This window comes from Corynebacterium sp. MSK012, assembly GCF_030232435.1.
GTDB classification, from domain to species: domain Bacteria; phylum Actinomycetota; class Actinomycetes; order Mycobacteriales; family Mycobacteriaceae; genus Corynebacterium; species Corynebacterium jeikeium_D.
The window spans coordinates 57672-115342 of the sequence record NZ_JASPJU010000010.1; the positions used below are offsets into that span (position 1 = coordinate 57672).

51 protein-coding genes (2 of these 51 cut by a window edge) are annotated in these 57671 nt (G+C 59.4%); 12 read left to right on the forward strand and 39 right to left on the reverse strand.

The annotated features are described in order from the left end of the window. From QP977_RS08165 to gnd, 6 genes are all read right to left on the reverse strand, one after another. Positions 1-103: the 5' portion of a 3-methyladenine DNA glycosylase gene (locus QP977_RS08165; protein WP_284847248.1), read on the reverse strand. Its footprint begins 815 nt before the window's first position; only the first 103 of its 918 coding nucleotides appear in the window; its start codon is at positions 101-103; its stop codon lies beyond the left edge, outside the window. After that, positions 100-1314 carry a hemolysin family protein gene (locus QP977_RS08170; protein WP_284847249.1) on the reverse strand — a complete coding sequence of 405 codons (1215 nt, stop codon included), beginning with the start codon at positions 1312-1314 and terminating at the stop codon, positions 100-102. The genes QP977_RS08165 and QP977_RS08170 overlap by 4 nt, the downstream gene beginning before the upstream one ends. Then, the gene (locus tag QP977_RS08175) at positions 1311-2696 is read right to left on the reverse strand and encodes a hemolysin family protein (protein WP_016422831.1); all 1386 of its coding nucleotides are present in this window, start codon (positions 2694-2696) and stop codon (positions 1311-1313) included. Before QP977_RS08175 ends, QP977_RS08170 begins: the two co-directional genes overlap by 4 nt. A gap of 3 nt (positions 2697-2699) precedes the next feature. After that, positions 2700-4034 carry a DEAD/DEAH box helicase gene (locus tag QP977_RS08180; RefSeq protein ID WP_222865657.1) on the reverse strand — a complete coding sequence of 445 codons (1335 nt, stop codon included), beginning with the start codon at positions 4032-4034 and terminating at the stop codon, positions 2700-2702. A gap of 80 nt (positions 4035-4114) precedes the next feature. Beyond that, complete coding sequence (locus tag QP977_RS08185; protein ID WP_284847250.1) at positions 4115-5728, reverse strand: bifunctional hydroxymethylpyrimidine kinase/phosphomethylpyrimidine kinase; 1614 nt, start codon at positions 5726-5728, stop codon at positions 4115-4117. 47 nt (positions 5729-5775) lie between these two features. Continuing rightward, a complete protein-coding gene (gene gnd / locus QP977_RS08190; RefSeq protein WP_502870950.1) occupies positions 5776-7227 on the reverse strand; it encodes an NADP-dependent phosphogluconate dehydrogenase in 1452 nt (483 codons plus the stop codon). Positions 7228-7332: 105 nt separating this feature from the next. On the opposite strand from gnd, the gene QP977_RS08195 reads away from it, so the two are divergent. Then, a complete protein-coding gene (locus QP977_RS08195) occupies positions 7333-7896 on the forward strand; it encodes a PaaI family thioesterase (protein ID WP_224433479.1) in 564 nt (187 codons plus the stop codon). A gap of 92 nt (positions 7897-7988) precedes the next feature. Here QP977_RS08195 and QP977_RS08200 read toward each other — a convergent pair whose 3' ends face one another. After that, entirely contained in the window at positions 7989-9410 is a 1422-nt protein-coding gene (locus QP977_RS08200) for an NAD(P)/FAD-dependent oxidoreductase (RefSeq protein WP_049170497.1), read from the reverse strand. Between the two features lie 187 nt (positions 9411-9597). Here QP977_RS08200 and QP977_RS08205 point away from each other — a divergent pair, with 187 nt between their 5' ends. Continuing rightward, positions 9598-11052, forward strand: a complete 1455-nt coding sequence (locus QP977_RS08205) for a class I SAM-dependent methyltransferase (protein ID WP_049170499.1) — start codon at positions 9598-9600, stop codon at positions 11050-11052. A 117-nt stretch (positions 11053-11169) separates the two neighbouring features. Then, positions 11170-12879: an FAD-binding dehydrogenase gene (locus tag QP977_RS08210; RefSeq protein ID WP_048734037.1), complete on the forward strand. Its 1710-nt coding sequence runs from the start codon at positions 11170-11172 to the stop codon at positions 12877-12879. A 38-nt stretch (positions 12880-12917) separates the two neighbouring features. Here QP977_RS08210 and QP977_RS08215 read toward each other — a convergent pair whose 3' ends face one another. Next, the gene (locus QP977_RS08215; protein ID WP_005511316.1) at positions 12918-13202 is read right to left on the reverse strand and encodes an Lrp/AsnC family transcriptional regulator; all 285 of its coding nucleotides are present in this window, start codon (positions 13200-13202) and stop codon (positions 12918-12920) included. Between the two features lie 175 nt (positions 13203-13377). On the opposite strand from QP977_RS08215, the gene tpx reads away from it, so the two are divergent. After that, the gene (gene tpx / locus QP977_RS08220) at positions 13378-13875 is read left to right on the forward strand and encodes a thiol peroxidase (protein ID WP_049170506.1); all 498 of its coding nucleotides are present in this window, start codon (positions 13378-13380) and stop codon (positions 13873-13875) included. 64 nt (positions 13876-13939) lie between these two features. Here tpx and QP977_RS08225 read toward each other — a convergent pair whose 3' ends face one another. From QP977_RS08225 to QP977_RS08245, 5 genes are all read right to left on the reverse strand, one after another. Continuing rightward, positions 13940-14977, reverse strand: coding sequence for a hemolysin family protein (locus QP977_RS08225; protein WP_284847252.1), 1038 nt, complete (start codon positions 14975-14977; stop codon positions 13940-13942). A gap of 3 nt (positions 14978-14980) precedes the next feature. After that, positions 14981-16417, reverse strand: coding sequence for a hemolysin family protein (locus tag QP977_RS08230; protein WP_070567049.1), 1437 nt, complete (start codon positions 16415-16417; stop codon positions 14981-14983). A gap of 408 nt (positions 16418-16825) precedes the next feature. Further along, a complete protein-coding gene (locus tag QP977_RS08235; protein ID WP_070827732.1) occupies positions 16826-17044 on the reverse strand; it encodes a hypothetical protein in 219 nt (72 codons plus the stop codon). 190 nt (positions 17045-17234) lie between these two features. Further along, a complete protein-coding gene (locus tag QP977_RS08240; RefSeq protein ID WP_070827730.1) occupies positions 17235-17945 on the reverse strand; it encodes a YceI family protein in 711 nt (236 codons plus the stop codon). Positions 17946-17962: 17 nt separating this feature from the next. Continuing rightward, the gene (locus QP977_RS08245) at positions 17963-18355 is read right to left on the reverse strand and encodes a hypothetical protein (RefSeq protein WP_241486342.1); all 393 of its coding nucleotides are present in this window, start codon (positions 18353-18355) and stop codon (positions 17963-17965) included. An 81-nt stretch (positions 18356-18436) separates the two neighbouring features. Here QP977_RS08245 and QP977_RS08250 point away from each other — a divergent pair, with 81 nt between their 5' ends. After that, the gene (locus QP977_RS08250) at positions 18437-18826 is read left to right on the forward strand and encodes an RNA polymerase-binding protein RbpA (RefSeq protein ID WP_005511311.1); all 390 of its coding nucleotides are present in this window, start codon (positions 18437-18439) and stop codon (positions 18824-18826) included. A 303-nt stretch (positions 18827-19129) separates the two neighbouring features. Here the strand turns inward: QP977_RS08250 and QP977_RS08255 are convergent, their stop codons facing one another. From QP977_RS08255 to QP977_RS08275, 5 genes are all read right to left on the reverse strand, one after another. Beyond that, positions 19130-19942: a polyprenol monophosphomannose synthase gene (locus QP977_RS08255; protein ID WP_016422816.1), complete on the reverse strand. Its 813-nt coding sequence runs from the start codon at positions 19940-19942 to the stop codon at positions 19130-19132. 12 nt (positions 19943-19954) lie between these two features. Further along, complete coding sequence (gene lnt / locus QP977_RS08260) at positions 19955-21643, reverse strand: apolipoprotein N-acyltransferase (protein WP_070546148.1); 1689 nt, start codon at positions 21641-21643, stop codon at positions 19955-19957. 38 nt (positions 21644-21681) lie between these two features. Further along, complete coding sequence (locus QP977_RS08265; RefSeq protein ID WP_284847253.1) at positions 21682-22302, reverse strand: FxsA family protein; 621 nt, start codon at positions 22300-22302, stop codon at positions 21682-21684. A 76-nt stretch (positions 22303-22378) separates the two neighbouring features. Continuing rightward, positions 22379-26029, reverse strand: coding sequence for a cobaltochelatase subunit CobN (cobN, locus tag QP977_RS08270; RefSeq protein WP_187406557.1), 3651 nt, complete (start codon positions 26027-26029; stop codon positions 22379-22381). Between the two features lie 173 nt (positions 26030-26202). Further along, positions 26203-27765: a lipase family protein gene (locus QP977_RS08275; protein ID WP_049170527.1), complete on the reverse strand. Its 1563-nt coding sequence runs from the start codon at positions 27763-27765 to the stop codon at positions 26203-26205. Positions 27766-28016: 251 nt separating this feature from the next. Here QP977_RS08275 and cobG point away from each other — a divergent pair, with 251 nt between their 5' ends. From cobG to QP977_RS08300, 5 genes are all read left to right on the forward strand, one after another. After that, positions 28017-29192, forward strand: a complete 1176-nt coding sequence (gene cobG / locus QP977_RS08280; RefSeq protein ID WP_065419943.1) for a precorrin-3B synthase — start codon at positions 28017-28019, stop codon at positions 29190-29192. Positions 29193-29203: 11 nt separating this feature from the next. Further along, a complete protein-coding gene (locus QP977_RS08285) occupies positions 29204-29854 on the forward strand; it encodes a precorrin-8X methylmutase (protein ID WP_048734062.1) in 651 nt (216 codons plus the stop codon). Positions 29855-29857: 3 nt separating this feature from the next. After that, on the forward strand, positions 29858-31468 hold the full coding sequence (cobJ, locus tag QP977_RS08290; protein ID WP_070827726.1) for a precorrin-3B C(17)-methyltransferase: 1611 nt from the start codon (positions 29858-29860) through the stop codon (positions 31466-31468). Between the two features lie 300 nt (positions 31469-31768). Beyond that, positions 31769-32365 carry a hypothetical protein gene (locus QP977_RS08295; RefSeq protein WP_284847254.1) on the forward strand — a complete coding sequence of 199 codons (597 nt, stop codon included), beginning with the start codon at positions 31769-31771 and terminating at the stop codon, positions 32363-32365. Between the two features lie 10 nt (positions 32366-32375). After that, the gene (locus tag QP977_RS08300) at positions 32376-32651 is read left to right on the forward strand and encodes a hypothetical protein (RefSeq protein WP_284847255.1); all 276 of its coding nucleotides are present in this window, start codon (positions 32376-32378) and stop codon (positions 32649-32651) included. A 24-nt stretch (positions 32652-32675) separates the two neighbouring features. On the opposite strand, the gene QP977_RS08305 is transcribed toward QP977_RS08300, so the two are convergent. The 15 genes from QP977_RS08305 to QP977_RS08375 form a co-directional block, all read right to left on the reverse strand. Further along, positions 32676-33416 (reverse strand): cobalt-precorrin-6A reductase, encoded by a 741-nt coding sequence (locus QP977_RS08305; protein WP_048734066.1) that lies wholly within the window; start codon positions 33414-33416, stop codon positions 32676-32678. Beyond that, entirely contained in the window at positions 33404-34177 is a 774-nt protein-coding gene (gene cobM, locus QP977_RS08310) for a precorrin-4 C(11)-methyltransferase (protein ID WP_016422807.1), read from the reverse strand. The genes QP977_RS08305 and cobM overlap by 13 nt, the downstream gene beginning before the upstream one ends. 46 nt (positions 34178-34223) lie before the next feature. Further along, positions 34224-35450 carry a bifunctional cobalt-precorrin-7 (C(5))-methyltransferase/cobalt-precorrin-6B (C(15))-methyltransferase gene (locus QP977_RS08315; RefSeq protein WP_070549296.1) on the reverse strand — a complete coding sequence of 409 codons (1227 nt, stop codon included), beginning with the start codon at positions 35448-35450 and terminating at the stop codon, positions 34224-34226. Further along, entirely contained in the window at positions 35447-36211 is a 765-nt protein-coding gene (locus tag QP977_RS08320) for an SDR family NAD(P)-dependent oxidoreductase (RefSeq protein ID WP_049193518.1), read from the reverse strand. The genes QP977_RS08315 and QP977_RS08320 overlap by 4 nt, the downstream gene beginning before the upstream one ends. Positions 36212-36243: 32 nt before the next feature. Then, the gene (locus QP977_RS08325) at positions 36244-37359 is read right to left on the reverse strand and encodes a M24 family metallopeptidase (protein ID WP_053093005.1); all 1116 of its coding nucleotides are present in this window, start codon (positions 37357-37359) and stop codon (positions 36244-36246) included. A gap of 89 nt (positions 37360-37448) precedes the next feature. Continuing rightward, positions 37449-40235 carry a DEAD/DEAH box helicase gene (locus QP977_RS08330; RefSeq protein WP_049193517.1) on the reverse strand — a complete coding sequence of 929 codons (2787 nt, stop codon included), beginning with the start codon at positions 40233-40235 and terminating at the stop codon, positions 37449-37451. Positions 40236-40259: 24 nt separating this feature from the next. Next, positions 40260-41486 carry a twin-arginine translocase subunit TatC gene (tatC, locus tag QP977_RS08335; protein ID WP_065421641.1) on the reverse strand — a complete coding sequence of 409 codons (1227 nt, stop codon included), beginning with the start codon at positions 41484-41486 and terminating at the stop codon, positions 40260-40262. Positions 41487-41504: 18 nt separating this feature from the next. Beyond that, complete coding sequence (gene tatA, locus QP977_RS08340; RefSeq protein ID WP_049170543.1) at positions 41505-41816, reverse strand: Sec-independent protein translocase subunit TatA; 312 nt, start codon at positions 41814-41816, stop codon at positions 41505-41507. A gap of 74 nt (positions 41817-41890) precedes the next feature. After that, the gene (locus tag QP977_RS08345) at positions 41891-42922 is read right to left on the reverse strand and encodes a helix-turn-helix transcriptional regulator (protein ID WP_049170545.1); all 1032 of its coding nucleotides are present in this window, start codon (positions 42920-42922) and stop codon (positions 41891-41893) included. After that, a complete protein-coding gene (locus QP977_RS08350) occupies positions 42922-43950 on the reverse strand; it encodes a helix-turn-helix transcriptional regulator (RefSeq protein WP_049189894.1) in 1029 nt (342 codons plus the stop codon). Before QP977_RS08350 ends, QP977_RS08345 begins: the two co-directional genes overlap by 1 nt. Positions 43951-43993: 43 nt before the next feature. Next, entirely contained in the window at positions 43994-45454 is a 1461-nt protein-coding gene (gene pafA / locus QP977_RS08355) for a Pup--protein ligase (RefSeq protein WP_049189969.1), read from the reverse strand. Positions 45455-45523: 69 nt separating this feature from the next. Then, positions 45524-45718: a ubiquitin-like protein Pup gene (locus tag QP977_RS08360; protein ID WP_005510795.1), complete on the reverse strand. Its 195-nt coding sequence runs from the start codon at positions 45716-45718 to the stop codon at positions 45524-45526. Positions 45719-45779: 61 nt separating this feature from the next. Continuing rightward, positions 45780-47357, reverse strand: coding sequence for a depupylase/deamidase Dop (gene dop / locus QP977_RS08365; protein WP_070827721.1), 1578 nt, complete (start codon positions 47355-47357; stop codon positions 45780-45782). Beyond that, positions 47350-48927 (reverse strand): proteasome ATPase, encoded by a 1578-nt coding sequence (gene arc / locus QP977_RS08370; RefSeq protein ID WP_242458672.1) that lies wholly within the window; start codon positions 48925-48927, stop codon positions 47350-47352. The genes dop and arc overlap by 8 nt, the downstream gene beginning before the upstream one ends. Positions 48928-49036: 109 nt before the next feature. Continuing rightward, positions 49037-49879: a tRNA (adenine-N1)-methyltransferase gene (locus tag QP977_RS08375; RefSeq protein WP_048734095.1), complete on the reverse strand. Its 843-nt coding sequence runs from the start codon at positions 49877-49879 to the stop codon at positions 49037-49039. An 85-nt stretch (positions 49880-49964) separates the two neighbouring features. Between QP977_RS08375 and QP977_RS08380 the strand changes: the two genes are divergently transcribed. Next, entirely contained in the window at positions 49965-50852 is an 888-nt protein-coding gene (locus tag QP977_RS08380) for a RecB family exonuclease (protein WP_049170646.1), read from the forward strand. 178 nt (positions 50853-51030) lie between these two features. On the opposite strand, the gene QP977_RS08385 is transcribed toward QP977_RS08380, so the two are convergent. From QP977_RS08385 to QP977_RS08405, 5 genes are all read right to left on the reverse strand, one after another. Further along, entirely contained in the window at positions 51031-52344 is a 1314-nt protein-coding gene (locus QP977_RS08385; RefSeq protein WP_070429706.1) for an anaerobic C4-dicarboxylate transporter, read from the reverse strand. 39 nt (positions 52345-52383) lie between these two features. Continuing rightward, positions 52384-53832 (reverse strand): aspartate ammonia-lyase, encoded by a 1449-nt coding sequence (gene aspA / locus QP977_RS08390; protein WP_070429707.1) that lies wholly within the window; start codon positions 53830-53832, stop codon positions 52384-52386. 258 nt (positions 53833-54090) lie between these two features. After that, on the reverse strand, positions 54091-54936 hold the full coding sequence (gene hisG / locus QP977_RS08395) for an ATP phosphoribosyltransferase (protein WP_016422792.1): 846 nt from the start codon (positions 54934-54936) through the stop codon (positions 54091-54093). Positions 54937-54950: 14 nt separating this feature from the next. After that, positions 54951-55214, reverse strand: a complete 264-nt coding sequence (locus tag QP977_RS08400) for a phosphoribosyl-ATP diphosphatase (protein ID WP_005510825.1) — start codon at positions 55212-55214, stop codon at positions 54951-54953. Between the two features lie 22 nt (positions 55215-55236). After that, the gene (locus QP977_RS08405) at positions 55237-55920 is read right to left on the reverse strand and encodes an HAD family hydrolase (protein WP_083276364.1); all 684 of its coding nucleotides are present in this window, start codon (positions 55918-55920) and stop codon (positions 55237-55239) included. A 155-nt stretch (positions 55921-56075) separates the two neighbouring features. On the opposite strand from QP977_RS08405, the gene QP977_RS08410 reads away from it, so the two are divergent. Then, entirely contained in the window at positions 56076-56981 is a 906-nt protein-coding gene (locus tag QP977_RS08410; protein WP_284847256.1) for a thioesterase family protein, read from the forward strand. A gap of 7 nt (positions 56982-56988) precedes the next feature. On the opposite strand, the gene metH is transcribed toward QP977_RS08410, so the two are convergent. After that, on the reverse strand, positions 56989-57671 hold the final stretch of the coding sequence (metH, locus tag QP977_RS08415; protein ID WP_049193510.1) for a methionine synthase. Its footprint extends 2977 nt past the window's final position; 683 of the gene's 3660 nt are visible here — the last part of the coding sequence; its start codon lies beyond the right edge, outside the window — the gene reads right to left on this strand; the stop codon is at positions 56989-56991.

Consider the following 57671-nt stretch of genomic DNA (forward strand, 5'->3'; position numbering starts at 1 on the left):
GACTGCGACGGGACAGGTGGTCGCGGGTCAGGACATCGACGCGGGCGATATGCCTTGCTTTGGCTTCACGCCAATCGAAAGACGAATCGGGCGTAGGCGTCACTGCTGGCGTCCCTGCGTGCTGCCCGGTCGGGTCCGGGGCTGGTTCACGGCCGAGTGCTGCTTTGGCGCACCGCTGCGACGCGGGGAGACCTCGTGGGTCCAGTCGCGCACGACACCGACCTGCTCCTCGATGAGGTCCTCCAGAGCCACGATGCCGATCTGCTCCGCGCCGGAGAAAGCACCGGTCTTCGGAGCGATGCTTGCCGGGGCGTTTGCGCGCAGGTGCGGCTTTGGCATGCGAGCGCGTACAGCCACTGCCATGTGGGCGCTGTAGCGGCGCATGATGCGCAATCCCTCATCCAGCGTGGCATCGATCGGAATCTCGATCATCGGGCGAATCTCGTCATCGGGGATGGCTGTCTCTGGGCCGGAGGCAGGATCCATGACGCGGTCGAGGACATCTTTCACGTGAACATAGCCGCGGTACTCGTTGGGTTCATTGTTGGCCGCAGCGACGGGGAACCGGGAGAAGCCAGTTTCGGTGACCGCCGTCTCTAGATCGCCGACAGTCGGTGCGGTGGGGAGGCGCCGAATCTGCTCGTGCGGAATCAGTACCTCCTCAATGGTGCGCGTGGCCGAAGCCAGTGTGCGACGAAGGCGGACGTGCTCCTCGCTGTCAAGGAGCCCCTCTTGACGAGACTCCGCAATCATCGATGCCAACTCAGTGGAATCAACAGTGGTGTCGAGCTCATCGCGCTGCTCAATGCCGAACAGCTTCAGCGTATGGCGAGCCATCCAGTTAAACAGCAGCAACAGCGGCTTGGTCAGGCGGTAGAAGACCATATGAACCGGAATGAGCAGCATGGCCATCGTTTCCGGTCCTGCCAGCGCGATATTCTTCGGCACCATCTCACCGAGCATGATGTGCAGCACTGACACCAGCATCAATGCGATGGCAAAGCTCAGCGGGTGCAGCAGCGACTCCGGAATACCCATGGCGTGGAAAGGAGCTTCCAGCAGATGTGCCAGCGCCGGTTCAGAGACCTTACCCAGCAGTAGCGAGGCAATGGTGATGCCCAGCTGTGCGGCGGCGAGCATCATCGACAGGTGCTCAGAAGCATTGATAACTGTGCGTGCGCGCTTCTTTCCCTGAGCCAGCAGCGCTTCCAAACGGTCACGGCGCGCAGCAATAAGTGAGAACTCCGCGCCCACGAAAAACGCGTTGACCAACAACAAGAAGAAAGTCAGGAGGATTCCAAACCAGTCACTCATAGGTTGAACATCTCCTTAGCGCGCTCGTTGGTCACAGGAATCAAAATGGCACGGTCCACGCGGCGGTCATCCATCGCCAGAATGCGGGCGTACCAGCGTCCGGCGATACCCGATTCGAACTCGTCCATGAAGTCGCGTTCGGTCTCTGGCAGCAGGACGACGTCACCGACCTCCGGGATGCGACCGAGCGCAAACATAATCAATCCACCGAGCGTTTCGAAGCTACCTTCTGGGGCGAAGTATCCGACCTTGGTCGGCAGCTCGTCGGTACGCACAAGGCCAGAGCAGTTCCAACCTTCGATCGCGCGTTTGACTTCCTGCTCGGACTCCTTGTCGTCGTACTCATCCCAGACCTCGCCAAGAATTTCCTCGACGACATCCTCGATGGTGACAATGCCGGCGATGCCGCCGTACTCATCGGCGACCAGCGCAATCTGCGAACCGGCCGAACGCACGGCCTCCAGTACGGCATCGCCGTCCAGCGACTGCGGCAGCGTCGGCACAGGCCGTGCAATCTCCCGCATGGTGGTGGTTGAGCGCTTCGCCGCAGGCACCGCAAATGCGTCCTTGACGTGGACAACACCGACAGTGGCATCGAGGTCCCCGTCAGTAATGGGGAAGCGGGAATGCCCCGATTCGATAGCGACAGCCAGCAGATCCAGCGCCGTGTCATCGACATCGAGGGAGGTAATCGTCGACCGCGGCGTCATTAGGTCCTCCGCCGTCGTTTCGCCAAAGCGTAACGACGACTCGAGTACAGCGGCCTTCGACTCATCCAATGCACCCTGCTCCGCAGAATTACGTACCAGTGCTTCCAGCTCCTGAGGGGAACGCGCTGAAGCCAACTCATCCGCCGGTTCAATACCGAGCTTGCGCACCAGCCAGTTCGCCGTGGCATTCAGCGAATGGATGAAGTAGTGGAACACCCAGTTAAACGCCATCACCGGACGAGCCGTAACTCGCGCTACTGCCAGCGGCTCTGTAATCGCGACATTCTTTGGCACCAACTCGCCATAGACCATCGACAACATCGTGGCCACGATGAGGGCAAGAATCAGTGCGGTCGGTCCCGCTGCAGACTCGCTGAGCCCCATCCAATGCAACATCGGCGTGAAGTACTGTGCCAGCACCGGTTCCGCGAGGAAACCAGTTGCCAGCGTGGTCAACGTAATGCCCAGCTGTGCACCGGAAAGATGGAAGGACAGTCGATTATGCGCCTTGTGAACGGCCTCAGCAGGTGCATCCGCTGAACGGGCGCGGTCGGCGTCAATCGTAGATCGCTCCAGTCCCGTCAGCGCGAATTCAAACGCCACAAAGAGGCCGGTGCCAGCGGTTAGCGCGATAAAGCCGACAACCGCGACAATATTGAGAACAATATCCACTGATTATCTCTTCTTCTTTTTCCCTCGCTTGGGGCGGTGTACGCGACCGCCAGCACGATTCTTTCCGCTTGCCGACGGACCGCCGCGCCCGCGGTAACCGGCACCACCAGCACCGCCTGCCGATTGGCTCTGATCTTGACGAGCCCGGCGCGGACGCCGTGCGCCCAGTTCCTTGACAAATCGCGGCAGTCCCGGAGCTGCGCGCAGCTCTTCAGCTTCAACGCCGGCCCCTGCCAGCAGCTCGCGGGCCTGATCAACCTGGCGGTCACGCACAATCATCGCTACCGTGCCGGAAGCACCTGCACGAGCCGTCCGACCCGAGCGGTGAATATACGTCGCGGAATCCCTTGGCGGATCCGCGTGCACAACCAAGTCAAGAGCATCGATATCAATGCCACGAGCGGCCACATCCGTGGTGACGAGGACATTGATTTCACCCTCGGCAAAGGCCTTGAGGACCGCGCGACGAGTTGCCTGGCCACGATCGCCGTGGAGGAAACCTAACTTGATGTCGTAGAACTGTAGAAACTTAGCCAGCTGCACGACACGCGCCTTAGAGTTGGCGAAGATGACGCACTGATCCTTGCGGGAGGCAATCCAGGCGACCACTTCGTCGGCTTCGTTGTTGTCCTCCACCCGAAGTAACAGATGCCGCATATTGCGCATGGTCAACCGGGAGGCAGTGACCTTGTGCTTCGCAACTTCAGTGCTACTTGCGCGACGATCGCGAATAAGCCCCGCGGCGTCGTCGTTAATCGTGGCGGAAAAGACCATGCGCTGTGCCGACTTCGGGCACGCACGGACCAGGCCCAGAACATCGGGCAGAAAGCCCATGTCAGCGAGCATGTCCGCTTCGTCGACGACGACAGCGAGGACGTGCTCAAGGCTGAGTAGACCGCGGCGGCGCAAATCGTGTGCGCGACCCGGTGTGACCACAGCGATATCGACTGGTGCCGCGAGCAGAGTCTGCTGCTTGGCCACGGAATCACCGCCGACCAAGCTCAAGACACGCAGACCTGCAGCGGCACCGATGTCAGCCAGGACATCAGCAATCTGATCTGCGAGTTCGCGCGTTGGCGAAATAATTAGCGCGCGCGGGTAACCGGGAAGCGCTGGAGAGGCGTTATTGAGTAACGCGACCAGCGGAATGCCGAATGCGAGCGTTTTGCCCGAGCCTGTAGGGGCCTGCGCAAGAACGTCCTTGCCAGCGAAAGCATCTGGCAAAGTCGCCACCTGCACGGCAGTAGGCGAAGTTATGTGCTGGGCACGCAGAATACTCACAATCGCTTCCGGCGTGCCCAACTGTCTGAAATCACTGGACTCAGCAGGAGGGGGCATGCTTGTTAGAATACCGCTATCCCCGGACAGCCATGCAATAGGCACGTCCGGTGAACTGGAAAACTACCGTCCCATGACATTTACCAACCGCGACCCGGTTGCGCATAGGCCTCGCGCTCGAGAATGGCGGCTCGACGGAAGATGTTGCGGATAGATTTGAGCTCCGCATCGCTGGCCGTAGACATATTCTCTTCAAGGACCTCGAGAGCCTGCTGAACACTGTCAACATACTCGGGGTCGGAATACACCTCCACCCAGTTCGCGATCGCGGAATCCTCATCAACCAGCGATTTTCCTTGCAGAGTCAGCTCGGTTGCAATCCACATTTCGGCGACGATACTGGTTACGGCGACCCGATATGGGTTGAAAGCGCTACAGGAAGAATGCACGTCCAGCAAAAGCTGTGTGATGGTTGTCGGCTCGATGTCCTCGAGCGCCGAAGAAGTCTCTTCCAGCCCGTTATTGCTCAATTCCAACGCACGCACCAGGGCTTCCTGTGCGAGTGACGACCACAGAACCTGTTCCTTCGGGCAGGGTGCTTTGGTTGCCAGATGCGACAGGACTGGGAAAACTTGGTGCAAGTACCAGGCCTCTTGCGCTACGAAGAAGTTGGTTTCGTCCGAGGAAAGGTCGCCGCGGAGCATCGTGGGGACGCTGAACATTCCGCCAATCTCGGCAACGATGTCCTCGATGTCCCGCCACAGCTGGGAAGTAAAAGGACCAGCCGGAGCAATCTGGAGTGAGTGGCCGAAGAAAGATTCCAGCTCCTTCGGCGGCTGCTCAGTATCAGTGCCTTCGACGGCCTCCGGGTAAAAACTGGAGTTCAGATGCACTGGTTGCATTCGGCGAAGCGCGACCTTTTCCAGGCGACGAGCCCTGTGGCCGTGGTCAATGGGGCCGTGCCCCTGGCCGACGTTGAGGTTATCCGCGAAACGAATGGACTCGCTGAGCCAGCGCGTAGTCCAGCGCAGGGCGTCGTTGATCGCTGAGCCCCCACCAATCCGTGTGGCTAGAGCAGCGGACAGCGAACAACCCGTGCCATGGGTGTTCTCAGTGTGAATGCGGGGAGAAGAGCTGAAGAAAACCTGGCCATCGGGGAAGGCCACGGCATTGCCGGCTTCCTCATCACTTAAGTGACCAGTCTTTGCAATCACGATGACATCGTTTTTGCTCGCGAACTCCAGTGCCTGTTCAATCAGCTCAGTGAAGTCGCTGGCCTCCGGGGCGTCGGCAAGCAATGCCAGTTCGGGAACATTCGGCGTGATGACGGTGGCTTCCGCGACCAAGTCGCGCATTGCGTCCATGGCATCTTCGTCAAGCAGACGGTCGCCAGAGGTGGCGACCATAACCGGATCGAGAACAACCACGGCTGGCTTGGTCTCCCGAACCCAGTTGGTGACGGCCTGCGTGAGTTCGCGTGAACCCAACATGCCAATCTTCACCGCGTCGATGGTGACATCCTCAGTTACAGCAGCCAGCTGCTCGACGAGGAAGTCAAGAGGTGGGGTGTGGACGGCACGAACGCCCACGGTGTTCTGAGATACCAAAGCGGTGACCACGCCCATGCCATAACCACCGGCGGCGGCGATTGATTTTAAATCGGCATGGAGCCCAGCGCCACCTGTTGGGTCTGTGCCGGCGATGGAAAGAACTCGTGGCACAAAATCAGGCTTTGCCTTCTTGGGAAATGGCATCTCAGACCCCTTTTAACTTCAAGAGCGTGAAGCGACAGACTTCAAGACTACGCTTCAACCTCGGAGCGGTCGCCAGACCAGAGGGTGTGGAAAGCACCCTCGCGGTCAACACGCTGGTAAGTGTGCGCACCGAAGTAGTCACGCTGCCCCTGAACCAGTGCTGCCGGCAGACGCTCCGCACGCAGGCTGTCGTAGTAAGCCAGCGAAGAGGAGAACACCGGAGCCGGGATACCCATCTGTGCTGCAGTGACGACAACGTCGCGCCACGCGTCGAGGCACTCGGTGACCTGGTCACGGAAGTACTCGTCGAGTACCAGCGCCGGCAGCTCCGGATTGCGGTCGTACGCTTCCTTGATGCGGTTCAGGAACTGTGCGCGGATGATGCAGCCACCACGCCAGATGGTCGCCAGCGCACCGCGGTCAATCTCCCAGCCGTACTCCTTGGCACCAGCGTTAATCTCATCGAAGCCCTGCGAGTAGGCAACGATCTTGGAAGCGTAGAGCGCCTTACGGACGCGCTCCACAAAAGCATCGCGATCTTCCGGTGCCTTAGCCAGGCTTCCCGACGGCAGGTTGCGGGCAGCCTCACGCTGAGCAAGGGAAGACGACAGGGCGCGAGCGAACACGGCCTCGCCAATACCAGTTACTGGAATGCCCAAGTCCAAAGCGGCCTTGACCGTCCAACGGCCGGTGCCCTTCTGGCCAGCAGCATCAACGATGACATCCACCAGCGGCTTGCCTGTCTTCTCATCGGCCTGAGAGAGAACCTCAGCGGTAATCTCGACCAGGTAGGAGTCCAGGTCGCCCTTATTCCACTCGCGGAAGATATCTGCAATCTCGGCAGGGGTGAGGCCAGCGGCCTCACGCAGCAGGTGGTAGGCCTCGCCAATGACCTGCATATCCGCATACTCGATGCCGTTGTGGACCATCTTTACAAAGTGGCCAGCGCCATCGGAAGAAATGTGAGTACAGCACGGAACGCCATCAACGTGAGCGGAGATGGACTCCAGCAGCGGGCCGAGGGACTCGTAGGACTCCTTCGTTCCACCCGGCATAATGGATGGGCCAGTCAGAGCACCTTCTTCACCACCGGAAATACCAGTGCCAACGTAGTGCAGGCCACGGGCGCGAATAGCCTTCTCGCGACGGATGGTGTCCGTGTAAAGAGAGTTACCGCCATCAATGATGATGTCGCCGGGCTCCATCACGTCGGCAAGCTGATCGATGACCGCATCAGTAGCGGCACCTGCCTGAACCATGATCAGAGCGCGACGCGGGCGCTCCAGCGAAGCGACGAACTCTTCAATGGTCTCGGACGGGATGAATGAGCCTTCATCACCGTGTTCAGCGATGAGGGTGCGAGTTTTCTCCGGACTGCGGTTGTACACGGCAACGGTGTGTCCCTTGTGGGCGAAGTTGCGTGCGATATTCGAGCCCATGACGGCGAGCCCGACGACACCAATTTGTGCGAGTTCATTGTTATCGGTCATGCCCACCATCTTAAAGCCTGGCCGGGGTTCGTTGTATCTGGGACTCAGAAATTGTTACTGCTTTTAACGTTGAAACTGCCACGAGTGATGGCGTGCGCTGGCACAATGTTTGGCATGACTGACGAGACTATTGCGAATAATGGCAGTTCACAGGACTCTAACTCTGCAGCTTCCGTCGCCGAGCAGGCGAAGAGGAAGGCGCTGCGCGATTATATGACACTGGCGACGAAGGCTAGCCAGGAAGCGCTGAGCGATGAGGAGCTGGCTGTTTTTAACAGCACCTTGGGCGATAACGGAATCGGCGGTCTAGATACCTTGCTGGGCACGAAGTTTGTCCATGTCGGGCCGGAGCGAATTCAGATGGAGCTCGAGGTCGGGCCCGACCACCTGCAACCGTGGGGCCTAGCCAATGGCGGTGTTTATTGCTCGCTAGGTGAGACTGCTGGCTCTATTGCTGGTTTCGTTGCCTGCGGTGCGAAGAAGCCGGTCGTCGGTGTGAACAATAACACCGATTTCTACCGCTCCGCCCGGGCTGGCGAGGTAATCGTTACCACGGCGGAGCCAGAGTACCTGGGGCGCACCATGCAACTGTGGCGCATTGAGCACACCCGCAAGGCAGATGAAAAACTGTTGGCCCGCACCAACCTACGAATTGCGGTACTCGACAAGCCGCTGTAGCAAATCGTTATAGGTGGTAACGGGCCTGGTAGGAAGCTCGCAGGTGGCTTGTCGTGATTAGCTGTTTTCTAATCTGGCCACCTGCAAGTTAACTACTTGTTCCTTTTTGCGCGGTGCTCGCGGCGAGTGTCGCGAACCTCCAGCGGCAGATCCTGCTCAGCCTTGTCCTTGTTGAACTCGGCCAGGCGGTCGATGGCGTTGCGTGCGTACATCTGCTGGCGGGTGGAAACCATCTGCCAACGGTTGCGATCCAGGACGTTCAGGCCCCAGCTGACGCAGGAGACGAGGCGGTTGCGGAAGCCCACCAGGAACATCAGGTGGACGGCCAGCCACAGAATCCAGCCGATGAAGCCGGTAACCTCAACCTTGCCCATCTTCACCACTGCGGAGAAGCGGGAGACGGTTGCCATGGAGCCCTTATCGAAGTACTCGAACGGCTGACGCTCTGCGACATCGCGGCCGTCGGCCTCAGCTGCAATGTTGGCGGCGACGTACTCGCCACCCTGAATAGCAACCTGAGCAACACCCGGCAGGTTCTCGCGGTTGGACATGTCGCCCACGACGTAGACGTTCTTGTAGCCACCAGCTGTCATGTCCTCGTTGACAACGACACGGCCAGCGCGGTCGGTCTCGGCGCCAGTCTGCTCGGCAATCATCTTGCCCAGCGGGGAAGCGGACACGCCGGCGGACCAAATCTTGCAGAACGACGGGATGAACTCCTCGGTTCCATCCTTCATGTTCTTGTAGGTGACGCCCTCTTCATTGACGTCAGTCACCATCGCGCCAAGCTTGACGATGACGCCCATCTTTTCCAGGGACTTCTGAGCCTTGCGGCCCAGACGCTTGCCAAACGGCGGCAGAACCTGCGGTGCGCCGTCGAGCAGGACGACGCGTGCAGCGTGCGGGTTGTAGCTGCGGTAGGACGATGCGAGGGTGCGGTTAGCCAGCTCGGCCAGCTGGCCGGCAAGTTCAACACCAGTCGGACCAGCGCCGACAACGACGAAGGTCAGCAGGCGCTCGCGCTCAGCGGGATCGTCGGTCAGCTCGGCGCGCTCAAACGCGCCGATGATGCGGGCACGGATTTCGAGTGCGTCGTCGATGTTCTTCATGCCCGGAGCAAACTCGGCAAAGTGATCATTGCCGAAGTAGGACTGGCCAGCGCCAGCGGCAACCAGGAGGTGGTCGTATTCCCACTTGGAAGTCTGGTGACCCAGTTCCGAAGTCACAACCTGCTTTTCGACGTCGATGTCGGTGACATCGCCCTTGACAACACGAACGTTCTGAACACCGTCGAAGATTGTACGAGTGGACGGAGCGATTTCGCCCGAGGACAGGATGCCCGTTGCTACCTGGTAGAGCAGTGGCTGGAACAGGTGGTGGTTAGTGCGGTCGATGAGAGTGACGTCGACCTCGGCGCCCTGCAACTTCTTCGCCGCGAACAAGCCACCGAAACCCGAACCGATGACGACCACGTGCGGGCGTCCGGAGTGCGGGCGGTACGGAGTCTCGGTCATGTATTTTCTCCTCACAGACTTGAAAGTTCTCGAAGTTTTAGATTCGGCTTTTAGCCGGCAAGCCACAATAGTAATCCTCTCGGTGCGCCACCGCCTATTCTGGGTCCCTGCGCGGTAGGCTGCGAGAGCAAACTCAGTTCGTTATTCGTACCTTTATGCGGCGCGATTGTTAGGAGGTTCGGGCAGGGTGAATTCGGCAAGCCGGCAGGCAATTGACGCAGAGCGATGGCCTCGGGTTGCGCGTATTCCAGAGGGGCGTTTTCTAGCGAAACGTGCCGAAATGATGGAACGCTCTTTTGAGCGACTCTGCCAGGATAACGGCATTGAACTGGTTGAATCCGGTGAGTTTGTCGGGGAGTCTTTCATTACTCGGTCGACGGGTGACGCCGATTTGGCTATCGACGGAGTCGGTGGTGCCAGCTCTAGCGGCGGCAGTGAATCTCCCACTAGTTCTGAATCGTTTCGTCCAGTCGTTTTCAGCGTCATTGATCCTGTTTTCTATTCTCGACTAGCTGATTCAGAATGGCTCGGATTGGGGGAGGCCTATCTCGCGGGCGAATGGTCCAGTGATGATTTGCCAGAGCTTCTCAGCCGACTGCTCAGCGCCGAGCTTGATATTGCTTCGTTGGGGCCGCTGGCACGTGGTCTGATGAAAGTCGCGCGTTCACGTCCGCGTCTCGATGGGCCAGATATGGCGGGAGAGTTGCCGACCTCATTGCTCGAGCTCTATTCCGGCGAATTGCTGATGGGCGGTTCCGGCCTGTTCGCCTCCGGAGTGCGAACCTCGTCGCGGGAACAGATTCAAAACTATGCCCGTGGTGCTGGCAAGGGTGGGGTTCCCTCGCACTGGTCAGTTGACGTGACTTATGTCGATGCCCCGAAATCCGTCGCGCGTGCCGATTTTCTGCATGCCCAGGTGCGCAATATTGAGCACATCCTCGATCTTGCTCGAGTCCGGGCCGGAGACCGTGTCGCCGAATGGCCGTCGGCAGGCGGAGAAATTTCCCTTCGGGCTGCAGAAAGAGGAGCGGGCGCGGAGGTTATTACCGTCTCTGATGACCACACCGAAACGGTGCTGGAACGGGTGGAAAAAGCCGGATTGCGCGGCGCGGTCGATGTGATCCAGATGGATCGCAACATTCCGTCGCCACGCGAATTCGAGTCCGACTTCGAGGCGGTTATCAACGTCGGGCGTCTGGAGACCTTCGGTCGTGCAGGTGCGCTGCGCTGGCTGAAGAGCGCCGAGCGTCTGCTTGTCGACCGCGGCACCATCGTCGTCCAAATGGTGGTAGCGACGGACAAATTCGATGCGCTCGCCGAGCGCAGCTTGGACCTCGTACGCGCTTATGTGTGGCCGCAGCTGCAGCTTTTCACCATGGAAGAGCTGCGCAAGATGGTGGACCGGGAAACCGGCCTGCGCATCGCGGCGGAAGAGTACATTCCGGCGCACTTCGCGACGACCTTGCAGCTCCAGCGAGATTTCTTTGCGGCGCATGCGCGCGAAGCCGCTGGTATCGGCTACGACAGAGTGTTCCGGAGGATGTGGAATTACTATCTGTCGCTGTTTGAAGCGCTCGTGCGCGCAGAGAAAGTCACGCTCGTACAGGTCGAGCTCGTGCATGCGCCACGCAGGCCTCACTAGCAGTGGGCGGCTCCGGGCGCGTTGGAAATTCGCCAGATAAATAATGCCTGTAAAAATAAATCACGTTTTTAGGCAAAACCACCTCAAAGGTGATGTTTAGGGTCTAAAAACGAAACTATGAACGCACAGAGCACCACACGTACTGCAGACATTGTTGTCGTCGGCGCCGGACTTGCCGGATTGGTCGCGACGTATGAGGCCACGCAGGCCGGCAAGAAGGTCATCCTTGTCGATCAGGAGAATGCCAACAACCTCGGCGGACAGGCTTTCTGGTCGCTGGGAGGAATCTTTCTCGTCGACTCGCCAGAGCAGCGCCGCCTCGGAGTCAAGGACAACCGCGAGCTCGCTGAAGCTGACTGGTTCAACTCCGCGCAGTTCGACCGCGAGGAAGACAACTGGGGACGCAAGTGGGCCAAGGCCTACCTGAACTTCGCGGCAGGGGAGAAGCGTGACTACCTCCGCAATCTCGGCGTGAAGTTCCTGCCTGTCGTCGGGTGGGCTGAGCGCGGTGAAGGGCGTGCCGACGGTCACGGCAACTCGGTACCCCGATTCCACCTCACCTGGGGCACAGGCCCCGAAATCGTCCGCGTATTCGCAGAGCCGGTCGCTGAAGCTGCGAAGAAGGGGCTGGTGGAATACTGCCATCGCCACCGCGTTGACGAGGTGATTGTGGAAGATGGCCGCGCCGTCGGCGTGCGTGGCAAGATTCTGGTTCCCTGTGAATCTTTAGAGCGAGGAGTGGCGTCGTCACGCGAGGAAACAGGGGAGGACTTTGAGATCCGCGGGTCGGCCGTGTGCATTGCGACGGGCGGTGTTGGCGGCAACCTGGAAGCCGTGCGTAAGTGCTGGCCGACCGAGCGCCTGGGCGAGATGCCGAAGGATATGGTCTGCGGTGTGCCAGAGCATGTTGACGGCCGTGGTATCGAGATTGCAGAGCAGGCCGGCGCAAACCTCGTCAACCGTGACCGCATGTGGCATTACACCGAGGGCATGAAGAACTGGAATCCCGTGTGGCCGAATCACGGTATCCGTATCATCCCGGGGCCGTCGGCCATGTGGTTTGACGCAGAAGGAAATCGCCTGCCAGCGCCATATATTCCGGGCGCGGATACTGTCGGCACGATGAAGCACATTCTGGCCACCGGACACTCGTACTCCTGGTTTGTGCTGAATAAGAACATCGTGGCCAAGGAGTTTATTTTCTCTGGCTCAGAACAGAATCCGGATCTGACCGACAAGGAGATCAAGAAGCTGATTGGCAAGGTGACCTCTGGTGTCGCCGCACCTATTCAGGCGTTCATGGACAACGGCGAAGACTGGGTGGTTGCCGACGATCTGCCAAAGCTGGTCGAGGGGATGAACGAGATTGTGGAGGCGAGCTCGGGCGGAGAGTCCGGAGCCGCAGCGCCGAAGATTGACCTGGAGAAGCTCGAGGAACAGATTCGTCAGCGCGACATGCAGACCGGTAATCCCTTCTCCAAGGACTACCAGGTCAATTACGTCAACGTGGCCCGGAACTTCCTCGGGGACAAGATCATCCGCTCCGTGCCGCCATCACCGATTTTGGATCCGAAGAACGGCCCACTGATTGCTATTCGTCTGCGCATGCTGACCCGCAAGACGCTCGGAGGCATCGAGACCACCCTCGACGGCCAGTGCTTGCACCCGGACGGAACTCCCTTCGAGGGGCTCTACGCCGCAGGCGAGGCCTCTGGCTTCGGTGGCGGCGGCGTCCACGGCAACAACGCGCTGGAAGGTACATTCCTGGGCGGCTGTATTTTCAGTGGCCGCCAGGCAGGCCGCGCGATGGCGGAAGTGGTTAAGTAGCTCCCGCATACCGCACGGCTCGGTGGAAGAAACCGCGCCTACTCCAGCCCGATGGAGAATGCACTTTCCAGGTCGTGCTGAGAGTAGGTGCGGAAAGCCAGCTGAGTCTGGGTGCGAATAACACCGTCGACCTTGCTGATGAGATTTGGAATGATTTCCGCCAAATCATCGTGATTAGTTGCGCGCACCACGACGACCAAGTCCCAGTCACCAGTAACGGAGTAGACCTCAGTCACGCCGTCGATCTCGACGATGGTCTCGGCGGCCTCCGGAATCTTGTCAGCTTCGACATCGATGGACACAATTGCGGTAATCAAACTCATGGCTGCCTTTCCTCGGAGTTTAAACGTGGGGCCCGCTTGAATAGCGTGGCCCGGACCGCAAGGTACGCAAGATTGCTCAAGATACTGCGGCCCGGAATTTCATTTCTGTCACGATTCTACTGATTTCCAGAAAACAGCCTGGAGGATCCGGACGAAAGGCGGTAAAAAGGGCGCTATGACACAAACCGCATTTCAGTCCAACCCAGTCCAGCTTTCCGGAGACCTGCCCGAGGTGGGCAACAAGGCTCCGGAGTTTACCCTCACCGGTGGCGACCTCGGGGAGGTCACCAACGAGACCTTCGCTGGTAAGAAGGTCGTCTACAACATCTTCCCGTCGGTAGACACCGGTGTTTGTGCAGCTTCGGTGCGTCACTTCAACGAGGACGCTGCTGGGCTGGACAACACCGTCGTGGTTAATGTTTCGCGTGACCTGCCGTTCGCTCTCGGCCGCTTCTGCGCTGCAGAAGGCCTGGACAACGTTGAGGTTGCCTCGGACTTCCGCCACGGCTTCGGCGAAGCCTTCGGTGTTGTCCAGCAGGATGGCCCGCTCGCTGGCCTGCTTGCTCGTGCCGTAGTCGTCACTGACGAAGAGGGCAAGGTCATTTACAACCAGCTGGTCGATGAGATCACCACGGAGCCGGACTACGACTCCGCACTGGCTGCACTGAAGTAATTAGCTAACTAGCTTTCAGCAGCAAGTAACCAGCTGGAATCGACGGGGCTCGTCGGCGCGCTCGCTAGGCTGTTGCCTGGCGGACTTCGCCGACGAGCTCTTCTAGTACGTCCTCCAGCGCAACGATTCCGTTGACAGAGCTCTCCGAAGTACTATTTTCCTCCGTCACCAAGGCGAAGTGAGCCTGCTCGCGCTGCATCAGCCGCATGACCGTCTGGAGCTTGGCATCCGGGCTGACGCTTGCAAAGGTGCGAATCAGATTCCGCGGGAAGGGTCGGTTGCGGTGACCGTCGTCAAGCGAGAGCAAATCCTTGACATGAAGGTAGCCGATGAAGCTGCTGTCGGCATCGGTGATGGGGAAGCGGGAAAAGCGCGTGCGTGCGCTGAGCTCTTCGATGTCGGCGACGGTGGCGTCGGAGCCAATGGTGACGAGGGTGTCGAGTTGCATAGTGACATCCGCGGCGGTGAGATGCTCGAAGCCGAGAGCTTTGTGGAGGAGCGCGAGCTCGTCATTGTCGAGAAGGCCCTGACGCCCGGACTCGGCGACGAAATCTTGCACCTGACTAGCGGTGAAGGAGGAATCGACCTCGTCCTTCGGAGTGGCGCGAAGAATCTTGCGAACCACGATGTTCGCGGTCGTATTCATCGCCCAGATAACCGGATTGAGCACCCGCACAATCACATACAGCGGAATAGCCACGAACTTCGCCGTCGGGCTGGGGGCCGCAATAGCGATGTTCTTCGGCACCATTTCGCCGACAACCATGTGTAAGAAAGTGACAATCAGCAGCGCCAACGCCAGCGCAACCACGTGGGCGGTGCCCGCGGGGAGTCCCAGTGCTGTCATGTAGGGCTCGAAGAAGTGCGCAATCGCAGGCTCGCCGACGGCACCGATGAGCAGGGAACAGGCGGTAATGCCCAGCTGTGTTGCCGCCAGGGAGACCGACACGTTTTCGATACCGCGCAGCGCGTACTTTGCGCTGGTAGAGCCGCTGACGGCATCCGGTTCAATTTGATCGCGGCGAGCCGAGACCATCGCAAATTCAGCGGCGACAAACCAGGCATTGAGGGCCAACAGCAAAATAAGAGTAAGTAGTGGCATGTTCTAGCCCTCCTTTTCGCTGTTGTGCTCGACGTGGTTGTGACTGGTGCCGTCCTGGTGAGCGCCTTCATCCGTGCGCGTGACCTTGTTGCCGGCGCGGTCCACCTGGACACGAATACGGCCAACGCGGTGACGCGCCATGCGCTCGACTCGAAATGCAACTTCAGCGGTGGTAGGCAAGTTCTCCTCATCGAGGTTTTCGTGGTCGGTGGCTTCGACCGTAATCGTGTCGCCGAAGCGAGGCATGCGATCCAAGCGTTCGGTGATAAATCCACCAATAGTGTCGGATTCTTCGCCCTCCGGCAGGACCAGGTTTAGGATCTCTCCCAACTCATCAGGGCGCATGAGACCAGAAACAATCACCGTATTGGGGCTAATCCGGCTGTAGAGCAACGAACGATCGTCCTGTTCATCGTCAATTTCACCGACGATTTCCTCGACGAGATCCTCCAACGTCACAATGCCGTCCGTGCCGCCGTACTCATCGACAACCACCGCGAACTGGTATGCATCCTCACGCAGTTGACGCATCAGCGGATCAAGTGTGGTCGAGTCATTTACCACGAGTACATCTTTGGCCAGGCTCGCAGCCGACGTCGTCAAGCGTTGTGCGTGTGGCACGCTGAGCAGGTCGGTGTAATGCACCACGCCGCGAATGTCGTCGACGCTATTGCCAACGACGGGGAAGCGTGCATGTCCAGAATCTGCGACGACCGTCAGCATCTCTGCGACGCTCTGATCTTCGATAAAGATGATCTGTGTGCGTGGCGTCATCACATCAGCCGCCGTGCGCTCGCCGAACTCGATCGATCGCGCCACCAACTCGGCGGTCTGCGGGTTAATTTTTCCTTCATCGCTAGAGCGCGTGACGACGGCACGGAGTTCCTCCGCCGTCCTGGCACTGGCGACCTCTTCCTCAGGGGAGAAGCCGAGCCGTTTTAGCACCCAATTAGCCGCGCTGTTGAGTAGCCAGACCAGCCAGCCGAATGCGAACATGAAGGCATTCTGTGGCCTGACCACGAGGTTTGCGACTTTAGTGGGCTCGGCGATGGCCCAGTTTTTGGGGACGAGTTCGCCAAAGACCATTTGAGTGAAAGTCGCGATAATGAAAGCGCCCGTAGTGCTGATTGCAGTGACGGTGGCGGGAGAGATGCTAGTGCCACCAAATGCGGCTTCGAGGAGGACGCCGAGGGAAGGCCCGGTCAGGAAACCAGCGACGAGGCTGGTGACCGTAATTCCCAGCTGTGCGCCGGAGAGGTTTGTAGAGGTGCGTGATAGAGCACGGTCTACTAAATATGCGGACTTTGAGCCGGCGTTTGCGGCGTTCTTGACATCGTTCCTATTAACCGTGAGGTAGGAAAACTCGACAGCAACGAAAATTGCATTGGCGAAAACGAGGAAAAGAAAGACCGCTAATACGATAAGCGCGGATACAATCACGCGGCATCACCTGAAGTGTTCGCTGCGTTCGCTGGGGATGCTGCGGTGATTGCGCTTACTGCGGCTACAGAGAGCCCGTCAACGTTGGCGCGAGGCTCTGGGTCGTCGGACGAGCCAGATCTATCTGATGTGTCGGACGCATTGGGTCTGTCTGAGCTGCTGGATGTGTCTGAGAGTTCAGGCATGCGAGAAATCTTACTAAAAATTCCTTAGACCTGACGGCAATGGCGCATCGGCGGTAATGGGGAGGACGGGATCCTAAGGCCAAAATGTCATAATGTATATTATCGGACAAATAATGAAAGTGGTTGGCCCTGGGGTTTTCTGAATTTCCAGGGCTGCCGCTTTTTCCGCCGCCGCTTTTCTGCTGCCGTGTTCTATCTTGGCGCTTGATCTATGCCGTCGGGATTATTGCTCATTGTCCTTGGCGTTCGCTGCAAGCTCATCCGCGTTGCGGACGGCAATCTCTTCCCGCAGCCGCTTGTTCTGCCACAGCGTCATGCCAATCAGGAGTATGCCGACAGCCACGAGCCACCACGCGCCCTTGTAGACCACGAATGCAATGAAGATAATCAGTAGTACCATTCGCACCTTTCGTGCGAGCAGCATTGCTTCGTAGGTGTTCATATCGTTGTGACTCCCAACTGGCCTACCAAAATTGTTTTTGGCAGGACTTCTGTGGTGTGTGACTAAATGGCTTTATTGCGTCACAGTGACGAATCGAGGTGTATTTTCGCTGGCTATAAGCCTCTTTGGATTAGCGCTACTGCGATTCTCTTTAGATGGCTGTGTCTGCCAGCCGCGAAACCTACGCGTCCTACGCGTCCTGCTTCTCTGCGACAATGCGCAGATTGAGTTCGCCGTTCTCCTCGATGGATGCAGCTACAAACTGTGGCAGGCGCACGTTGTAATCCAGGCGGTTGATTGGCAAAGAGCCCGACAACAAAACCAAGTTTTCGGTACGAGCGGCCTTCATTGGTACGGTGACATCATTGGTGACACCGCGGATGGTCAGGCGTCCCGGAATCTCGATATTCGCCCACTGGCCGTTATCTGGAATGCTCGAAATATCGAGTGGTTCTGCAAGCTCAAACTTAGCTTCTGGGTACTGCTCAACGCTGAAAATATTGTTGCGGACATTGATGTCACGACGTTCAATATCGCTAGTCAGAGTTGCCATATCAACAACAACGGATGCGTCCTCAAGATTGTTGTCAGCAACCTTCAGCTCACCGGTGACATCGTGAGTGGAACCGGACGTCGTCCGCCTGCTGCCCGGCAGTACCTCGTTAAAAGTAAAACCAACGGAGGTGTTCTGTGAGTTATTGCCACCGACAATCTTCCAGGTGCCATTCGCATCAGTCGTTGCTGCAGGCAGCTCCGTGGCCTCGAAATCCCCAGTACGCACCCCTTCATGCGTGAAAACGCGATACAAAACTGGCCCCACAATAACAATTGCGAGCGCAACAACTGCAACGGCTATCAAAGTAATAATTGACTTACGGACACCAGAATTCATAGTGCTCATCCTATCCTTTTAATCCGCTATGGGATAAACCGTTCCACCTCACGCGTTTTCATAATCAATTCCTGCGTAATCTCCTGCAGGACGGCAGTCTCCATGCCGTCGTCAAGCGCGGTGCGCAAGTCTTCGGCGAGACAACGTACTTCGAAGAGCCCGTCCCCTATTCGCTTTACGACGTCATCGTCCGCCGGCCTGCTCGTGGCATCGGTGGCGGTCTTCAACGTGAGATCCGAATTGATTCGCTCGGCAATCGGCCTGGAAGCGCCTTTTGCTACGCCAGTGCGTTTTTCATACGCGCGCTGCCGGCAGGCTTGGCTGCAGAACTTGCGACGGCGACCGCGGATAGCGACCTCCATTTCGCGGCCACACCACTGGCAATTGGCGGTAGTTGTGCTCGGCTTTTGATCTGACACAGAAGTCAATTTTGGCATGAATGCTGACTAAGGCGTTATAATGTGTGGTCTAGTATTTCTACCAAAGGGGGCACGTTCCACATGGCAGATCGAGTTCTTCGTGGCAGTCGCATGGGCGCCGTTTCGTATGAGACCGATCGCGATCATGACCTCGCGCCGCGAATGATGGTCCGCTACCGCACTGAATCCGGTGAGATCTTCGAGGTCCCATTCGCGGATGACGCGGAAATTCCAGGTGAATGGCTGTGCAAGAATGGCCAAATTGGTGAGCTGGTTGAAGGCGAAGGCACTGAAGCCAAGCCGGTGAAGCCGCCGAGGACTCACTGGGACATGCTCCGTGAGCGCCGCTCCATCGAGGAGCTCGACGTGCTGCTGGATGAGCGTGTTGACTTGCTGCGCAAGCGTCGTCGTAACGCCGCTCGCCTGCTGAAGGCTCAGAAGGAAGCCGAAGAAGCAGAGAAGAACGCTTAAGGTTTGAGCTGGCTTGCGCTAGTGAGCTTTAGGGCGCTGCAGCTGTGAATTACATGCTGCAAAATGGGTCCGGATAAGGTTTTGCTCCTTATTCGGGCCCGTTTTTTGTTGGTGCCTGGCTGCGGCGGGCCGATCCGAGTTACTGACTGCGTTTATGACAAAAATGGCCTGAAAAATGGCCTGAAACTGTCATAAACTTAGACAGTTTCACATTTGCAGCCCCCATTCATACAGGCAGCCCGCAGTCATACAGGCAGCCCGTCTCCACACAGGTAGGCCGCAATCTTTGGGGCTGCCCTAGCCCTACTTGCGGAATCGCTGCTTAAACTCGTGACCAGCCAGGCGACCAATCTCCGACCCCAGGTTTTTTACCTGCTGCGAGCGGTGCTTGAATCCCCACTTGGTGACCTGCAGCAGAGACTGCTTCACAAAGCTGCCATCCATCTTGGACTCGCCGTACTCGCGCTCAGTAAAGGTGATCGGAACCTCCTCCACCAAGAAGCCCGCCTGTACAGCCTCAAAAGCGAGCTCGGTCTGGAACAGGTACGCAGCCTTGCCAATGTTCTCGAGGTCAAGGGTTTCGAGAACTTCCCGTCGATAAGCACGGTAGCCAGCGGTGATATCCGAGATGCCCGCGCCGAGCGCCAGCGAGATGTAGAGGTTGCCGCCGCGGGAGAGAACCTGACGGCTCATTGGCCAGTTGACGGTCTTGCCGCCCGGAATGTAGCGGGAACCGATGACGACATCGGCACCGTCCTCGAGCTTCTCCAGCAGCAGATGGAACTGCTCTGGTGCGTGGGAGCCGTCGGCATCCATCTCGCAGAGAACCTCGTAGTCGCGCTCGAGACCCCAAGCGAAGCCCGCGCGGTACGCACCCCAGAGACCGCCCTTGCCCTCGCGGTGCAGGACGTAGATGTGCTCTTCGCCGTTGTCCGACTTGTCAGCGGCAGCGATTTCATCGGCGAGCTCACCGGTGCCGTCTGGTGAAGAGTCATCGACAACCAAAATGTCGACGCGAGGCTCCGCTGCGCGCAGGCGTGCAATCACGCCCGGCAGGTTTTCCCGCTCGTTGAAAGTGGGAATGACAACCAGCGTCGACTCATTTAGGGCAGTCACTCGTGATTCTCCTTAGTGCATGTTCTGCTCAGTATCCCGGCCATCAACTTCATCTGCGCCTGCCCTGGCATCTCCGCCACGGCGACGCAGGACGGCACCAACCACACAAAGAATACCGAATGCGGTCAGTAGACCTTCAATCCACGTCCCGAAGCGGGCTGCAAAAGTCAGGTGGGCGTACTGAGGCAGAGTTTCAGTGAGTACCTTCTGCTCGAAGATTTTGCTCCGCTTTACGACGTCTCCGTGCGCATCCACAATCGCGCTCACACCGCTGGTTGCGGCGACGGCCGTGGAGCGTTGGAACTCCATGGCTCGCATGCGGCTCATGGCCAGCTGTTGGTAGGTCATGTCGGTGAAACCGAAGGTGGCGTTATTTGTGGGCGTGGCCAGCATGGTTGCGCCGTGTTTGACTGCGTTGCGGAAGGCACCATCGAAGACCACTTCGTAACAGGTGGCCACGCCTAGATTGACCTTCTTTAAACCATCGGTGCCTGGCGTTGTAACCACGGCATCGCCGTTGCCCGGAGTCATGTCTCCGGCGTGAGCGACCATGTCGGAAAAGTGACGTAGCAGTTCGCGGAATGGCATGGTCTCGCCGAAGGGCTGGAGATAGATTTTCTCGTGCTGGTCGCCGGGGCCGGTCTGCGGATCCCAGACCACCATGGTGTTTTGCACCCCATTGGTGTAGGTAAAGGTGCCGACCACGATGGGAGCGCCAATATTCATCGCGGCGTTTTCGATAATGCGTGCCGCTTCCCCATCCGTAAACGGGCTGACATCGGAGGAGTTTTCGGGCCAGATGACGATGTCCGGCTGCTCTTCCTTACCTTGGTGGACACGTCGGGCCAGCTCATTGGTGGCATCGGCGTGGTTTTGCAGGACTGCGCGGCGCTGGGCATTGAACTCTAAACCGAGGCGCGGAACATTGCCCTGGATAACCGCGACACGGGTGTTGTCAGCGGCCGTAGGCTCAGGCAGCGGTTGGGTCCACGCAGGAAGAACCCAGCCGACGAATAACGCTCCCACCAAAAGCGCAGCGGAGGTTGCATAGGAACGTAGCGTGAGCGCGACCAGTCCCGCACCAACGCAAGCAGCGAGGAAAGTGACCAATGCAGTGCTGCCGATTGCCACTGCTGGGGCCAGCGGGCCGTCGACCTGCCCCCAGGCAACGCGGAGCCAGGGGAAGCCTCCGAAAGGCCAGCGGGCTAGCAGCGCCTCCCCTGCCACGAGCGCAGCGGCCATGCCAGGGAGCTTCAGCGCGAGGGGGAAACTGGATTGGGCAATCAGCCACATCGCAAGCGCCGCCGGAATTGCGAGCAGTCCCAGCACAATTGAGAGCGCCACGTAGGGGCCAATGCCGACGAAGGAGCCGATCCACGGCAGTGAGAAAAGAGCCGTCGCTGTTGCCCAGCTGAAGCCCACCACTACGCTGGATTTCCAATCGGCTGCGCAGAAGAAGGCAAAAATGAGCAGGGCGAGGCCGATCCAGGCCGTCCACCACCAGCTCATGGGCGCATAGCTTAAGAACTGCAATCCACCAGCGAGGATTGCAATGAAGGCGAGAACGAGGCGCTGCTTTAGTGGGGTAAGCGCGCGAAAGCGCGCCTGCCAGCGATTCGGATTCTCCAGAATGTCTTTCGAAGCGTCTTTCTGAGCGACGTTCCCGTGCTCGCTGGAGCGCGCTTGGCGGTTAGTGTGCACTTGTATAAGAGAACTCTCTACGTTTGCGAGTTTTTGAGTTAGCGCTTGTCGCTGTCGTCCTGGTCATCATCCCAGGCGTTGTCCGGTGCCGGTGGGACGTTTTTATCCTGTGGGAAGGCCTTGCCATCCGCACCCGGGAAACCACCAGAGAATCCAGGGAAACCCGAAAAACCGCCAGCACCAGCGCCAGTTCCTGGAGCACCCGGGTTCATGCCGTACTGAGAGACCACCATCATGCTGCGGTCACTGAAGTTGCGGAGTCCGTTGAGCAGCGCCACCGATCCGCTCTTACGAATCAGCCAGCGAGTCGGCGGTAGCACTATGAGGAAACCAACAACCGTGGAGACGACGCCCGGCAGGGCAATCAGCCAAGAGCCAACCAACAGGATTGCCGAGTCAGCCACAAAGTGTCCCGCGCCCTTTGCCGAGCGCTTGATTGCCTCCTCCGGATGCTTCTGTCCGTACTCAGTAAGAGTACGAGAAGTATCCAGCAGCAACTTCTGGTAGATGCGCTTGAACTCGATGGCGGCGAAAACCAATCCCAGAATGAATAGACCCAGAACCAGCAGGACGGTCCAGCCATAGCCAATCCATTCACCAAGTGCGATAAAGGCCGCAATCTCGGCGATGAGGTAAATAATTGTGAACCACTTGCTCATAGTTCCCCAGTGTAACCGCCACTAGATGAGCAAGTGGTTACGGCTATCGGCCGGTTAGACGACGACTAGCGGTCGCCTACCGGTCAGCGCGCTCCTCCAAGTCGCCCTCTGTATCCAGGTAGGTCTGGCGCAGCAGATCCATGCGTTCCTGGTCGGGGTTTTCCCACATACCGCGCTCGGCGGCCTCCATCAGGCGCTCGGAAATATCGTGCAGAGCCCACGGATTCGACTGTTCAAAGAACTCGCGGTTTTCCGGGTTCGCAACGTACTCGTCGGTAAGCGTTTCGTACATCCAGTCATCCATGACCTGCGCCGTCGCGTCGTAACCGAAGAGGTAGTCGACGGTTGCGGCCATTTCGAAGGCGCCCTTGTAGCCGTGGTTACGCATTGCCTGCATCCAGCGTGGGTTGACCACGCGGGCACGGAAGACGCGTCGCGTCTCCTCGTGCAGGGTGCGGGTGCGCACGGCGTCCGGGCGGGTGGAATCGCCCACATAGGCCTCCGGAGCGGAACCCGTCAGTGCGCGGACCGTGGCGATCATGCCGCCGTGGAACTGGAAGTAGTCATCGGAGTCGGCGATATCGTGCTCGCGGGTATCGGCATTCTTCGCGGCAACCTGAATACGGCGGTAGGCCGTCTTCATGTCGTCAGCTGCCTCTTCCCCATCGACACCGCGGCCATAGGCGTAGCCACCCCAGGTCGTGTAGACCTTTGCCAGGTCCGCGTCATCGCGCCAGGAACCGGAATCGATCAGCTGCAGCAGGCCAGCTCCATAGGTGCCCGGCTTGGAACCGAAGATGCGACGCGGGCGCTCCTGCTGGTCGGCCTTCGCATGGGCGCGCACGTAGTTGTCCTCATCGGATTCATCAAGCTTGACGACGAGCTGAAACGCATCATCCAAAAGGTCGATAACATGCGGAAACGCATCACGGAAGAAGCCGGAAATACGGACGGTCACGTCAATGCGCGGGCGGCCCAGCTCCTCCAGCGGAATCGGCTCAAGGCCGACAATACGGCGAGATGCGTCATCCCACACCGGATGCACACCAATCAACGCGAGCACCTCGGCGATGTCATCGCCCGAGGTACGCATGGCGGAAGTGCCCCACACCGACAGACCAACCGACTTGGGGTACTCACCGTGGTCGGCGCGGTAGCGCTCAATCAGGCCATCGGCGAGGTTAACACCGGTTTCCCAAGCCAGGCGCGACGGCACCGCCTTGGGGTCAACCGAGTAGAAGTTGCGGGCAGTCGGCAGCACGTTGACCAGGCCACGCAACGGTGAGCCGGAGGGGCCAGCCGGGACGAATTCGCCATCGAGAGCAGAAAGAATGCGTGGGATCTCCTCGCTGGTAGCAGCCAGGCGCGGGAGAATTTCGTCGCGGGTGAACTGCAGCAGCTCGACGACCTGGTCGAGGCCGTTTGGTGCCGCGATATCGGCAAATTCCTCGGAGCCGAGCACATCAGCCGCGATCTGTGTCACCGGTTGGTCGGGATTCTTCACCACGGCGGTTACCAGCGCCGTAGCCAGTGCATCGATAGAGTCCACAGCGTGGCGTTCATCGGTGCCGTCCTCGGCCAGGCCGAGAGCTTCGCGCAGGCCCGGCAGGGTCTGCTTGCCGCCCCACAGCTGGCGGGCGCGCAACATGGTGGTCACAGTGCCGATTAGGGATTCATCTTCCGGTGCCTGGCTGAGCACGTGGAGGCCACCGCGGATGGCGACGTCCTTAATCTCGCAGAGCCAGCCGTCGACATGCATGAGCATGTCATCGAAGACCTCCTCGTCCGGGCGCTCGTCCCAGCCGAGGTCGCGGTCCATCTTCGCGGCGGTCAGCAGCGTCCAAATCTCCTGGCGGATGGCCGGCAGCTTGGCCGGGTCCATGGCGGAGATGTTCTGGTGCTCGTCGAGAAGCTGTTCCAGACGGGTGATGTCGCCGTAGGATTCGGCGCGGGCCATCGGCGGAATGAGGTGGTCGACCAGAGTGGCGTGAGCACGGCGTTTGGCCTGTGTGCCTTCGCCCGGGTCGTTGACCAAGAAGGGGTAGATCATTGGCAGCTCGCCGATGGCAGCATCCGGGCCGCAGGAAGCGGAAAGGCCGACGGTCTTGCCCGGCAGCCACTCCAGGTTGCCGTGCTTGCCCATGTGAACCACGGCATCAGCGCCGAAACCGCCCTGCGCCTGCGACAGCGACAGGAAGCGGTAGCAGGCCAGGTAATGGTGCGTCGGCGGCAGATCCGGGTCGTGGTAGATACCCACCGGGTTGTCACCGAAACCGCGCGGTGGCTGCACCATGACCACGACATTTCCGAAGGTCAGGCCCGCAATGTAGATGTCCTGGGTATCCGGGTGGACGTACAGGGTGCCCGGCGCGGCACCCCACTTGTCCTGCATGTCGGAGCGAAGTTCTTCCGGCAAGGTAGCGAAGAACTTCTCGTAGGTGGCAGCGGGCAGGCGGAGTTCGGCTGCCTCCATAACCTCTTCGGTCAGCCAGTCCGGGTCTTGGCCGCCGGCCTCGATGATGGCGTGCATGAACGCATCTGGTTCATCGGCACCATTCTCGGCGGTGGCATATCCGGGGATTTTGGTGGTGTCGCCGAGGTTGTATCCGGCGTCGGCAAGCGCGTGCAGCACCTTCAACGTGGATGCTGGTGTGTCCAGACCGACAGCGTTGCCGATGCGGGCGTGCTTGGTCGGGTACGCAGAGAGCATGACGGCGACGCGCTTGTCAGCGTTGTTGATGTGGCGGAGCGCGGCGTAACGGGTGGCGATGCCGGCCAGGCGGTCGCAACGCTCGAGATCCGGGACGTAGGAAATGAGCTCGTCGGAGTCGATTTCCTTAAACGAGAACGCGACCGAGATGATGCGGCCGTCGAATTCGGGGACGGCGACCTGTGTTGCGACGTCCAGCGGCGACAGACCTTCGTCGTTGTCCTCCCATGCCGCCTTGGACGAAGTCAGGGCCAAACCCTGGATGATGGGAATGTTCAGGTCTGCGAGTGCGGCGACATCCCAGCCGTCATCGTCCTGGCCGGCCTGCGCGAGTGCCGGGCGGTTGCCGCCAGCGGCGAGCACCGTGGTGATGAGCGCGTCGCAGGAAGCTAGCTCTGCCAGCAGTTCATCGCTGGCGGTGCGCAGGGACGCGGCGAAGATAGGCTTGGCGACGTAGCCGCGAGCCTCGACCGCGTCAGCAAGCGCCTCAATGTAGTGCGTATTTCCCGCCAGGTGCTGGGCGCGGTAGTAAATAATGCCGACGGTGCCGCGGGAATCTTCCGTGGCCACCTTGGAGTCGCGCTCCAGGAAACCCCAGGCCGGCATGCGAGTGGGCTCTTCAAAGCCAAGACCGGTCAGAAGCAGTGTGTCCGACAGGAAATTGTGCAGCTGTGCGAGGTTCTTTGCGCCGCCTTCCGCCAGGTAAATGTGCGTTTGCGTGGCGACGTTTGCGGGAACTGTCGAATACTCGGTGAGTTCGGCATCGGGTGCCTGCTCACCGGAGACGAGGACGGTGGGAATACCGGAGTTCACAAAGTAGTCGATGCCGGATTCCCAGGCGCGGCGGCCACCGAGAAGTCGGATGATGACGACATCGGCGCCGTCGGCAAGCGTGGGCAAATCATCGTCGAGCAGACGCGCCGGGTTTGCCCAACGGTAGGACACCTCCGGGTTGGCCTGAGCGGCCGCGCGGGCGGACAGAAGGTCGGTATCCGAGGTCGACAGCAGCAGAATCACGGTGTAGTCATTCACTTCCTGGGGAGCAACGCGTCCCCGGTCGGCGGGAGTCTGCCTTCTAACCGATGACGAGGTCTGACTGTGACAGTGGCGCGACCGTGCGGATTTTCACCGAGCTTCTCGTCAGCGGCATGGCAGTGGATTTCTCCATCACTCTACTGCAGGGGCTATTGCTAGAGTTCCAGCGACTGCTCCGCCGGCTGATCTGGGAAGTGGGACCAGAGGAAGTCGGTGGCATTAGTCAGTTCCGCGAGCATCGGAACGATATGGTTAATGCCCGTCTTCGGTAGCACCGGTGAAGTCGTGTTTTCGACGTACTCCAGGTCGGTGAAGCCGAGATTCAGCCAGGAATCGCGCAGCTTGCGAACCTGGTTGATGGGGATGATGTCATCATGCTCACCCGAGTAGAGGTACACCGGCGCATTTGGGACGAAGTTGCCGACGCGCTGGCGTGCGAGTTCCTTCTGTACCGGCTCGTAGCGCTTAATCATCTCGCTGAGTGACTCACCGCTAGTCGTGTACTGGTCAGTGGTTTCAAACGAGTGATGGAAACCCAAGCCACCCGCGCAGTAGTTGCCCACGTTGTCCAGCAGTTCTTTGCCTTCGGGGCTGATTTCTTCCTTGAGGACTCGGCGCAGCTCCGGATCCTTATCCAGGACAGAATTGATTGCCAGTGCAATCGCGGCGGTCAGCGTAGTGCCATCAATCTGGTCGAGGACGTTTGCGAGATCGGACGGCGGGCCGCCGGCGGCAGATGCGGCGACGTTGAGCTCTGGAGCGTAGACACCTGCACGCTCAGCGGCTGCAGCGGCTGCGGAGCCACCCTGGGAGTAGCCATAAATTCCCACGGGCGCATTTTTGTCCACGCCGAGCTCGTGTGAGGCAGACACGGCATCAAACAGCGACTGTGCCGAGGCGATGTTGTCGACGTAGTCCTGGTTACCCTGGGAATTGCGGTGGTGGTCGATCATCACCACAGTCGCGCCTCGCTTCAAGTTCGCGACCATCGGGATCGTCTCGTATGGAGCAATAATGTCCAACGGACCGAACTCAATCTTTAGGCCGGTCTGCGAGGATACCGAGGGGTCGCACTTTTCCGCGCCACCCTGCGTGCCCGGCGCGATTGCGACGACCGGACGCGGACCGCTGCCCTTCCACTCCGTCTTCGGCGTCACCACAAGGGCTGTGTCCACACTGGGATTTCCGAGGGAATCCGTGGAGTTGTAGTGAATACGCTTGGCATCCACATTCCACAGCTTGTCGTTCACCATCATCTCGGCATCCTCACTGCTGACCAGCATGCCGGCATTTGCCGTGCGCGACGGGGTCAGCGGCAGAGAATTCAGCGGAGAGGCTGCGGCCACGCGAGCCTGTTCCGGGGTCAGCTGCCTGCCTGCGCCCTCGCTACCAGACTCCTCATCGTCTTTCTCGATGCCGAGTAGCCTCTCCATATTCGGGTTCGGTACATGGCCGAAACCAGGCAGTTCGCGGTTTGCGCTTGACGACGACACCTTATCCGCCAGCCCACTATCCGATAGGCCCGGGATGTTTAGTGGCTGTGCGTTTGCAGGTGTAGCCAGGCCGATGGTCATAAGACCTGCTAGCGCTACCCCGATTCCCGTTCGGATTGTGCGACGGTTTCGTCGTGAAGCAGAGCGTGTCTGTGTCGAGGCACGGCCGGTGCCGACGGTGTCGTGTGCCTCGTGCGTGAGTGCTTCAGCGTCGTGATGTGGCATGAAATCTCCTGAATAACCCCAGATTGAAAACCCAATGAAAACTTCCCTTAATTCAGAGGAAGTTAGGTTATGAAAACAATAAGGTTTTAAAAAGGTAGATCGGTGGATTTTCAGTGAAGAATTTGTATGTTTTTGCGGAGGGGTATGAAAACTCCACTTCAGGATGGTTTCGTTGGGCTGGAAAGGGGCTGGATAATGTGCCCCTGTTTTCGGGGGCTCAGCTCTGTGTGTGTTTGCGTATTCTTGAGAGTATGACTGCATCTGATCAAGGAACCCGCACTCGTCAGGACGGTTGCCCCGGCAGCCGCAAGGTTCATATCGCAGCTGATGGCGCAATTGGTCGTCTGCGCTTCCCCGGAGGCTTTCTCCCCGCGCCGGGCTTCGCCGTACTCGCCGATTTGGCCGAGAATTTCGGCGACGGTGATATTCACTTCACCTCCCGCGGCAATGTTCAGATCCGTGGCATCACCAACACCGGCGCATTCGCCGATGCCGCGGAAGAAGAGAAGCTGGTTCCCTCCACCAGCCACGACCGCGTACGCAACGTTCTTCAGTCGCCGCTGTCCGGTCGCGTCGGCGGTAAAGCTGATGTGCGCGACCTGGTTCAAGAGTTCGACAAGGCCCTCATCGCGGAGCCGTCGCTGGCAACACTGCCAGGTCGCACACTCATGGCTTTCGACGATGGCCGCGGTGACGTGCTCGGTGAGCGCCCCGACTTCGGTGTTGTCGCCCACGATGAGAACACGTTCGAACTCATCATTGGTGGCGCGACCTCGGGGCTTGTCGTCTCGCGTGACGACGTCGTGGAGGCTCTCATCACCACAGCGAAGGTGTGGAATGACAGCCGTGGTTCAGCCTGGCGCATCGCCGAAGCCAATGCGGCCGAGCGCGTTGCTGATGCCGTAGTCGAGGAATTGGGCGCGCGAGTTCGTCGCCAGGAGCCGACTCCGGCTGAGAGCTTCGATGCCACCGCCGGGCTGTCCCGCCAGATCGGTTGGATTGACCAGCCGGATGGCCTGGTTAGCCTGGCCGCTGGCCTGCGCTTTGGTGTCCTCCCGGCGCGTCTGGCCCGAGCGATCTCGCACACTCAGGTGCCGGTGCATATCACTCCGTGGTACTCGCTGATCCTGCATGATTTGGAAGAGGAAGTTGCCGAACAGGTCGTCAAGGTATTGGCGCCCAATGGTCTGATCTTCGATCGGAAGTCCACCTGGCTGCGCGTCAGCGCCTGCACCGGACGCCCCGGCTGCAAAAAGTCTCTGGCTGACACCCGCGGCGATGCTTCTCACGCAATTGCCGATGGCCGACTGCCCGAGGGGCGCGTGCACTTCTCCGGTTGTGAGCGTCGCTGCGGCAAGCCCAAGGGCGGTTACTTCGACTATCTCGCCACCGGGGACGGAGAATACGAAGTCACTGCTGTGGACTAGGCTTTAAGCCTATGAAGCGCTTTGAGTACAACACCGACGGTGCGGATATTTACCGTAACTCGTTTGCCATCATTCGCGAAGAAAGCGATCTTTCCCGCTTCGATGCCGATGAGGAAACCGTCGCTGTCAGAATGATTCACGCAGCAGGTCAGACCGACCTGGCCAAGGACATCGTCTTTTCCACGGGAGCTGTGCGCGCAGCTCGCCAGGCTCTCGAGGAAGGCGCTCCTATCTTCACCGATGTCAACATGATCGCCTCGGGTATTACCCGCAAGCGCTTACCTGCTGACAACGAGGTCATCTGCCTGCTGCGTGATGAGCGCGTCCCCAAGCTGGCTCAAGAACTCGGCACCACGCGCACTGCTGCCGCCGTGGAGCTGTGGAAGCCACGCCTAGAGGGCGCGGTTGTCGCCATCGGCAACGCTCCCACCGCCCTCTTCCACCTGCTCAACCGCATTAATGAGGGCTCCTTCCCCATGCCCGCTGCCATTTTGGCCATGCCAGTGGGCTTCGTCGGTGCCGCGGAATCAAAGCAGGCCACTATCGACTCCGGTGCCGAAAACCCAGAGCTGAAGTACATCACCGTCACCGGCCGTCGCGGTGGCTCGGCTATCACCTGTGCTGCCCTCAATGCCATTGCGACCGCAAAGGAGATCATCTAAACCATGTCCGGCTCCTACAGTGCTCAGCCTGGTCATCTCTACGGCGTCGGACTCGGTCCCGGCGACGCAGGTCTCATTACACTCCGCGGTGCCGACATCATCCGCACAGCCGATGTCATCGCCTACCATGCAGGAACTCACGGACGTTCCACGGCGCGCTCAATCGCCGCCGAACTGATTGACGCGCGTGACGACGCTGCCGTGGAAGAGCAATTGCAATACCCGGTGACCACCGGGCGCCCAGTCGACTACCGCGAGCAGCTCGCCGGTTTCTATGCAGAGGCCACTGCTCGCCTGCACAAGCACTTGGCCGAGGGACGAAGTGTTGCAGTTCTTTCGCTCGGTGACCCGATGCTCTATAGCTCGTACCAGCATCTGCATCACGCCCTCAGCGAGGACTTTCCCACTGAGATTGTCCCTGGAGTGGCCAGCATTACTGCGGCGGCAGCAGAGATTGGTCAGCCGCTCGGCGAGGCTACCGAAATCGTCAGCGTTGTTCCCGCCACCGCTGATTCCGAGCGCATCGCTGCGGTTCTTGACGCCTCAGACTGTGTAGTCATTATGAAGCTGGGGAAAAACGTTGAGAAGGTTCGTACAGCGTTGCAGTCCGCAGGCATGCTCGAGCGCGCCTACGTTGTCGAGCGAGCAACCATGAATGAGCACACCAGCTACCCGCTGGCCGATGCAGACCCGGAGAAAGTTCCGTACTTCGCAGTAGCCGTCGTGCCTTCCGCTGTCTACGGAACTGAACGGAGTGTTTCTGGGGCGCCTGAGCCAGCTAATGATGCGGCGAGCGATACAGTCACCGATACGGCGACTGAGTCGGCTGCCCCAGCAGTTGGTGAAGTCGTCGTTGTCGGCCTAGGCCCGGGTGCGGAGCGCTGGACCACCCCAGAAGTCACCGAGGAACTGGCCCGAGCCACGGATCTGGTGGGCTACTCCACCTACATCAACCGGGTTCCTGAGCGCGCCGGGCAACGCCGCCACCTCTCAGACAACCGCGTAGAGGCAGAGCGAGCCACTATGGCGCTGGATATCGCCAAGCGTGGAGGTCGAGTTGCGGTGGTCAGTTCCGGTGACCCGGGGGTCTTCGCTATGGCGGCCGCAGTGCTGGAAGTCGCTGATGACGATATGTGGCGAGACATTCCAGTTCGAGTCGTGCCAGGCATGACTGCGGCTCAGGCTGTCGCAAGTCGAGTGGGCGCTCCCCTTGGCCATGACTTTGCGATGCTCAGTCTCTCCGACAGGTTGAAGCCCTGGGAGGTCGTCGTTAAGCGAGTGCGTGCCGTAGCCGGAGCAGACATGGCATTTGCTGTCTACAACCCGGCATCCAAGTCGCGGAGATGGCAGATTCGAGAGCTACGCGCATTGGCCATGGAGTACCGCGAACCAACAACGCCGGTAATTGTGGCGCGGGCAGTCGGCTCGGAGCAGGAAAACGTCACCGTGACCACGTTGGCGGAGTTCGATCCGGACGTCGTCGATATGCGAACAATGGTGATTATCGGTTCGTCGTCGACGAAGGCGTATCGTGCCGGCAAGACCACTCGGGTCTACACCGCACGTCACTACGGTGAGGGCGGCACGAGTGGAACTGGCGGGTTGCTGCGTTAGTTTTGGGGTTTTCCAGCGCACATTGTCGCTATTAAATACCGGAGCGTGAATTGAAAGGAAGATTATTTACGCTGGCCGCGGCAATTTGAAAAGTGATATTGCTGAATCGAGATTTAGTGTTCAGTTGCAAATATGGTTCGTTTGGCCCAAATGCCTACCACTTTTGTCTACCCCTTTCTTGGCGGAGATTGCTTATTTAATCGGATGATATTTCTGAGCATAGCTCATTTACAGTGTTATGCTCGGGGCGATCACCGACATAAAAGGAGGTTTAGGTGATAGGGAAAAAAAGTTCTTTTATTGGAATCTGCCTTTATTTTAGCGGGTATCATCTTTTCACCCGTTGCTAGCGCTGAGGAATCTGCACGTCCCGTGGCAGCTCAGGCTGAATCACTTTATAGGGCGATTGATGAAGGTCGCCTTTCGATGGCGGAGTTGGATAACCACCAAAAAAGCCTTCTGCGAGCCTATACAACTCCGGGTGAGTTGATTGTAAAACGATTGCCACAGCCGTCGAATCTTTCAACGAAGCTTTTTGCGCAGGGCGGGGCTGACTACTGCCGAAAGGATGGTGCCCGGTTTGAGCAAAAGGCTGTTATGGGTAACACCCTATACACTTACTGGCAGACTGTTGAAATCTGCGGAACCCCAGGTAAAAAGATTAAGAATGTCAAAGTTCTTGATCACGGTGGGGAAACCAGTACTCCTACATGGTCGTATAGGGGTTCGGCCTCGAATCCAGCTTCGTATGCTGTAGGGGCAGGTTGGTTCGTGCGAACTTCGGAGAACTTTGAGCAGTCCATTGTGGTTGACGGCATTGGGGCAGGTCAAAGGACGGTCTGTATCTCAGCGACTATTCGACCATCTGGAGAATATAATGCAAGCGAAAGGTGCTAATAATAAAAGAGTGCCGGGATTGATTGACTGGGGATTTCAGATTCTTGCAGTCATTCTTTTTGTGGCGGGGGTCTATATCGCGTTTCCAATTCCATTTCTAACTGGAATTTATGGTCTGTTCGAGGCCAAAAAAGCCGAGGATGAATATCGTCGACGATGGATTACTTTCACATTAATTTCTGTTATCCTGACAATCGCTATGTTTATCGCATGGCTGATATTGAGTCCTTCTGGTGGAATCGAGCAGGTCCCCACTGAGCAAACAGAGTGGCAGCCTGTGCGGTAAGTTAGTTCACACCAGAATTAGCCGCTATGCCCGGCGGATGACGGCGTTGTACGCCTCATCCACCGTTGTGGCGACGGTGGCGATATCCGCGCCGGGCAGCTGCGGGCGCTGCACGATAACGACCGGCTTCTTTAGGTCGCGGGCTGCCTCAATCTTTGCGTAGGTAGCAGCACCACCGGAGTTTTTGGTCACCACGCAGTCCACGGCGTAATCCCGCATGAGCTTGCGCTCCGCTGCGACATCGTAAGGCCCACGGCTGAGAATAATCTTCCGATTCTTCGGCAGCGGCGGCGCGGGCTGTTCCACACAGCGAATGAGGTAACGGCCGTTGGAGTCACCGGCAAATGGAGCAAGCTGCTGACGGCCAATAGTGAGAAACGGGCTGTAGAAACGGTCGGCAACAACGTCCGCGGCCTCCTGCATAGAGGACACCTCAACCCAGTTGTCGCCTGGCTGCTTCTCCCACGCAGGGCGATGCAGCGCAACAAGCGGAATACCGGTGGCGCGGGCAGCTTCAGCAGCAGATTCGCTGATCTGTTCTGCATACGGATGCGTGGCATCGATGATGACTTCAGTGGCATCGGAGATGAGCCACCGAGTCAGTCCTGCGGGACCGCCAAAACCGCCAATGCGGACATTGCCGACGGGCAGCTTCGGGTTAGAAACGCGACCGGCCAGTGAAGAGGTGACAAACCAGCCCTCGCCCACTAAGCGCTTGGCCAGGGCGCGGGCTTCAGCAGTTCCACCCAGAATTAGTGCACGCATGGAATGGTCCGTCCGTGTTCATCGCGTGGACGATCATCGCTGTAGAGGTAGCTATCCGGGAACGCCTCGGCGGTGAGCACCTTGCCGACAATGATGACAGCCGTACGAGTCACACCTGCATCCTTGACCTGCTGCGCGATATCAGACAGCGTGCCGCGGAGAATAACCTGTTCCGGACGGGATGCGAAAGCCACGACTGCCACCGGACCGTGCTCACCATAATGCGGGGTGAGCTCCTCGACCACACGATCGATGTCGTGGGCGGCCAAGTGAATGCACAGAGTTGCGCCCGTGCGGCCGAAGTTCTCCAGGGTCTCGCCCTCCGGCATCTTGGAAGCGCGCCCGGAGATACGAGTCAGCACCACCGACTGGCCAACAGTTGGCACCGTGAGCTCGTGGCCCAGAGCGGCCGCCGCCGCGGAAAATGCCGGCACACCCGGAACGATTTCGTAGTCAATGCCGAGCTCGCTGAGACGACGGACCTGTTCTGCCAGCGCCGACCACACCGACGGGTCGCCGGACTGCAGGCGTGCGACATCCTTGCCCGCCGCATGCGCTGCCTGAATGGTTTCGATGATGGTATCCAGCGGCATTCGCGCGGTGTTGATGATCTCTGCGCCTTCGGGGCAGTGTTCCAGCACCTCAGGCGGGACAATCGATCCCGCGTAAAGGCACACTGGGCAGGAACGAATAAGCCGGTCCGCGCGCAGCGTCAGCAAATCCGCTGCCCCCGGGCCTGCACCGATGAAATACACAGTCATTGTGAGTTACAGAGTCCTCAATATTTTCTAGACAGAGAAATTACGTCTATGGTAGCGCAGGCTCTACTGGCTTCTCCGCCACCCACTGCACCACCGGCAACGTAGGGCGCCACGCAGTGAAACTGCCGACTGCACCTGCGCGCTCCACGGAAAGCCGGGTGACATCCCCGCCATAGTCGCGACGCGCCTGCCACAGCAGAGCCTCCGACTCCAGCGTCACGGTGTTTGCGACGATGGTGCCTCCCGGGGCAAGGCGTTGCCAACAGGTTTCAATCATTCCGTCAGCAGTGAGACCTCCGCCGATGAAAATGGCATCTGGGCGAAGATTCGAGTCCGCCAACACCGCTGGTGCCGCTCCGCGGTGGACGGTCACATTGCCAGACAGAGCCGCCACATTCTTAGCAATTCGCTCTGCACGAACAGCATCGCGCTCGAAAATTTCCGCACGTCCGCCGTGCCGAGCCCACTCAATGCCAATCGACCCCGTGCCACCGCCGACATCCCACAGCAGCGCTCCCGGCCGCGGATCCAACGCAGCGACCGTCATTTGGCGAATCGGCGCCTTCGTCAGCTGGCCATCTGAATCAAAGTCACCGTCGCGCAGCCAGCCGCGCGCGCTTCCCGACGGCTCCACCGCCAGCACCGTGAGGTTGCCAGCTGGAACTGGTGGGTTCGCCACCGTGCCTGCGGCAACGGACTCCGGCAGCCCTGTAGCTTCCGTGCCGCCGAGATTGGTCAGCGCGGTGAGCTTGGTGTCTGGGCGGTCGGCTAAAACCGTAGCGACCTCTTTCACTGAGTCCGCGTTTCGGCACAGCACCAGGAAGGGCCGTAGTGAATCCGCTACCGGTACGACACGCGCGGCACCAGGTAGCCCCGGCTCGCCTGTCACCAGCGAAATCACCGGAGTGTCATGCAAGGGCCAGCCGAGGTAAGCGCAGGCCAATGAGGCTGACGATGGCGCTGGAATAACCTCCACGGCGCCACGGCCGAGCTCCCGGACCAGGGACACGCCGACACCGTGGAACATGGGATCGCCACTGGCGAGGATGACATCGACTGCGGGGTCAATATCTGCCAGGGTGGCCCGCCAATCCTTCCAGAAGCCACCTGGCCAAGGTGAGAGGTCGGCGTCCAGGTTGACGTCGGCAAGCAAATGGAGCTGACGGGGAGAGCCAATGATGCGGCGAGCCGACGACAACGCCTCGACAGCGCGGGCGGATAGGCCAGGGTACCCGTCGCAGCCGATGCCGACGACGCGAAGCTTTGGGCTCATCGGGGCATCTTCCGCCAAATCCAGCGCGGAGTCAGATGTGTGGCGCGTGCGAGCAACGCCAGTTTCCGTGGCACCCAGACGTGGGGCTTCCGACCGTCGAAAGCAGTGACGGCGGCCTCCGCGACCTCGGCGGGGCGCGAGGACATCGGCGCTGGCTTCATGCCTTCGGTCATGCGGCCGATGACGAAGCCCGGCCGGACAATCGTCAGCTGAATATGGCTCCCGCGCAGGCGGTCCTGCATGCCCTGGAGGAAACCATCGAGACCGGCCTTCGCCGAACCGTAGACGTAGTTGGCGCGGCGCACGCGGGCACCTGCGATAGAGGAAAAGGCCATGATGCGGCCCGCGACCTTATCGCGCACAGGCAGCGTGCCGGAGGCGATGTCGGACTCCATGCGCGCGACAATCTCAGTGAGAATCGATGCCTGTGCTGTGAAGTCGGTATGAATGACTGCCGCAGCAGCCTCGCCGGACTCCTCACACTTCCGTTGATCACCGAGGATACCGAACGCGACAATCACCGTGTCGATGGGACCGTGCTGCCAGGCGTGCTCGACGAACTGGCGGTGTGCCGCGATGTCATCGGCATCAAAGTGGATGCGGTGCACCGCGACGGCACCGGAGTCGATGAGCCGACCGGCAATGCCGTCGAGCGCCTCAGTGCGGCGCGCAGCGAGCGTGAAGGTGTTGTGGTTGGCCAGTCGCGCGGCAACTTCCCCGCCGATCTCGCTGGTGGCACCAAGAACGAGTACGTGTCCCATGCGCTAGAAAATACCTTTCCTCTAAACCTCGATTAGACGGTAATTAAATCGTGCGGACCATTATTGACCGATTCTCCGCCGTCTTCGGTGACAACGATGATGTCTTCCAGCCGCATACCGAACTCACCCGGCAGGTACACACCCGGCTCCACCGAAAACGCCATGCCAGGCTCGAGCTTGAGCTCATTGCCAGCCATAATGAACGGCTCTTCATGCGTGGACAGGCCAATGCCATGACCAGTGCGGTGAATGAAGTACTCGCCGTAGCCCGCAGCGGTGAGGCTATTACGCGCAATCGCATCGATCTCTGCAGCCGTCACACCGGGGCGCACCGCCGCCACGGCAGCTTCCTGCGCCTTGCGCAGAGCCGCCCACGCTGCAGCTTCCTTCTCCCCCGGCTTGCCGACGACATAGGTGCGCGTGCAATCGGAGTGGTAGCCAAGCGGCAAGGTGCCTCCGATATCGACGACCACCACGTCACCTTCCTCGATGACGCGGTCGGAGAAATCGTGGTGCGGATTCGCGCCATTTTCAGCGGAGCCGACAATGACGAAGTCAATGGCGACGTGCCCCTCCTCCAGGATGGCAGCCGAGATCTCGTCGGCGACCTCGCTCTCAGTGCGACCTGCGCGCAGCATGCCCGGCACTCGAGCGTGAACGCGGTCAATAGCGGCGCCGGCCTCGCGCAACTGATCAATCTCAGCGGCGTCCTTGCGCATGAACAGTTCCTTCAGAAGGTCTCCGGCCAACACAGTCTTGGCTCCGGTGAGATCCTGGATAGGAATCAAGTGGTCAGCGGTCAAAGAGGCTCCCACTGCGAGGGTGCCCACGTGGCCCACCAAGTCGGCGACAATGCGGTGCGGATTCTCTCCGTCTTCCCACAACACCACATCGGCGTTGAGATCACCGATTGCACACAGCGGCAGATCCCCGCGCTCCACGGCGGGCAGTACCAGTGTGGTGGTGCCGGATGCAGTGACCACCAGCGCCGTCAGGCGTTCATGCGAAGTGACCGCAGAACCAATGAGATACTGCAGGTCAGCGCCGGTTCCAAAGACTGCAGCGTCTGCATTGCGGCTGCGGAGAAGCTCCGCAGTGCGATCCAGACGCTGCTGATAGATGTCAAAGCTAAAGATACCGTTGCTCATAGTTGCCAACTGTACCCGTCGGCCTGTGCCCGTCGCCGGTTGAGTGGCCTCGGGGCGGCGAGGCTTCGGCTGACCAACGTAACCGGCAACTAATTGTTCAGCGCCACTACGCCCCTGCGAATCGCCTGAATAGCTTCGGCGGAATTGTCGCGAATCTCCGTGGAGTAGCCGGTCTTCTTAATCTGCTGCAACAGATCAATGACCTGACGGCACCAGCGGACAAAGTCGCCCGGGGTCAGCTCCGCGCCGCTTTCGGCCGCTGCCTGCAGGCAGTACCCCAACGGTGCGCCCGCAGTCCACTGATGAATCGCCGTAGCAAAAGCCATATCCGGCAAGTCCGTCAGCGGCAGCCGGTAGCGGCGCTCATCCTCCGACAGTTCCTCCCAAATGCGATAAGTATTCCCCAGCGCCTTGGCCAGCGGCTCGGTCGGCACCTCGTCACTGCCTTGGCTGGCCTTGCGGTTTTCAAAGACCAAACTCGACACCGCACCGGCCAGTTCCGCGGGGTCCAGATCATCCCAAATACCGCGGCGCAGACACGTGGCCACCAGCAGATCCGAGCCGTTGTGAATCTGCGCCAGCCGCAGGCCTTCCTCGGTAATTGTCGGCTCCGCGCCCTCCGGCCATTCGACGTAGTCCATCTGTGTTAGCAACTGCAGCATGCGGTCGAATGTGCGCGCTAACGTATCCGAGGCGGAATCGACGCGCTTTTGCAGCTTGGCCACATGCGCCTCGGCCTGCCGTAGCGTATCGGCGTGACGAGCCATCGTCTCCACCGCAGGATCGCCATGTAGCGGATGCTCGCGCAGCTCCTGTCGCAGCTTCCTCACCGCCGGCGAGTTGCCACCAGTGCGACGCTTCAGCCGCTTTGGTCCCTTTAGCCCCTTGCGGCCAATCTCTGCGCGCACAATTCCGAGCGCACGTCGCGGATGCCGGTCCGCATCCCGAGGCAGCTTAATCGCGCCGACCGTCTGCGGCGCCGCTGGGAAGATATGCGGCTCTACACGCCCCACGAACCCGCCGACACTGATGACACCGGGACGTGGATTCGACTTCGAATGGTCCTCTCGGTACACGACCGCCAGCTGCACCTTCTTACCCTTCGGCAGAGGAATAACCTCGCCTCGACGGAGTCTGCGCAGCGCGGTCACTGTTTCCGTGTGGCGGTCTTCAATATTGCGGCGCTTGGCGTTCTTCTCCTCCTGGGTCAGCTTCGCGCGCAGATCCAGATATTCAAGCATCTGGGTCAGGCGCTCGTCGTCACGCGAACTGCCTTCCTCGCTTGACGACGACCCCTCAGCCTCCGCCCCTTCAGCGTGCGCGTCGGCTCCCCTGCCGAGCAGTTCCGCACGCAGGGCCGCGGCTTCTTGCTTTGCCTTGGACAGTTCGGCGGCGACTCCGACGATGTCGCCATCCGCCTGGAACTGTGCGAATGAGCGCTCCATGACGCGCTTCGAGCCGTCGTAACCGAGCGTCTGCAGGAGGTTGACGCTCATGTTGTAGCTCGGCGCGAAGGTGGAAATCAGCGGGTATGTGCGCGTAGATGCCAGCCCTGCGACAGCCTTCGGATCCATTGCCGGGGCCCACTGCACCACTGCATTGCCGACAGTGTCGATACCGCGGCGGCCAGCGCGACCGGTCATCTGCGTGTACTGACCCGGCGTGAGATCCACATGTGCTTCGCCGTTGAACTTGACCAGCTTCTCCAGCACGACCGTGCGGGCAGGCATGTTGATGCCCAGCGCAAGCGTCTCGGTGGCGAAGACAACCTTGACCAGGCCTTCGTTAAAGAGCTCTTCCACAATGTGCCGGAACGCAGGCAGCATGCCCGCATGGTGCGCCGCAAAACCACGGATGAGAATGCGGCGCCAGCGCAGGAAACCGAGAACCTGCAGATCTTCCTTCGGAATGTGTGCAACACCGTCATCGATAATCTTGGCGATGCGCTCCTGCTCATCCCGGTCAGTGAGCTCTGCGCGCGTAGCACCGACCTGCGCCAGCGCGCCTTCGCAGCCCGCGCGGGAGAAGATGAAAACGATCGCGGGCAGCATGTTCATGGAGCCGAGCATGCGGATAACATCGCCGCGCTTCGGCGGGCGGAACTTGCGCTGCCCCTTATCGCCCCAGCTATACGAGCGTCCACCGCCCTTGTGCTTTTTGTACTGGTAGCGCTCCCTGGCCCCAGCGTCGCCGTAGCCGAACTCGGCACGACGGCACGCCTCCAACAGGTCCTGATTGACCTTGTCCGACTTCGCCTCGAAAAGCGGATAGAGCCGGTTTCCCACCAGCATGTGCTGATGCAGCGGAACCGGGCGCAGATCCGTGACAATGACGTCCGTGTGCCCGCGCACCGTGGACAGCCAGCGGCCGAACTCCTCGGAGTTGGACACCGTCGCGGACAAACCGATGACGGCCACGGACTGGTCGAGGTTCAAAATAACCTCTTCCCAGACAGCGCCGCGCTCGCGGTCTGCGAGGTAGTGAATCTCGTCCATCACCACATGCGTGAGCCTCTTCAGCGTCGGCGAGTCCGCATAAATCATGTTGCGCAGCACCTCGGTGGTCATCACCACGATGTCCGCGTCGCCATTAATAGAAGTGTCGCCAGTGAGCAGGCCTACGCGGTCCTCGCCGTAGTCCTCGATTAGGTCGTGGTACTTCTGGTTGCTCAACGCCTTGATAGGTGTGGTGTAAAAGCACTTGCCACCGCGCTCAAGAGCTGCATAAATAGCGAATTCGCCAACAATGGTCTTGCCCGCACCGGTGGGTGCACAGACGACAACGCCCCGCCCTGCCTCAATTGATTGGCAGGCGCGGAGCTGAAAGTCGTCAAGATCGAAATCCTGTTGGCTGACGAAATCGCCGAGAAGAGTCATGCCTCTAGAGTGTCATAAACCGCGCTAGAGAACATCATCAAAGTCGCTCGTCGGACGATTTCGCAAGTCCTGCGTCGGCATCGGAGTCTCCGGAATCATGCCCTGTGGCCGTGGTGGACGCGAATTGCGAGTAGGACGCATCTGGGATGCCCGCGTCGGCGTCGGCGCGTTCACTGGCGTGGGGCCAGAGACCGGAGAGGTCGTCGGGGCCGCTGATGCCGTCGGCATGCCGCCCGGCTGAATCGACGTCGGCGCACTTACTGAAGTCGGGGCGTCAATGCCGCCCACATCACCGATACCGCCGGCGGAGCCAATCGGGCCGGACGCTGTAATGGGTCCGGAGCCTTGCTCGTCATCGACGTCCAACCAATCAGGTCGCTCATTTGCTTTACGACGGTCATGGAGACGACAAATCTGGATTGCGATTTCCACCAGCAACGTCAGTGCCGTTGCCATTGCGACCATGGATATTGGTTCCTGCCCCGGAGTCATGAAGGCCGCAAAGATGAACAGCGACATAATGATGATGCTGCGCTTGTCCTTGATGCTCTCGTAGGTAACGACACCGGCCATGTTCAACATGACCAGGAAAAGCGGAACCTCAAAGCTCACGCCAAAGCAGACGATGAGCGCCAAGAGGAAACCGAAGTATTGCGAACCGGTGAGTGCAGAAATTTGCGTCTCTTCACCAATCTGGAGCAAGAACTCCAGACCGATGGCGACAACGTAGTAGGCCAGGACGGAACCCATGACAAACAGCAGCGCGGCGGCAGTCACAACTCTGCGCGTGGTGCGGCGTTCCTTCCGAACCAAGCCGGGAGTGATGTAGGCCCAAATCTGGTAGAGCCACCATGGCGACGACATCACCAGACCGGCCAGCGCACCGACCTTCAGTCGCAGCATGAACATTTCAAACGGACTGGTCGCCAGCAGACGACACTCCGCGCCCTCACCGCCGCCGAGACGCATCTCGGGTGGAAGCTGACAGTACGGATCCTTGAGCAACTCACCCAGGGACTTAAAGTGCACAGGGCCAACATTGACCGAGGTAAACGGTATGCGGAACTGACCAATGGTAAAGGCGGTCTGATACCAGATAAAGCCCACAACAGTGCCGACGGCAATACCAGCGAGGGCGAGAACGAGGCGACGCCGGAGCTCTTGAATGTGCTCGACAATAGTCATCACGCCCTCGGGATTGCGCCTACGCTGGCGCTTCCGAGGACGTGATGTGGATGTAGCTGAAGTCACGCTTCAACCGGCCTTCTACTACTGCTGCGGCTGGCCAGGGTTGTTCTGGCCAGGCTGCGGCTGGTACGGCTGCTGCGGCTGAGCCTGCGGTGCCTGCTGCTGGTACTGCTGCTGCGGCTGGTACGGCTGCTGTGGCTGGGCCTGCGGAGCCTGCTGAATTGCAGCCTGCTCCTGGTGCTCGTCATCGTTGCGCATTTCCTTGACTTCGGACTTGAAGATACGCATGGAGCGGCCGAGCGAACGTGCGGCATCCGGCAACTTCTTTGCACCAAAGAGCAAGACAAGAACGACCAGGATAATGATGATTTCCCAGGGACCTAGGTTCGGCATCCGCTTAGAGACCTTTCAAATGAATACAAATACAAGTGGCAAGTTGCCACATCGTGCGCGATTTAAGCTTTGATTTAAGCCTTGTCGTTTCGACCATACTCTGCCAAAGCTTCGCGGGCTCGCGCAACAACGGCGTTTTTCAATTTTAAGGGCTCAGCGACCGTTACGCTCGGTGAACGGCGGAGCACAAAGGAGACTGTTGCGGCCAAGTCGGACATCGGCACGTCAGCGACAAATTCCGACTGCCCTAAGCCTTGGTCAGAGACCAGTTCGGTATCCTCTTCTTCTCCCTCATCTTCAGTAAAGAAGACCGGTTCATAGTCTGCGATCCAGGTGGCGTCGGCGTCGATAAGCACACTTGCCCATTCGGACGTTCCCGTTTCCGCACCAAAGGCGTGGGGATCACGGATATCGACAGGCTCGGGGCGGTGGAAACCGGAGGGAGTGTCGAGGACCTCGGCGGCCTCCAGGCGGTCGACGCGGAAGCTCTTCTGACGACGGTCTTCCTGCGCACGGTCGACAGCGCGGAGATACGTCGTGGATTCAACTGTATAAACGTTGACACAGTCAAGCTCACGGACTGTAATCTGCCCTGAGGCATTCCGGTAGCGCACCTTCAACACCTTGCGCTGATGCAGCGCGGAATAAATCTGCTCAGAAAAGGAAAAGGCCTTGCCATTTTCCGCAGCGGTCGAGTCAATGATGGGGACGTTTATTCCCAGAGCACTGCGTAGTTTTGTCGCGGCCGTCTGCGCGGCCTCGGAGGAAGTGGTGGCTGCGGAGTCCTCGATGGTTTCCAGGATGAGCAGCAAGGTCGCGGTTTCTTCGGCTGTGAGCGCACGTGGCTGGCTGAGCACCGTTGCCTGAGGGCGAATACGGACATCAAAGCTGTTGCGGTAATCAACTTCAAAAGCCCGCACTCCGAGGAGTCCCGGCTGGTCAATATCTGCAATCTGTTCCACGATTGCCCGAATTCGGGCAAAAGGTATGGCCAGTTCGGTAGCGGCCTCTGTCATTGAACGGTGCTGCGAAAAGTACGGTACGACCGCCAACAACTCGTCGACACTGACACCTGCGTCCAGTTCCCGGGCTGCATGCACTGTCATTAGTTGCCCTCCAAAGCGTTCTTCGCACCATTCGAACCGCCATGGCGAGCGAGTACCTGCTCCAACCGAGCAATAATCTCCGACCGTGCCTCTTCAGGTGATTCCACAATCAAATCCGGTGCGTAACTCAAACCTGTGGACACAATCTCACTCACAGGTGCCGCTGGCAGCTCGTAGCGCCCATCCCCCAACGCGGTCGCTTTCATCACCACATCAGCGCAGGTATTCGGAGCGATACGAACAACCGCCTGATAGGTCTTGCCACCGCGGTGCAACATGTTTTCCGCAATCTGTTGCAAGTCACCATCGGGCATTGGCTGGGTCGCCGACGTCCCTGTATCCGACACATCGCGGATACGGCTGAGCCGGAACATACGCGCGGCCTCACGCTGCGGATCAAAGCCCAACACATAAAAGCGCCCGCGCAGGTTAATCAGACCCCACGGCTCCAGCATGCGCAGTTCATCATCCACGCCGTACTGGCGGGAGTACCACATCTCCACTGTCCGGCGCGGCGAGGTCATCGCGGTCAGCAGTGTGCTGAAATCCACTCGACTCATATCCACCGCATCGGCCACCACCACCGACTCATCCGGCTTCGCAATGGCGCTGCGCTGCGCAAACGATGCGAGCTTCCGCCACGCCGCCACAGCCGTCGAGCTCAGCTCCTCCGAACCAAACGCCGCATTCGCCGCCTGGAAAACCACCGAAGCCTCCGCTTCAGTGAACTCGGGGTCGTGCTGGGGCCACCGTAGTCTGTTCAGGCGCAGACGTTTGACCTTATCGCCCGCGCTTGACGACGAAACCTCCACCGGGACCCCGGCTGCCAGGAGTGCCGCGGTGTCCGCACGTAAATAACGAGCCCGGGAATCCTCGGAAACACGGGAGTAACCCTCGACATGTTTGGAGATCCACGACTCGCTGACCCACCCGGTGTCGTCGGCAAGCGCCAACAGCAGCTGAACCTGACGTTGGTTCTCACTGATCGCAGCGGATCCGGGGTTTTCCGATACCGGTGAGACAGACACGACTGTGGGGCTCCTTTTCCTGGGGCAGTTTCCGGGGACGGAACTAGTTATTCGAATCCGTATCCGAGGTCTTCTTCGCGGCCGTCAGAATCTCGATCATCTCATTGACCTCATCGTTTTCCGTGGCAAAGGGGTCGCCGAGCATAGTGGAGATGGGATCGTCGCCGGAGATTTTCAGGTGTGTCCAGTCCACTACGGTCTTCAAACTGGAGTCTTCGGCTGCAACGAGGAAATCACCGCGCAGCTTCGCACGAGTAGTTGGCGGTGCGATGCGGACCGCCTCAGCGACCTGCTCATCGGTAATCCACCGCGAGGCAATACCACGGGCTTCCAGCGCGCGGAAGATGCCTCGGCCGGGACGGATGTCGTGGTAGGCCAAGTCGATTTGATGAAGCTTGGGGTCCTCCAGCGTTAGACCGCGGTCCAGGTAGCGCTTCATGAGCGAGTACTTAATGGCCCAGTCAATGTCGTGCTCAATGAGAGACCAGTCACCGGTTTCCACGGCATCGAGCGCGCGACCCCACAGCTCGACAATGCGGCTCATTTCTTCGTTGGACGTGCCGGCACCGGCAATGCCCTTGTCCTCGTTGACCATGTTTTCTTCGCGGACCTTCAGCCACTCCGTCGCAGCGTCCAGGAACTCGCGTTGAATCTGCAGTGCGGTGGCAGTTTCGCCACTTCGCAGTGGAATCTCGGCCTTGCCGGTCATATCGCGGCTCACCGCACGGATGGACTTGATTTCGTTGGCGACTTCGAAGTCCGGCAACTTCACGCCGGCTTCAATCATCTCCAGTACCAGCTGAGTGGAGCCAATTTTGAGCGCAGTCGTCGTCTCACTCATGTTGGAGTCGCCCACGATGACGTGCAAGCGGCGGAATCGGTTGGAGTCCGCGTGTGGCTCATCGCGAGTGTTAATAATCGGCCGGGAGCGCGTCGTTGCACTGGAGACGCCCTCCCACACATGATCCGCGCGCTGCGAGAAGCAGTACTGAATCGGATCGTTGTGATACGGCGAGGTTGGGTACGGCAGGAAAATCTTCCCCGCGCCACAGATGAGCTGTCGCGTAACCAAGAAAGGTAGCAGCAGCTTGGACAGGGACTTCAGTCCCAGTTCACGTCCAACCAGGTAGTTTTCGTGACAACCGTAGGAGTTACCGACGGTATCAACGTTGTTCTTCAGCAGGTAGACCTTGCCACCGATGCCCTCGTCGGCAAGCTCTGCTTCAGCCTTTTCAGCGAGTTCATTCAAGATGACCTCGCCCGAGCGGTCGTACGCTACCAGCTGCGAGACCGAATCGCACTCAGCGGTAGCGTACTCCGGGTGGCTTCCGACATCGAGGTACATACGACCAGCATTGGGGGTGAAAATGTTGGTTGCCCCGTACTTAGCGATCACCGGGCGGAACATGTAGCGGGCAATCTCATCCGGTCCCAGACGGCGCGAGCCATCCAGCGTCAGAGTGATGCCGAACTCGGTCTCAATACCGGTGATGCGTCGGGTCAACGCCTGTGCCGGTACCGGTGTCGGCGTTGCTTCCGGCTCCTGCTGCCCTACCTGCTGGTCAGTCACTTTTTACTGGCCACCCTTCTGGACATACGAACGCACGAACTCCTCGGCGTTGTTCTCCAGCAGACCATCAATTTCATCCAGCAGGTCGTCAGCAGCTGCAACGTGCTCCTGAGCCTGACCGCCGCCAGCGACCTCGCCGAACTCTTCCTCGTCGCCTCCGCCGGAACCGCCGCCGAAAACCTGAGTGTTACCAGCCATGATATTGCTCCTTAAAAATGAACTTTTGAGTATTACTGCTCTATTACTGCACTATGTGTGCCTATTGTTCGCGGATAGCCCCGAGAGTACGCAGATGCTCAACCACCTTGGCCACTGTCTCCGCAGACTCCAACACGTCACCGCATTCTGCGGCAGTGAAACGGTCAACTTCATCCAGCGTAATGTAGGCCAGCGTAATTCCAGGCGACTCCACGTCACGAGTGCTCCGATACACCCCCGCGGTGTCCACCACCAAGCTGGTCCAACTGCCCGCGACGACATCCTTGCCAAAGCGGCGCAGAATGCCACCGCGTACATACGCACGCGTAGACTCCGGTGCGTATTCAACCGCTCGGTCGACTTCTTCCTCGGTCACGAGTGTGCGCATCGAACCGCGGCGCACCAGCGCATGGTACAGCCCACGAGCAGGGTCAATATCCGAGTACTGAATATCAATCAACGCCAACTTCGGGTGGTCCCAGCCCGCGCCCAGGCGGGTACGCAGGCCCTCCATGAGGTTGTATTTCGCCACCCAATCCAGCAGATGGGCTGCCTTGCGGAGGTCGTCGGAAAGCACGTCGAGCACTTCACGCCAGAGCTTGACGACGTCGCCCTGCTGGTCGTAGCTCTCCACGCGACGCAGGTACTCGTACTGCATTTCCACTGCGGACATCCACGTGACATGGTCTGCCAGCTGCAGCTTCTCGGTGCAAGTCAAGTCTCGGGAGACCTTATGGACGGCCTCGACGGGGTTGCGGAGCTGCAGGTCGTCGAAACGCACGCCGTCCTCGATGGCGTCGATGACCAAACCTGTGGTGCCCAGCTTGAGGAAGGTGGCGACCTCGCTCATGTTGGCATCACCGATGATGACGTGCAGGCGGCGGAAGCGATCGGAGTCTGCGTGTGGTTCATCGCGGGTGTTGATGATGCCGCGGTTCAAAGTGGTCTCCAGCGAGACCTCAGTCTCGATGTAGTCCGCGCGCTGCGAAATCTGGAAACCCGACTCCTGCCCCGTCTGCCCCAGACCCACGCGACCAGCGCCCGTGAACACCTGGCGGGTGACGAAAAACGGCGTCAGACCGGCGACGATGTCATCGAACTCGGTTTCTCGGGAGAAAAGGTAGTTCTCGTGGGCGCCATACGAGGCACCCTTGCCATCGACATTGTTGCGGTAGAGCTTGAGTACCGGGCCGGGGTTGCCCTCGGCATCGGTGGCTTCTGCGGCAAGCTGAGCTGCGCGCAGCATAATCTTGTCACCTGCGCGGTCAGCGATAACCGCCTCGCGGGCGGTTGCCGTCTCCGGTGAGGAGTACTCCGGGTGCGCGTGATCGACGTAGAAACGGGCACCATTTTGCACCAGCAGGTTTGCAGCGCCGACGGCATTCGGGTCAACAATCGGTGGCTGGTGGTAACGGCGCAGGTCGAAACCACGGCTGTCGCGCAGTGGCGACTCTGGTGCGTAATCCCAGCGGATGCGCCCCGACATGCCCTCCTCCTGCTCATGCGCGAAAGCGAGCACGGCCTGCGTGGAGGTGAGAATTGGGCTGACATCCGGGTTGTCCGGGCTGGAAATGCCGTACTCAATCTCCGTGCCGAAGAAGCGGTTCGACTGTGCAGAACTGGCGGCGGATTTAGCCATGGCGAATCACCTCGACCGAGGCAACGCGCGCCGCTGGACGACCGGAGATGCGAGCCCACTCATCTGGGTTCGAGGTGTTCGGCAGGTCCTCGTTCTGCGCGAACTCCTCCGCCACTGCGGACAGCAGGTGATCCAAGCTAATACCAGCCTCGCCGCCAGCGATAACCGACTTGATGGCGGACTTCTTCGCACGGTCGACGATGTTGGAAATCATCGCGCCGGAGTTGAAATCGCGGTAGTACATAACCTCGCTGGTGCCATCTGCATAGCGGATCCGCACGTACTCATTTTCTTTCGTCTTGGCGTACATCCGCTCAACAACGTGGTCAATGAGGTGGGCGACATTCTGCTCCACCCCGCCGCGTGTCTCCACCTCGGCTGCTTTATACGGCAGCTCTGGAGTCAAGTACTTGCGGAAGATATCCTTCGCCGCAGCCTCATTCGGGCGCTCAATGCGGATTTTCACATCCAAGCGTCCTGGGCGCAGAATTGCCGGGTCAATCATCTCCTCGCGGTTGGTGGCACCAATCACGATGACGTTTTCCAGCCCCTCCACACCGTCAAGTTCACTGAGCAGCTGCGGGACCACTGTGTTTTCCATATCAGAGGAGATGCCCGAACCACGAGTGCGGAAAATCGAGTCCATCTCATCGAAGAAGACAATTACCGGCTTGCCATCCTCGGCAATGTCGCGAGCGCGGTCAAAAATCAGGCGAATCTGACGCTCGGTCTCACCCACGAACTTGTTCAGCAGCTCCGGGCCCTTGACATTCAAGAAGTACGATTGCGCCCGCTGCGCCTCCGCCTCGCTCTTGCCTCGGGATAGCGCAATCTTGCGTGCCAACGAATTAGCCACAGCCTTGGCAATCAGCGTCTTACCATTGCCGGGAGGGCCGTAGAGCAGCACACCCTTCGGCGGACGCAGGTTGTACTGTTCAAACAGTTCTGGCTGCAGGAACGGCATCTCCACGGCATCGTGAATCTGCTCAATCTGACTGTCCAAACCACCGATATCCGTGTAGGTGACATCCGGTACCTCTTCCAGCACCAGGTTTTCCACCTCGGACTTCGGAATGACCTCAAACGCATAGCCCGACTTGCGGTCAATCATCACCGAGTCCCCCGGCTTCGGCGACAAATCCCCCGCCAGAGACACCACGAATTCCTCACCGTGAGTATCCGAGGCCAAAATGCGCTCCCGATCCGGCAGCACCTCACGAACATTGGCGATGTCGCCGCTTTCCGGATAACCGCAGTCCTCCACGATTATCGAGCCCTCATTCAGACGCACCTGCGCACCCGGCCGAAGCGCCCGCTCATTAATCTCCGGCTGCACCCGCAGGCGCATCCGTCGATTTCCGGTAAAAACCTCTGCGGTGCCTTTCTCCGGCCCCGGCTTAAGGAAAATACCGTACGTGCTAGGCGGCTCCAGCATGTCCTCCATGTCTTGGCGCAGTAGCTCTAGCTTGTTACGGGAGTCCCGCAACAGCTCAACCAGGCGATTATTACGAATGCCGAGGTTGTAGTTCTTCTGCTCAAGATCACGGATTTTGTCAGACGGCGTTGTCATGTATCCCAGATTACCCATAGGGCCAGATGCCGTTGTTGCTTGGTCGATTTAGACCGTGTGTCGCATCACGCTTTACGACGGCTACACCTCCCAGCGCGAAGCGGCGGGTCTAGAGCTTCTTTTGATTTCGTCGCTGTGGGCGCGGAGGCACCGTGCCGTCGGCAAGCCTGCGTGCCCACACCAGGAATGCGGTATGCGCCTGCATACGGTGCGCCGGGCGGACGGAGAGATCCTGAACATTCCAGTCGCGGACCAGGGATTCCCAGGCGCGTGGTTCGGTGAAGCACTTCTGCGCGCGGATGCCCTCCATGACTTTCATTAGCTGCGGAACAGTGGCGACATAGACCATGAGCACGCCGCCAGGCTGAAGCACCTTCGAGACGGTATCCAGGCATTCCCACGGAGCGAGCATGTCCAGAATGACTCGGTCGACCGGGCCGCCGAGCGACTCGATGGAGGCCTCGTTGAGATCGCCCAGGCGCAAGTCCCAGTTGTCGGGCTTGTGACCCATGAAGTCGACAACGTTGCGTTCGGCGTGCTCGATGTGATCCTCGCGGACCTCGTAGGAAATAAGCTGCCCGTCAGCGCCGATGGCGCGGAGCAGGTTGAGGCTGAGCGCGCCGGAGCCAGCGCCGGCCTCCAACACGCGCGCACCTGGGAAGATGTCGCCCTCGACGATGATCTGTGCAGCATCCTTCGGGTAAATCACCGCAGCACCGCGCGGCATGGACAGGACGTAATCGACCAGCAAGTGACGCATCGCCAGGTAGACGGTGCCTTCGCCGGAGGTGACGGTGGTGCCTTCCTTGGCGCCGATGAGGTCGTCGTGGAGGATGGTGCCGCGATGGGTGAAGAACTTGCCACCCTCCTCGAGGATGACGGTGAAGTGGCGATTCTTCGAGTCAGTCAGCTGGACTCGGTCGCCGACTTGGAATGGTCCGCTCAATGCCATAGGTGTGTGGGCTCCTTTTGGGGTTTGGTTGGGTCGGGTCATGTCGGGTGCAGCCAAATCCGGGCGGTACTCTAACCTGGCTAGTATGCCCGACAATGCCCAAAGTTCTAAGTCAGCAGTTCAACCTTCCCGCCGCTCTAAGTTGGCGCTGTCGCCGTCGAGAGCTAATGACTACCGCCAGTGCCCGCTGAAGTACCGGTTCCGTGCGATTGACAAGATTCCGGAGCCGTCGACTGTCGCGCAGGTCAAGGGCACGTTGGTGCATGCTGTGCTCGAACAGATGCATGCCTGGCCCCGTGAAGAACGCACTTACCCCGCAGCGGTGAAACGGCTGAAGCCGACCTGGGAGGACATGCGTGCAAAGGACGAGGAACTGATTGAGCTAGTTCCGGAGGATGATTACTACGACTTCCTGGTCGAATGCCGCGGCCTGCTCAAGGGGTATTTCATGATGGAAAACCCCATGGGCTTCGATGCGGCCGAGATGGAAAAGTTCGTTCAGCTGGTTATCGATCCGGATGCGGATCAGACTGTGCCATTGTCAGTGCCACTTCGTGGTTTTATCGACCGCGTCGATATTGCCCCGACCGGTGAGGTCCGGATTGTCGACTACAAGACGGGCAAGAAGCCCTCTCCTCGCTTCCAGGATGAGGCGCTCTTCCAGATGCGGTTTTACGCGCTGGTGTGGTGGCGGCTCACCGGTCGTATCCCGGAACAGCTGCGGTTGATGTACCTGAAGGTTGCCGATGACCTGGTGCTGAGTCCCAACGCGACAGAATTAGAGGCCTTCCAAGCGGAGATTGCCGACTTGTGGTCGGCGATCGTGCGCGACGGTGAAAACGGTGACTTTGTACCGAAGAAGTCCAAGCTCTGCGGGTGGTGTTCTTTCCAGGAGATGTGCCCTGCCTATGGCGGGGTCACACCGGAGTACCCCGGTTGGCCGGGTGCTGTCGGCGATGGCGGCACTGAGTAAAAGCTGCGGATGGGGTGGCTCTCGCGGCGAACTTAGCTTTCGCGGGGTGCCACCGTCGGCGGTAACGGTGTCAGTACAAGTTACTGACTAGGTTTATGACAGGTGAATGGACTTAACCGCTTCGATTTTGTCATAAACCTAGTCAGTTTCTCTATGCGGTGTTCTAGGTAGCCCCCCACTACAGCAGTGCGCTGCCGAAGGCGAAACCGAACGCGACGGACAGGGCAATACATAAGGTGCCTGGGATGATGAACGAGTGGTTAAACACGTATTTGCCAATTCGGGTTGTGCCAGTGTCGTCCATCTCCACCGCGGCAAGGAGCGTCGGGTAAGTAGGCAGTACGAATAGCGCGGAAGTCGCTGCGAAGGAAGCAATCGCAGTGATGGGAGAAACTCCCACCGCGAGTGCAGCGGGCATGATGGCCTTTGCCGTGGCCGCCTGCGAGTACAGCAATGCGGCCGCAAAGAATAGCACGATTGCCAGCATCCACGGCATTGTGGTCAGTAGGCTGCCGGACGCGGCCTTAATGTCGTCGATGTAGTGGTTGATAATTGTGGTTCCCAGCCACGCCACACCGAGAACGCAGACGCTGGCGGACATGCCCGATTTGAACACCGGTGTGTTCAAAATGGTTGCCGCGTCCAACTTGCAGGCCAGCACGATAACGGTGGCGGCGGTCAACATGATTGACATGATTGCCTCGTTTCGTGGGAGCGTGGGATCAGCGATGAGGCCGACCTGTTCAGTGCTGATGGTCGCATAGACCATCACCGCGAGAATCGAGAGTAGGAAAACCGCCACGGACCACTTGGCCGACTTGGTTGGCACGTATTCGCTCATCTGGCCACGTGGCTTGGAGACTAACCCCTTTTCCAAGCGGCTTTGATACTCCGGATCGTCGTCAAGCTCTTTGCCTAGGTGATTCGTGACAAAGGCGGTCGGAAGGATGGCGAGGAACGTCGAAGGAATGACAATCGCCAGGAGTGTGAGATAACCAACGCCGCGGGGTTCCATGAGCGAAGCCATGAGCACCACAGCCGCTGAGATGGGTGATGCCGTAATCGCCAACTGAGATGCGATGACCGCCACGGACAGCGGACGGGACGGGCGAACGCCTCCCTCCTTGGATACTTCGGCGATAACTGGGAGGGTGGAAAATGCGGTGTGGCCGGTGCCGGCGAGCAGTGTCATCAGGTAGGTGACAACCGGGGCCCAGTAGGTGATGTGTCGCGGATTCTTGCGCAGCAACCGTTCGGCAATGTGGACGAGATAGTCCATGCCTCCGGCCTTCTGCATAGCGGCAATTGCCGCGATTACCGACATAATGATGCCGATGACATCGAACGGAATGTCGTCTTTGGTGACCGGAACCCCGGTGATGCCCAGCGCCAAAACGCCCAGCCCACCGGCGAACCCGATAGCAATTGAACCAAGACGCGCGCCAAGGAGGATCGCTGCTAGAACGATAGAGATTTGGACGGCAACTAACATGTGTATCTCCGAAAAGTCACTCGTTAGACTTGTTGCCGCTTAGGACAAATCGTCGAGGCGAGACTCCCCTGCCACATAGCGCTTACCCCGATATTCCGGGTGCATGAGGTTCTCGGTGCTCAGGACCTGGTTGAGCTCCTTCTCGTCCATCAGCCTGCGTTCGAGGACAATGTCCCGGACGGAGCGGCCGGTGCGAGCGGCTTCCTTGCCGACCATATCGCCCTCGTGGTGGCCAATGACCGGATTCAGGTAGGTCACGATACCGATGGAGTTTTCCACATAGCCGCGGCAGACTTCCGGGTTAGCGGTGATGCCGGTAATGCACTTGTCGCGCAGAGTATCGGTAGCGTTGCGCAGCAGTTCAATCGATTCGAAGAGGCATGCGCCGATGACAGGCTCCATCACGTTTAGCTGCAACTGACCGGCCTCGGCTGCCCAGGTCAGGGTCACGTCGTTGCCGAAGACCTTGAAGCAGGCCTGGTTCGCGACCTCCGGGATTACCGGGTTAACTTTTGCCGGCATAATCGAAGACCCAGCGGCGCGCTCCGGCAGGTTGATTTCATTCAGTCCTGCTCGTGGACCCGATGCCAGCAGGCGCAGGTCGTTGCACATCTTGGAAATCTTCATGGCCGCACGCTTCAGGGATGCATGCACGCTGACGTAGGCGCCGGTATCGCTGGTGGCTTCGATCAGGTCCTTCGCAGAGGTCACCTTAAAGCCACTGACCTCACGTAGTGCCTGGGTCACGGCCTCGCGGTAGCCTGCCGGCGCATTCACGCCGGTACCGATAGCGGTTGCTCCCAGGTTGATTTGCAGCAGGCGTGCCGACGCAGTTGCGATGGACTCCTGCTCTTCCTCAAGGTTGTGGGCAAATGCGTGGAAAGCCTGTCCCAGGGTCATTGGAACGGCATCCTGCAGCTGCGTGCGGCCCATTGTGATGATGTCGTTGAATTCATCACCCTTGGCGTGTAGGGCCTCAACCAGGGAGTCGAAGTGCTTCTGCAAGCTCAGTAGCGACATGTGGATAGCAAGACGGAAACCTGTTGGGTAGGCGTCGTTGGTTGACTGGCACTGGTTGACATCATCGTTGGGGTGAATGACGTCGTATCGGCCCTTTTCCAGACCGAGCAGTTCCAGAGCGAGGTTAGCGATGACCTCGTTGGTGTTCATGTTGAGACTGGTGCCAGCGCCACCCTGGAAGACATCGATTGGAAACTGATCCATGCAGCGTCCCTTTTCCAGGATTTCATCACATGCGGCGACAATGATGTCTGCAACATCGCTGGGCAGCGTGTGGACGCGCTGGTTGGCAATGGCCGTGGCCTTCTTAACCATCACCATGCCACGAATGAATTCGGGCACGTCGTTGATGGTCTTGGCTGAGATTTGGTAGTTGTCGATTGCGCGCAGGGTGTGGATGCCGTAGTAAGCCTCTGCCGGAACCTCCATAGAGCCAAGCAGGTCGACCTCGGTACGTGTTGCGGACATGTGGAAGCAATCCCTTCTAGCCTTTTAGCAGGCCTAGTAGACGCAGCCTTGTGGGCCACATTTAGTGGCGATGATTGGTTACACCGCCAAAACTACAGTGCTGGCGTATGTGCCGCATGTACAGGCATAAAGTTACTGCTTCGGTCCGGCTAACGCCGTGCGCACTCTTAGTGTCAATATTACTACCTACGCTAGCGTAGGTAAAGGGTGGATTCAGCTAGGAAGCTCCCACTGGATAGCGTGTAAGGTTCGCGTGACTTAAATACGCGCGATACGGATATTCGAAGCCAAGATCGCCTCGGCACCAATCTTCGCCAGGGCATCCATGAGCGGGTTGGCCTCTGCCTTCGGAACTAGCGCGCGAACTGCTACCCAATCCTCGTTAGCCAGCGGCGACACGGTCGGACCAGACAGGCCCGGGGTGAGCTTGGATGCCTCTTCCAGCGCGGACGCACGGATGTTGTAGTCAATCATCAAGTACGTCTTGGCATGCAGAATGCCGGTCATGCGACGTAGGAACACCTGCTGCTCCTCGGTGACCTCTACGCCCTTGCGTCCGACAACAACTGCCTCAGAGCTGACCAAAACATCGCCGAATGGCTTCAATCCCTGCTTGCGCAGGGTACGACCGGTGGAGACAACATCGGCGATTACGTCGGCAACTCCCAAGCGGATGGAAATCTCCACTGCACCATCAAGGCGAATGACGGTGGCGTTAATGCCACGAGCCTTCAGATCCTCGCGCACCAGGTTCGGGTACGAGGTGGCAATGCGCTTGCCCTCCAGAGCTTCTACGGTCCACTCCTCATCGGCCGGAGCGGCGTAGCGGAAGGTTGAGGCGCCGAAGCCCAGATTCAGAACCTCATCGACCGGAGCCAGCGAGTCAGCGGCCAGGTCGCGGCCGGTGATGCCCAAATCCAGATGGCCGTTGCCAACGTAGATGGGAATATCCTTCGGGCGGAGGAAGAAAAACTCAATGTCGTTGGCTTCGTCGTGGATGGTCAGGCTCTTGGAGTCGCCTCGACCCGGGTAGCCAGCTTCCTTCAGGATTTCGACTGCCGCCTCGGACAGCGATCCCTTGTTGGGCACGGCAATACGCAGCATGGTGTTGATTTCTCCTACAGGTACTTGTAAACATCCTCGGGGCTCAGCCCGCGACCGACCATGACCACCTGCAGCCAGTACAACAGCTGCGAAATCTCCTCTGCGAGGGCTTCGTCAGATTCGTGCTCAGCTGCAAGCCAGACCTCACCGGCCTCTTCGACAATTTTCTTGCCCTGGAAATGCACACCAGCGTCCAGCGCCTTGACTGTGCCCGATCCCTCGGGGCGCGACTGTGCTTTTTCCTTCAGCTCTGCAAACAGGTCATCAAAGTTCTTCACCCGGTCTATTGTTCCATGTCGTCTACTCGCCCGCGAAAGCAGCCCGCAAAAAGCCCAAATTCGAGGTATCCAAATTGCCCGAAATGAAGCGCGCCGGGGGTACTAACGTCCCCACATCAGCCTGCGAAACGCTCACATCCGGCATTGGATTCCACACCACCGTGCATCCCGCAGCGAGTGCAGAGCGCACCCCCGTTGAGGAATCTTCGATAGCCAGGCAGTCCTCTGGCGCAAATCCGGCTAGCTCTGCGCCACGCAAGTACGGATCCGGTGCCGGTTTGCCGTTGGCCACCTCATCGCTACACACTGTTGCGGCGAAGTGCTGCTCCCCCATGACATCAATGCAGGGTTGCGCCACGTGCCGACGGGTATTGGTTACCAACACCACCGGAATGTCAGCAGCCCGGGCCTGGTCCAAAATCGCCGGCACACCCGGGCGCCACTCCACCCCATGTTCTAGAACCAATTCAGTGAAGCGACCTTCGACGAATTGGGAGCCCGAGGCAAACAGCTCGTCGTCAAGCGTGCGTCCCGCATGATCAGCACAAATCGACAGCGTGTCCCAGAGCGTGTTGCCGACGCACTGCATGCGCAACTCCGGAGTCAGGCGGCGGCCTACGAATTCCGAGAGGTCGTACGTGGCAATCTCCCACAGAGGTTCCGTGTTGATGAGGCTGCCGTCCATGTCCCACAAAATTGCTTTCACACCATGCGACTATGCCAGGCAATCAAGCATTTAGCGATTATGTCAGCAAAACCGTCGGATGAAGGTTTAGAGTTTCAGGAAGGAAAGTATGTTGCGGTGCTGCATGAAACCACCGCATGAACGTGTCCCGCGTGAATGAAAGGCATCGACTCGCTATGACAACCACTGAAGATTCGCTCGCCCAGGCTATCGACCAACCCGAGGCATATTTCATTCCGCTAGGGACGGTCACCGAAGGCGAGCTCAGCTACGAGCGCTTCATGCCCACCAGCTTCACTTATGGGGCGTGGGGGCCGTTTCAGCACGGTGCGCCGCCGTCGGCGCTGCTGACGCGCATGTTGGAGCGCCGCCGTCTGGAAAGCGAGGGGATGCGTATTACTCGCATCGCCGTGGATCTGTTGTTGGCTGTACCGTACACGGAGCTCCGCGCGCGCTCATGGGTCTCGCGCCCGGGGCGGCAGATCGCCAAGGTCGAAGCCGAATTGCTTGCCGACGTCAAGGGTGCCTGGCGGCCAGTTGCCACGGCGTCCGCATGGATGATGGCCACTGCGGATACGCGGGATATTGAGCGTGCATTCGACAAGCAGGTGCCCGGGCCCGAGGAATGCAGCGCCGAGTACATTCCGCTTACCGACGATTGGAGTGGCGGCTACATCGAATCAATTGAAGCCCGCGCCGGCGCGACGGAAGAGCTGGCCGAGACGCAAATTCACTGGGTTCGCGCGCAGTACCCAATCGTGCTCGGGGAGGAGCCGACTGCGGTGGAGCGAGTCATGCAGGTAGCTGATACCGCCAACGGTATCGGGGCCACGCTGAGCCCGCACCAGTGGGCGTTTATGAATACCGACTTAGTGGTTCACCTGCACCGACTCCCCCAGCTCGGCGCCTCGGAGAAGTCGGCGGAATCGGAGTTGCAGTCGGAAGACGGCGGCTGGGTGGGCATCGCCGCCCGCGGTTCCATTGGGCCGGACGGAATCGGCATGACCGCGGGCGAGCTCTACGATGTGCACGGCCCCATCGGCCGCAGCATGCAGACCTTGCTGGTGCGACCGCAGGGATAACGCGAAGCTACACGTTAAAGTACTTCGCTTCCGGGTGGTAGAGCACGAACGCATCGGTGGACTGCTCTGGGTGCAGCTGGAGCTCCTCAGAGAGCTCCACGCCGATGCGCTCCGGCTGCAGCAGGTCAATCATGCCCTGACGGAAGGTCAGATCCGGGCAGGAACCATAGCCGAAGGAGTAACGAGCGCCACGGTACTTCAGGTCAAAGAAGTCCTGGGTATCGTCGGAGTCTTCCGCGCCAACACTTGTGCCGTCGGAGAACGCGAGCTCGGAGCGAATGCGCTGGTGCCAGTACTCGGCCAGCGCCTCGGTGAGCTGCACGCCGATACCGTGAACCTCCAGGTAGTCGCGGTATTCGTTCTTGGCGTAAATATCGTTGGCGAAGTCAGCGATGGGCTGTCCCATGGTCACCAGCTGGAACGGCATGACGTCGGTCTGTCCTGCGGCGATGGCATCTTCGCGCGAGCGAATGAAGTCAGCAATGCATAGGAAGCGACCACGCTGCTGGCGCGGGAAGGTCCAGGACACCACTGGCTCTGCCGCGGGGTCGGGCTGCTCCCCTTCCGCAGGTAGCGGCAGTACGTGTACGGTATCGCCCTCAGAAACTGCTGGGAAGTAGCCATAGACGACAGCCGCATGCTGGAGGATGTTCTCGGCGCGCAGGCGCTGCAGCCATGCGCGCAGGCGTG

Excerpts from the sequence above, each read along its gene's own strand:
- dop (WP_070827721.1), bottom strand. The coding sequence starts at position 47,357 with ATGGCTAAATCCGCCGCCAGTTCTGCACAGTCGAACCGCTTCTTCGGC.
- cobG (WP_065419943.1), top strand. The coding sequence starts at position 28,017 with ATGACTGCATCTGATCAAGGAACCCGCACTCGTCAGGACGGTTGCCCC.
- cobJ (WP_070827726.1), top strand. The coding sequence starts at position 29,858 with ATGTCCGGCTCCTACAGTGCTCAGCCTGGTCATCTCTACGGCGTCGGA.
- QP977_RS08200 (WP_049170497.1), bottom strand. The coding sequence starts at position 9,410 with ATGACCGAGACTCCGTACCGCCCGCACTCCGGACGCCCGCACGTGGTC.
- QP977_RS08380 (WP_049170646.1), top strand. The coding sequence starts at position 49,965 with ATGCCCGACAATGCCCAAAGTTCTAAGTCAGCAGTTCAACCTTCCCGC.
- QP977_RS08330 (WP_049193517.1), bottom strand. The coding sequence starts at position 40,235 with ATGACTCTTCTCGGCGATTTCGTCAGCCAACAGGATTTCGATCTTGAC.
- hisG (WP_016422792.1), bottom strand. The coding sequence starts at position 54,936 with ATGCTGCGTATTGCCGTGCCCAACAAGGGATCGCTGTCCGAGGCGGCA.
- QP977_RS08410 (WP_284847256.1), top strand. The coding sequence starts at position 56,076 with ATGACAACCACTGAAGATTCGCTCGCCCAGGCTATCGACCAACCCGAG.
- QP977_RS08180 (WP_222865657.1), bottom strand. The coding sequence starts at position 4,034 with ATGCCCCCTCCTGCTGAGTCCAGTGATTTCAGACAGTTGGGCACGCCG.
- QP977_RS08315 (WP_070549296.1), bottom strand. The coding sequence starts at position 35,450 with ATGAGCCCAAAGCTTCGCGTCGTCGGCATCGGCTGCGACGGGTACCCT.
- QP977_RS08250 (WP_005511311.1), top strand. The coding sequence starts at position 18,437 with ATGGCAGATCGAGTTCTTCGTGGCAGTCGCATGGGCGCCGTTTCGTAT.
- QP977_RS08195 (WP_224433479.1), top strand. The coding sequence starts at position 7,333 with ATGACTGACGAGACTATTGCGAATAATGGCAGTTCACAGGACTCTAAC.
- QP977_RS08325 (WP_053093005.1), bottom strand. The coding sequence starts at position 37,359 with ATGAGCAACGGTATCTTTAGCTTTGACATCTATCAGCAGCGTCTGGAT.
- QP977_RS08185 (WP_284847250.1), bottom strand. The coding sequence starts at position 5,728 with ATGCCATTTCCCAAGAAGGCAAAGCCTGATTTTGTGCCACGAGTTCTT.
- QP977_RS08170 (WP_284847249.1), bottom strand. The coding sequence starts at position 1,314 with ATGAGTGACTGGTTTGGAATCCTCCTGACTTTCTTCTTGTTGTTGGTC.
- QP977_RS08265 (WP_284847253.1), bottom strand. The coding sequence starts at position 22,302 with ATGAGCAAGTGGTTCACAATTATTTACCTCATCGCCGAGATTGCGGCC.
- arc (WP_242458672.1), bottom strand. The coding sequence starts at position 48,927 with ATGACAACGCCGTCTGACAAAATCCGTGATCTTGAGCAGAAGAACTAC.
- tpx (WP_049170506.1), top strand. The coding sequence starts at position 13,378 with ATGACACAAACCGCATTTCAGTCCAACCCAGTCCAGCTTTCCGGAGAC.
- QP977_RS08375 (WP_048734095.1), bottom strand. The coding sequence starts at position 49,879 with ATGGCATTGAGCGGACCATTCCAAGTCGGCGACCGAGTCCAGCTGACT.
- QP977_RS08275 (WP_049170527.1), bottom strand. The coding sequence starts at position 27,765 with ATGCCACATCACGACGCTGAAGCACTCACGCACGAGGCACACGACACC.
- QP977_RS08225 (WP_284847252.1), bottom strand. The coding sequence starts at position 14,977 with ATGCCACTACTTACTCTTATTTTGCTGTTGGCCCTCAATGCCTGGTTT.
- QP977_RS08285 (WP_048734062.1), top strand. The coding sequence starts at position 29,204 with ATGAAGCGCTTTGAGTACAACACCGACGGTGCGGATATTTACCGTAAC.
- QP977_RS08235 (WP_070827732.1), bottom strand. The coding sequence starts at position 17,044 with ATGAACACCTACGAAGCAATGCTGCTCGCACGAAAGGTGCGAATGGTA.
- QP977_RS08360 (WP_005510795.1), bottom strand. The coding sequence starts at position 45,718 with ATGGCTGGTAACACTCAGGTTTTCGGCGGCGGTTCCGGCGGAGGCGAC.
- QP977_RS08320 (WP_049193518.1), bottom strand. The coding sequence starts at position 36,211 with ATGGGACACGTACTCGTTCTTGGTGCCACCAGCGAGATCGGCGGGGAA.
- QP977_RS08385 (WP_070429706.1), bottom strand. The coding sequence starts at position 52,344 with ATGTTAGTTGCCGTCCAAATCTCTATCGTTCTAGCAGCGATCCTCCTT.
- tatA (WP_049170543.1), bottom strand. The coding sequence starts at position 41,816 with ATGCCGAACCTAGGTCCCTGGGAAATCATCATTATCCTGGTCGTTCTT.
- QP977_RS08305 (WP_048734066.1), bottom strand. The coding sequence starts at position 33,416 with ATGCGTGCACTAATTCTGGGTGGAACTGCTGAAGCCCGCGCCCTGGCC.
- QP977_RS08345 (WP_049170545.1), bottom strand. The coding sequence starts at position 42,922 with ATGACAGTGCATGCAGCCCGGGAACTGGACGCAGGTGTCAGTGTCGAC.
- gnd (WP_502870950.1), bottom strand. The coding sequence starts at position 7,227 with ATGGTGGGCATGACCGATAACAATGAACTCGCACAAATTGGTGTCGTC.
- aspA (WP_070429707.1), bottom strand. The coding sequence starts at position 53,832 with ATGTCCGCAACACGTACCGAGGTCGACCTGCTTGGCTCTATGGAGGTT.
- QP977_RS08215 (WP_005511316.1), bottom strand. The coding sequence starts at position 13,202 with ATGAGTTTGATTACCGCAATTGTGTCCATCGATGTCGAAGCTGACAAG.
- cobM (WP_016422807.1), bottom strand. The coding sequence starts at position 34,177 with ATGACTGTGTATTTCATCGGTGCAGGCCCGGGGGCAGCGGATTTGCTG.
- QP977_RS08210 (WP_048734037.1), top strand. The coding sequence starts at position 11,170 with ATGAACGCACAGAGCACCACACGTACTGCAGACATTGTTGTCGTCGGC.
- QP977_RS08240 (WP_070827730.1), bottom strand. The coding sequence starts at position 17,945 with ATGAGCACTATGAATTCTGGTGTCCGTAAGTCAATTATTACTTTGATA.